The organism is Pseudomonas sp. 05L36, assembly GCF_056398125.1.
The window spans coordinates 1-56,810 of record NZ_JBFTOU010000031.1; the positions used below are offsets into that span (position 1 = coordinate 1).

The 56,810-nt window shown below is 60.3% G+C and carries 49 protein-coding genes, 1 rRNA gene and 3 pseudogenes (1 of these 53 running past the window's edge); 29 read left to right on the forward strand and 24 right to left on the reverse strand.

All coding sequences use genetic code 11. The annotated features are described in order from the left end of the window. Together rrf and mrdA are read left to right on the forward strand one after the other, a co-directional pair. A 5S ribosomal RNA gene (gene rrf / locus AC1DKH_RS25780) occupies positions 1-101 on the forward strand; the annotation flags it as partial. 185 nt (positions 102-286) lie between these two features. Next, on the forward strand, positions 287-2,179 hold the full coding sequence (gene mrdA, locus AC1DKH_RS25785; protein WP_477799695.1) for a penicillin-binding protein 2: 1,893 nt from the start codon (positions 287-289) through the stop codon (positions 2,177-2,179). A 36-nt stretch (positions 2,180-2,215) separates the two neighbouring features. Here the strand turns inward: mrdA and AC1DKH_RS25790 are convergent, their stop codons facing one another. From AC1DKH_RS25790 to AC1DKH_RS25825, 8 genes are read right to left on the reverse strand one after another with little or no spacing between them, the layout of a single operon-like run. Beyond that, on the reverse strand, positions 2,216-3,346 hold the full coding sequence (locus AC1DKH_RS25790) for a glycosyltransferase family 4 protein (RefSeq protein WP_477799696.1): 1,131 nt from the start codon (positions 3,344-3,346) through the stop codon (positions 2,216-2,218). Continuing rightward, a complete protein-coding gene (locus tag AC1DKH_RS25795) occupies positions 3,347-4,477 on the reverse strand; it encodes a glycosyltransferase family 4 protein (RefSeq protein ID WP_477799697.1) in 1,131 nt (376 codons plus the stop codon). Next, the gene (locus tag AC1DKH_RS25800) at positions 4,461-5,828 is read right to left on the reverse strand and encodes a glycosyltransferase family 4 protein (protein ID WP_477799698.1); all 1,368 of its coding nucleotides are present in this window, start codon (positions 5,826-5,828) and stop codon (positions 4,461-4,463) included. The genes AC1DKH_RS25795 and AC1DKH_RS25800 overlap by 17 nt, the downstream gene beginning before the upstream one ends. Continuing rightward, positions 5,825-7,078 carry an ABC transporter ATP-binding protein gene (locus AC1DKH_RS25805; RefSeq protein WP_477799699.1) on the reverse strand — a complete coding sequence of 418 codons (1,254 nt, stop codon included), beginning with the start codon at positions 7,076-7,078 and terminating at the stop codon, positions 5,825-5,827. Before AC1DKH_RS25805 ends, AC1DKH_RS25800 begins: the two co-directional genes overlap by 4 nt. After that, positions 7,078-7,875 carry an ABC transporter permease gene (locus AC1DKH_RS25810; protein WP_477799700.1) on the reverse strand — a complete coding sequence of 266 codons (798 nt, stop codon included), beginning with the start codon at positions 7,873-7,875 and terminating at the stop codon, positions 7,078-7,080. Before AC1DKH_RS25810 ends, AC1DKH_RS25805 begins: the two co-directional genes overlap by 1 nt. Further along, entirely contained in the window at positions 7,876-9,318 is a 1,443-nt protein-coding gene (locus AC1DKH_RS25815; protein WP_477799701.1) for a mannose-1-phosphate guanylyltransferase/mannose-6-phosphate isomerase, read from the reverse strand. Between the two features lie 3 nt (positions 9,319-9,321). Beyond that, positions 9,322-10,293, reverse strand: coding sequence for a GDP-mannose 4,6-dehydratase (gmd, locus tag AC1DKH_RS25820; protein WP_477799702.1), 972 nt, complete (start codon positions 10,291-10,293; stop codon positions 9,322-9,324). Then, a complete protein-coding gene (locus AC1DKH_RS25825; protein WP_477799703.1) occupies positions 10,290-11,204 on the reverse strand; it encodes a GDP-mannose 4,6-dehydratase in 915 nt (304 codons plus the stop codon). The genes gmd and AC1DKH_RS25825 overlap by 4 nt, the downstream gene beginning before the upstream one ends. 423 nt (positions 11,205-11,627) lie before the next feature. On the opposite strand from AC1DKH_RS25825, the gene AC1DKH_RS25830 reads away from it, so the two are divergent. From AC1DKH_RS25830 to AC1DKH_RS25850, 5 genes are read left to right on the forward strand one after another with little or no spacing between them, the layout of a single operon-like run. Beyond that, complete coding sequence (locus AC1DKH_RS25830; protein ID WP_477799704.1) at positions 11,628-13,205, forward strand: glycosyltransferase; 1,578 nt, start codon at positions 11,628-11,630, stop codon at positions 13,203-13,205. Continuing rightward, positions 13,199-14,494 (forward strand): glycosyltransferase, encoded by a 1,296-nt coding sequence (locus AC1DKH_RS25835; protein WP_477799705.1) that lies wholly within the window; start codon positions 13,199-13,201, stop codon positions 14,492-14,494. The genes AC1DKH_RS25830 and AC1DKH_RS25835 overlap by 7 nt, the downstream gene beginning before the upstream one ends. Then, positions 14,491-15,375 (forward strand): class I SAM-dependent methyltransferase, encoded by an 885-nt coding sequence (locus AC1DKH_RS25840; RefSeq protein WP_477799706.1) that lies wholly within the window; start codon positions 14,491-14,493, stop codon positions 15,373-15,375. The genes AC1DKH_RS25835 and AC1DKH_RS25840 overlap by 4 nt, the downstream gene beginning before the upstream one ends. Then, complete coding sequence (locus tag AC1DKH_RS25845; protein WP_477799707.1) at positions 15,372-16,529, forward strand: acyltransferase family protein; 1,158 nt, start codon at positions 15,372-15,374, stop codon at positions 16,527-16,529. Before AC1DKH_RS25840 ends, AC1DKH_RS25845 begins: the two co-directional genes overlap by 4 nt. Then, positions 16,523-17,356, forward strand: coding sequence for a class I SAM-dependent methyltransferase (locus AC1DKH_RS25850; RefSeq protein WP_477799708.1), 834 nt, complete (start codon positions 16,523-16,525; stop codon positions 17,354-17,356). Before AC1DKH_RS25845 ends, AC1DKH_RS25850 begins: the two co-directional genes overlap by 7 nt. Positions 17,357-17,379: 23 nt before the next feature. Here AC1DKH_RS25850 and AC1DKH_RS25855 read toward each other — a convergent pair whose 3' ends face one another. The 5 genes from AC1DKH_RS25855 to AC1DKH_RS25875 form a co-directional block, all read right to left on the reverse strand. Further along, positions 17,380-18,927, reverse strand: coding sequence for an amino acid ABC transporter permease/ATP-binding protein (locus tag AC1DKH_RS25855; protein WP_477799709.1), 1,548 nt, complete (start codon positions 18,925-18,927; stop codon positions 17,380-17,382). 64 nt (positions 18,928-18,991) lie between these two features. Beyond that, entirely contained in the window at positions 18,992-19,786 is a 795-nt protein-coding gene (locus AC1DKH_RS25860) for an ABC transporter substrate-binding protein (RefSeq protein ID WP_477799710.1), read from the reverse strand. Positions 19,787-19,832: 46 nt separating this feature from the next. Continuing rightward, complete coding sequence (locus AC1DKH_RS25865; RefSeq protein WP_477799711.1) at positions 19,833-20,903, reverse strand: isopenicillin N synthase family dioxygenase; 1,071 nt, start codon at positions 20,901-20,903, stop codon at positions 19,833-19,835. 14 nt (positions 20,904-20,917) lie between these two features. After that, positions 20,918-21,769 carry a sugar phosphate isomerase/epimerase family protein gene (locus AC1DKH_RS25870; RefSeq protein ID WP_477799712.1) on the reverse strand — a complete coding sequence of 284 codons (852 nt, stop codon included), beginning with the start codon at positions 21,767-21,769 and terminating at the stop codon, positions 20,918-20,920. Between the two features lie 370 nt (positions 21,770-22,139). Further along, positions 22,140-22,409, reverse strand: coding sequence for a hypothetical protein (locus AC1DKH_RS25875; protein ID WP_477799713.1), 270 nt, complete (start codon positions 22,407-22,409; stop codon positions 22,140-22,142). Positions 22,410-22,589: 180 nt separating this feature from the next. Between AC1DKH_RS25875 and AC1DKH_RS25880 the strand changes: the two genes are divergently transcribed. The 7 genes and pseudogenes from AC1DKH_RS25880 to qhpG all read left to right on the forward strand — a co-directional run bounded on the left by AC1DKH_RS25880 (position 22,590) and on the right by qhpG (position 31,221). Beyond that, positions 22,590-23,363 (forward strand): ParA family protein, encoded by a 774-nt coding sequence (locus AC1DKH_RS25880; RefSeq protein ID WP_477760262.1) that lies wholly within the window; start codon positions 22,590-22,592, stop codon positions 23,361-23,363. 380 nt (positions 23,364-23,743) lie between these two features. Next, positions 23,744-24,226 (forward strand): annotated as a pseudogene (locus tag AC1DKH_RS25885) (M20/M25/M40 family metallo-hydrolase); the annotation flags it as partial. A 151-nt stretch (positions 24,227-24,377) separates the two neighbouring features. Then, positions 24,378-25,409 carry a histone deacetylase family protein gene (locus AC1DKH_RS25890; RefSeq protein ID WP_477799714.1) on the forward strand — a complete coding sequence of 344 codons (1,032 nt, stop codon included), beginning with the start codon at positions 24,378-24,380 and terminating at the stop codon, positions 25,407-25,409. 227 nt (positions 25,410-25,636) lie between these two features. Then, positions 25,637-27,541, forward strand: coding sequence for a sigma-54-dependent Fis family transcriptional regulator (locus tag AC1DKH_RS25895; protein WP_477799715.1), 1,905 nt, complete (start codon positions 25,637-25,639; stop codon positions 27,539-27,541). Continuing rightward, the gene (locus AC1DKH_RS25900) at positions 27,541-29,259 is read left to right on the forward strand and encodes an ABC transporter ATP-binding protein (RefSeq protein WP_477799716.1); all 1,719 of its coding nucleotides are present in this window, start codon (positions 27,541-27,543) and stop codon (positions 29,257-29,259) included. The genes AC1DKH_RS25895 and AC1DKH_RS25900 overlap by 1 nt, the downstream gene beginning before the upstream one ends. Beyond that, positions 29,249-29,926, forward strand: coding sequence for a subtilisin-like serine protease QhpE (qhpE, locus tag AC1DKH_RS25905; protein WP_477765147.1), 678 nt, complete (start codon positions 29,249-29,251; stop codon positions 29,924-29,926). The genes AC1DKH_RS25900 and qhpE overlap by 11 nt, the downstream gene beginning before the upstream one ends. Then, positions 29,923-31,221, forward strand: a complete 1,299-nt coding sequence (gene qhpG / locus AC1DKH_RS25910; protein WP_477799717.1) for a flavin-dependent monooxygenase QhpG — start codon at positions 29,923-29,925, stop codon at positions 31,219-31,221. Before qhpE ends, qhpG begins: the two co-directional genes overlap by 4 nt. Before the next feature lie 118 nt (positions 31,222-31,339). Here the strand turns inward: qhpG and AC1DKH_RS25915 are convergent, their stop codons facing one another. Beyond that, positions 31,340-32,830 carry an aldehyde dehydrogenase family protein gene (locus AC1DKH_RS25915; protein ID WP_477753901.1) on the reverse strand — a complete coding sequence of 497 codons (1,491 nt, stop codon included), beginning with the start codon at positions 32,828-32,830 and terminating at the stop codon, positions 31,340-31,342. Between the two features lie 547 nt (positions 32,831-33,377). On the opposite strand from AC1DKH_RS25915, the gene peaA reads away from it, so the two are divergent. The 4 genes from peaA to peaD all read left to right on the forward strand — a co-directional run bounded on the left by peaA (position 33,378) and on the right by peaD (position 37,946). After that, entirely contained in the window at positions 33,378-34,958 is a 1,581-nt protein-coding gene (gene peaA, locus AC1DKH_RS25920) for a quinohemoprotein amine dehydrogenase subunit alpha (protein WP_477799718.1), read from the forward strand. Positions 34,959-35,050: 92 nt separating this feature from the next. Then, positions 35,051-36,481 carry a quinohemoprotein amine dehydrogenase maturation protein gene (gene peaB, locus AC1DKH_RS25925; RefSeq protein WP_108231965.1) on the forward strand — a complete coding sequence of 477 codons (1,431 nt, stop codon included), beginning with the start codon at positions 35,051-35,053 and terminating at the stop codon, positions 36,479-36,481. Position 36,482: 1 nt separating this feature from the next. Beyond that, positions 36,483-36,806 (forward strand): quinohemoprotein amine dehydrogenase subunit gamma, encoded by a 324-nt coding sequence (qhpC, locus tag AC1DKH_RS25930; RefSeq protein ID WP_007971075.1) that lies wholly within the window; start codon positions 36,483-36,485, stop codon positions 36,804-36,806. A 21-nt stretch (positions 36,807-36,827) separates the two neighbouring features. Continuing rightward, a complete protein-coding gene (peaD, locus tag AC1DKH_RS25935; RefSeq protein ID WP_477760265.1) occupies positions 36,828-37,946 on the forward strand; it encodes a quinohemoprotein amine dehydrogenase subunit beta in 1,119 nt (372 codons plus the stop codon). Between the two features lie 140 nt (positions 37,947-38,086). Here peaD and AC1DKH_RS25940 read toward each other — a convergent pair whose 3' ends face one another. Together AC1DKH_RS25940 and AC1DKH_RS25945 are read right to left on the reverse strand one after the other, a co-directional pair. Then, positions 38,087-38,491, reverse strand: a complete 405-nt coding sequence (locus AC1DKH_RS25940) for a lysozyme inhibitor LprI family protein (RefSeq protein WP_477799719.1) — start codon at positions 38,489-38,491, stop codon at positions 38,087-38,089. Positions 38,492-38,553: 62 nt separating this feature from the next. Next, the gene (locus AC1DKH_RS25945; RefSeq protein WP_477753896.1) at positions 38,554-38,952 is read right to left on the reverse strand and encodes a GFA family protein; all 399 of its coding nucleotides are present in this window, start codon (positions 38,950-38,952) and stop codon (positions 38,554-38,556) included. Positions 38,953-39,149: 197 nt separating this feature from the next. On the opposite strand from AC1DKH_RS25945, the gene AC1DKH_RS25950 reads away from it, so the two are divergent. After that, on the forward strand, positions 39,150-39,638 hold the full coding sequence (locus AC1DKH_RS25950) for an SRPBCC family protein (protein ID WP_477799720.1): 489 nt from the start codon (positions 39,150-39,152) through the stop codon (positions 39,636-39,638). A gap of 284 nt (positions 39,639-39,922) precedes the next feature. Here AC1DKH_RS25950 and inhA read toward each other — a convergent pair whose 3' ends face one another. Then, a complete protein-coding gene (gene inhA / locus AC1DKH_RS25955) occupies positions 39,923-40,609 on the reverse strand; it encodes an isonitrile hydratase (RefSeq protein WP_477799721.1) in 687 nt (228 codons plus the stop codon). Between the two features lie 88 nt (positions 40,610-40,697). On the opposite strand from inhA, the gene AC1DKH_RS25960 reads away from it, so the two are divergent. Then, complete coding sequence (locus AC1DKH_RS25960; RefSeq protein ID WP_477799722.1) at positions 40,698-41,681, forward strand: GlxA family transcriptional regulator; 984 nt, start codon at positions 40,698-40,700, stop codon at positions 41,679-41,681. Here the strand turns inward: AC1DKH_RS25960 and AC1DKH_RS25965 are convergent. The 4 genes from AC1DKH_RS25965 to AC1DKH_RS25980 form a co-directional block, all read right to left on the reverse strand. Beyond that, positions 41,650-42,552: an alpha/beta fold hydrolase gene (locus AC1DKH_RS25965; RefSeq protein WP_477799723.1), complete on the reverse strand. Its 903-nt coding sequence runs from the start codon at positions 42,550-42,552 to the stop codon at positions 41,650-41,652. The genes AC1DKH_RS25960 and AC1DKH_RS25965 overlap by 32 nt on opposite strands. A 24-nt stretch (positions 42,553-42,576) precedes the next feature. Further along, on the reverse strand, positions 42,577-43,209 hold the full coding sequence (locus AC1DKH_RS25970; RefSeq protein WP_477753891.1) for a BRCT domain-containing protein: 633 nt from the start codon (positions 43,207-43,209) through the stop codon (positions 42,577-42,579). Positions 43,210-43,220: 11 nt separating this feature from the next. Then, entirely contained in the window at positions 43,221-43,610 is a 390-nt protein-coding gene (locus AC1DKH_RS25975) for a hypothetical protein (RefSeq protein WP_477799724.1), read from the reverse strand. 177 nt (positions 43,611-43,787) lie between these two features. Beyond that, positions 43,788-45,611, reverse strand: coding sequence for a glycoside hydrolase family 15 protein (locus AC1DKH_RS25980; RefSeq protein WP_477799725.1), 1,824 nt, complete (start codon positions 45,609-45,611; stop codon positions 43,788-43,790). A 159-nt stretch (positions 45,612-45,770) separates the two neighbouring features. Here AC1DKH_RS25980 and AC1DKH_RS25985 point away from each other — a divergent pair, with 159 nt between their 5' ends. Beyond that, positions 45,771-46,943, forward strand: coding sequence for an MFS transporter (locus tag AC1DKH_RS25985; protein ID WP_477799726.1), 1,173 nt, complete (start codon positions 45,771-45,773; stop codon positions 46,941-46,943). Positions 46,944-47,019: 76 nt separating this feature from the next. Here AC1DKH_RS25985 and AC1DKH_RS25990 read toward each other — a convergent pair whose 3' ends face one another. Then, positions 47,020-47,379, reverse strand: a complete 360-nt coding sequence (locus AC1DKH_RS25990; RefSeq protein WP_477799727.1) for a DUF6124 family protein — start codon at positions 47,377-47,379, stop codon at positions 47,020-47,022. Between the two features lie 537 nt (positions 47,380-47,916). Here AC1DKH_RS25990 and relB point away from each other — a divergent pair. The 5 genes from relB to AC1DKH_RS26015 all read left to right on the forward strand — a co-directional run bounded on the left by relB (position 47,917) and on the right by AC1DKH_RS26015 (position 50,431). Then, the gene (relB, locus tag AC1DKH_RS25995; RefSeq protein ID WP_477799728.1) at positions 47,917-48,108 is read left to right on the forward strand and encodes a type II toxin-antitoxin system RelB family antitoxin; all 192 of its coding nucleotides are present in this window, start codon (positions 47,917-47,919) and stop codon (positions 48,106-48,108) included. Positions 48,109-48,212: 104 nt separating this feature from the next. Beyond that, on the forward strand, positions 48,213-48,620 hold the full coding sequence (locus AC1DKH_RS26000; protein WP_477799729.1) for a VOC family protein: 408 nt from the start codon (positions 48,213-48,215) through the stop codon (positions 48,618-48,620). A 143-nt stretch (positions 48,621-48,763) separates the two neighbouring features. Continuing rightward, positions 48,764-49,303 (forward strand): glyoxalase superfamily protein, encoded by a 540-nt coding sequence (locus tag AC1DKH_RS26005; protein WP_477799730.1) that lies wholly within the window; start codon positions 48,764-48,766, stop codon positions 49,301-49,303. A 114-nt stretch (positions 49,304-49,417) separates the two neighbouring features. Beyond that, positions 49,418-49,879, forward strand: coding sequence for a GyrI-like domain-containing protein (locus AC1DKH_RS26010; RefSeq protein ID WP_477799731.1), 462 nt, complete (start codon positions 49,418-49,420; stop codon positions 49,877-49,879). Positions 49,880-49,924: 45 nt separating this feature from the next. Beyond that, positions 49,925-50,431 (forward strand): PaaI family thioesterase, encoded by a 507-nt coding sequence (locus AC1DKH_RS26015; RefSeq protein WP_477799732.1) that lies wholly within the window; start codon positions 49,925-49,927, stop codon positions 50,429-50,431. Positions 50,432-50,620: 189 nt separating this feature from the next. Here AC1DKH_RS26015 and AC1DKH_RS26020 read toward each other — a convergent pair whose 3' ends face one another. Both AC1DKH_RS26020 and AC1DKH_RS26025 read right to left on the reverse strand, forming a co-directional pair. Next, complete coding sequence (locus tag AC1DKH_RS26020) at positions 50,621-53,038, reverse strand: TonB-dependent siderophore receptor (protein WP_477799733.1); 2,418 nt, start codon at positions 53,036-53,038, stop codon at positions 50,621-50,623. Between the two features lie 126 nt (positions 53,039-53,164). Next, positions 53,165-53,398, reverse strand: a pseudogene (locus AC1DKH_RS26025) (cyclic peptide transporter); the annotation flags it as partial. Positions 53,399-53,618: 220 nt separating this feature from the next. Between AC1DKH_RS26025 and AC1DKH_RS26030 the strand changes: the two are divergent. From AC1DKH_RS26030 to mgtA, 3 genes and pseudogenes are all read left to right on the forward strand, one after another. Continuing rightward, the gene (locus AC1DKH_RS26030; RefSeq protein ID WP_477760268.1) at positions 53,619-54,101 is read left to right on the forward strand and encodes a sigma-70 family RNA polymerase sigma factor; all 483 of its coding nucleotides are present in this window, start codon (positions 53,619-53,621) and stop codon (positions 54,099-54,101) included. Then, positions 54,098-54,265 (forward strand): annotated as a pseudogene (locus AC1DKH_RS26035) (SidA/IucD/PvdA family monooxygenase); the annotation flags it as partial. The gene AC1DKH_RS26030 and the pseudogene AC1DKH_RS26035, both read left to right, overlap by 4 nt. A gap of 587 nt (positions 54,266-54,852) precedes the next feature. Beyond that, positions 54,853-56,810, forward strand: the 5' portion of a protein-coding gene (gene mgtA / locus AC1DKH_RS26040) for a magnesium-translocating P-type ATPase (protein WP_477799734.1). The gene runs 757 nt beyond the window's last position; 1,958 of the gene's 2,715 nt are visible here — the first part of the coding sequence; its start codon is at positions 54,853-54,855; the stop codon falls past the right edge of the window.

The window sequence follows — 56,810 nt, forward strand, 5'->3', positions numbered from 1 at the left end:
GCATTGGAACCACCTGATCCCATCCCGAACTCAGCAGTGAAACGATGCATCGCCGATGGTAGTGTGGGGTTTCCCCATGTGAGAGTAGGTCATCGTCAAGATTAAATTCCGAAACCCCAATTGCGAAAGCAGTTGGGGTTTTGTTTTTGCGCTCGAAAAGCAGGGCGAGCTTTTTAAAAAAAATCACACAAACCTGACTCCACGGTTTTGCTATGGTGCAGCTCATTTTTAATGGACTGAGTTTGCGCCCACGGATCGGCATTCCTTTCAATGAGTTGCTGCACAAGTGCCTGAACCGATACCGATCAAGGACCACGAAAAAGAGACACGCCTGGTCAACAAGAGACTCATGGCCTGCGCCTTGTTCGTTGCCGCTGTCACCTGTGCGCTGGTAGTACGCCTGTACGTCCTGCAAGTCGTCGAATTCGACTATCACTCGACCATCTCCGAAAACAATCGCGTTCATGTCCTGCCGATTACGCCTACCCGCGGATTGATCTATGACCGCAACGGTGTACTCCTCGCTGACAACCGTCCCAGCTTCAACCTGACCATCACCCGCGAACGTGCTTCCAATGTCAGCGAAGAGCTGGACGAAGTCGTAAATCTCCTGCACCTGCCCGCTGAAGACCGCTCGCAGTTCGACAAGGTGATGAAGCAGGCTCGTCACCCCTTCGTACCCGTGACGCTGTTCTATGAACTGACCGAAGAGCAGATTGCCATTCTCGCCGTCAACGAGTTCCGCCTGCCGGGCCTTGATGTAGAGCCGCAGTTCGTTCGGCACTATCCATTGGGCGAGCACTTCGCTCATTCGGTCGGCTACGTCGGACGTATCAACGAGAAAGAGTCAAAGGCTCTGGATACGGTCGAGTACCGAGGCACCCAATCCATCGGCAAGACCGGAATCGAAAAATTCTACGAGGCGCAACTGCACGGCCATGTCGGCTATGAGGAAGTCGAAACCAATGCCCAGGGCCGCGTGCTGCGAGTGCTCAGGCACACTGACCCGGTGCCAGGCGAAAACATTGTCCTGAGCCTCGACGTCAAGCTGCAGGAAGCCGCCGAGCAAGCCCTGGGCGATCGCCGTGGCTCGGTGGTCGCGCTGGATCCGTCGACCGGCGAAGTATTGGCCATGGTCAGCAACCCGAGTTTCGATCCGAATCTGTTCGTCACCGGTATCAGTTCCAAGGAATACTCTTCGCTACGGGATTCCATTGATCGGCCGCTGTTCAATCGTGTCCTGCGTGGTCTCTATGCCCCGGGTTCGACCATCAAGCCGGAAGTGGCAATCGCTGGCCTCGATGCCGGTGTCGTCACGCCACAGACCCGTGTGTTCGACCCCGGTTATTACCAGCTACCGGATTTCGATCACAAGTACCGCAACTGGAACCACAGCGGCGATGGTTGGGTGGATATGGATGCGGCGATCATGCGTTCCAACGACACCTATTTCTATGATCTCGCACACAAGCTCGGTATCGATCGCCTGCACGACTACATGGCCATGTTCGGGCTGGGGGAGAAAGTCTCCCTGGACATGAATGAAGAAGCCCCTGGGCTGATGCCATCCCAAGCCTGGAAACGCGCCACCCGCCGTCAGGCCTGGTTTCCGGGCGAGACGGTAATTCTCGGCATCGGCCAGGGCTACATGCAGGTCACGCCGCTGCAGTTGGCTCAGGCGACGGCGCTGATTGCCAACAAAGGCGTGTGGAATCGCCCGCACCTGGCCAAAACCGTGGACGGCGTCGCGCCGGTGGATGAACATCCGATGCCGAATATTCTGCTCAAGGATCCGCGCGACTGGGAGCAGGTCAACCATGGTATGCAGATGGTGATGCACGATGCCCGCGGGATTGCCCGGGCCGCAGCGGCAGGGGCGCAGTATCGTATCGCCGGCAAGAGTGGTACCGCGCAGGTGGTGGCGATCAAGCAGGGCGAACGTTACAACCGGGAGAAAACCCGCGAGCGTAACCGCGACAATGCCTTGTTCGTCGGTTTCGCCCCGGCCGAGCACCCGAAGATCGTGATTTCGGTGATGATCGAAAACGGCGAGGCGGGTGGCCGCGTCGCCGGACCGGTCGTCCGGGAGATCATGGACGCCTGGCTACTCGATCAGGACGGGCACCTGAAGCCACAGTACGCCGCGCCGAGCAAGGTGCCGGGCGATCCTCTCGTCTGAGCCCACATGGCTTCATAGCACAGGCATCACGGATGCTCATGCGTAGGCGAGGGCTTTTTCTTCCAGCAGTTCCTCATACAAGGCCGCCCATTTGCGACCCATTTCGTCCGCGGTAAACAGATTTTGATAGCGGGCCTGCGCCTTCTCGCCCATTTGCGCCGCCAGCAGCGGGTTTTCCCAAAGCGTGCGCATCGCCTCACGAAACGCCAATGGATTGCTCGGCGGCACCACCAGCCCGGTCTCGTTATGGATGTTGATGTAACTGGTGCCAGTGCCAATCTCACTGGAGATCATCGGTTTGCCATACATCGCGCCTTCAAGCAGCGAAATGCCGAAGGCTTCGGAGCGCAGGTGTGACGGGAACACGATGGCGTAGCTCAGTTGCAGCAGCGCTACTTTGTCCTCGTCCCCCAGACGCCCGAGGAAGTGGACATTGCGTAAACCCAAGGCGGTCGCCTGGGCATGCAGCTCTGCTTCCAGTGGGCCGGCACCGACAATCACTGTCGGGTAATCCAGGTCCTTCAGGGCGTCGAGCAGAATGTGCAAACCTTTGTAGTAGCGCATCACACCGACAAACAGAAAGAACTTGTCGCCGAGCTTTTGCCGCCAGTGGGCCACTCGATCACTGTCAGGCTGTGGGTAACCTGCCTTGTTCAGTCCATAGGGAATCACTCGGGTCTTGTGCTGAAACTGTTGCAGCACATCACTGGTGTGCAGGTAATTGGGCGATGCAGCGACGATCCGGTCGGCGCTGTGCAGAAAGCGATTCATCAGCGGCCGGTAAAGTTTGAGCAGGTTTTTCTGGCGGATGATGTCCGAGTGGTACGTCACCACGCTGGGTTTGTTCAGGCCGCTGGCGAAATGCACCAGGTCCATGAACGGCCAGGGAAAGTGGTAATTGACCACGTCGGCCTCGGCTGCCAGCTCGCGAAACTGTTTGAAGACACTCCAGGAAAACCCTGTGGAGGCGAACTGAATGTCGAGTCTGGCTCGATGGACTTCATGTTGAGCGATCTGCATCACCGGCGGTGTCGGATCGGCACTGAGGGTCAGCACCTTGCCTTCAACGCCGTGCAGGGCACCGCTTTCGCACAACTGGAAAATCACTTGTTCGATCCCGCCGACCGAGTCAGGCAGGTACGTCTTGAAAAAATGAAGAACTCGCATTCAACCTCCCATTGCCTGGCGGTAAGCGCTGGCCGTGACTTGCGCGCAGCCTTCCCAGGTAAAAAGCCTTGCCTGTAGCAATCCGGCTTCTCGGCATGCCTGCCAATGCGCTAGATCCTCGATCAGACGACTCATTGCATCGCGCAAGCCGTCGGTTTCATCCGGTTCAACATAGTTACCCGCAGAGCCTGCCACTTCGGGCATGGCCGAACGGCTGGTCAGAATGACCGGTGTGCCGCAGGCCATGGCCTCCAGCACCGGCAGGCCAAAACCTTCGTAAAGCGACGGAAAAATCAATGCCCGGGCGCCGGCCAGTAGCTGTGCAACGTGCTCGTCAGGCAAATAGCCGAGCAAACAGACATGACCGCTGGCCAGGGCCTGGTGCAATTCTTCGCTGAACTGCTCGCGCTGCCAGCCGGCCATGCCGACTATCAGCAACGGAAAACGCTGACGGACTGATTCCGTCAGTCGGGCATGGGCGCGCAGGGCGAGGGACAGATTCTTGCGCGGTTCCAGGGTGCCGACACAGAGGAAGTATTCCCGCGCTTCGACGCCATGGGTCTTGAGTACGGCGTCGATAGCCTCGGGGGACCGCGGGTGAAAACGCGCGGCTACACCGAGTGGGGCGACGACAAATCGCTCGGTCGGTAACCCGAAATGTGCCTGGGCTTCGTCAGCAATGAACTGCGAGTCGGTCAGAATCAGGCTTGCCTGTCGCACGCCGTCGGCCACGCGCCGTTCGATTTCTCGCAAGCGCGCCGGTGGCTGCGTTTCCGGATAGTGCAGGTGAGTCAGGTCATGCAGGGTGATGACGGTCGGGCCGTCGAACGACAGCGGCCACAAACTCGGTTCGTGGTAGAGGTCGATGGCTTGCGCGCGGCCCTGATCGAAGCGTTTCTGCTCCAGCCACCGTCGGGCCTGATAAGCCCCCGGAATCTGCCGCAGCAATGGCGTCAGTCGGGAATAACCGGGCATGGCCGCTTCCGGCAGCACATCACTCCAGCCCCAGCCATGAAACAGCGCCAGTTCAATATCCGGTTCACCCGCCAGGGCGTTCGCCAGTTCGGCGACGTAGTGGCCGATGCCGGTGCGCGGCGCCTGGAGAATCCGCGCGTTAAGGGCAATGCGCATGTTGCCTCTCTTGTACGAGCGGCACGTCCGGGAGATTGCGCAGGGTGCGTGAAGCCAGTTGCGCACTGGCTTCACGCCAGCCGATCCAGCGCCAGTCCGCGACGTCGCGAGTGGCCGGGAATTGACCGCTGCCCTCGAAATCAATGACCAGGTCAGCCAGGCTTTGTGGCTTGGCCAGATCGAAGTACGCCATGAACTCGCCGCCGATTTCGCGAAAGACCGCAATGTCGCTGCCCATGGCCGGCAGTCCACGCTGCATGGCTTCTACCAGCGGCAGGCCAAAGCCTTCCACAAAAGACGGAAACACCAGTGAGCTGGCGTGGGTGTAGGCATGCTCGAGGCTGGTGTCGCTCAGATCATTGAACATGAACAGTCGTTGGTTCAGCTGCGGGTGATTACGGACCCGGGCCAGCAGTGCATCGCATTTCCAGCCGACTCGCCCGGCAATGCACAGCCGGGCAGTGGAGCCTGCCGCCCAGACCCGTTCGAAGGCGTCCAGCAGGTAGGCGTGGTTCTTGCGCGGCTCGATGGTACTGACCATCAGAAACACCGGTTCCGGCGTTTTGAAAATGCGCATCAGGCGCGGCTCGACGGCGGTCGTGGCTTCGCTCAGGTCCAGTTCGGAGCCGAGGTGGAAATAGTCGAACCACAATTCACTGGCCTTGGCAGGACCCAGGCGGCGCTGCAATTCATCACGCACCTGATCGCGCACCGTGGCGGAAATGGCTACATAGCCATCGGCGGTTTTGGTGATCCAGTCAAACCACTCGTTGAAAACCTGCACCAGCCGCGTGTCGTAAAACTGCGGATGCGTCACGGGAATCAGGTCGTAAATCACCGAAACGATACCCACGCCTTCACGTTTGAGCTGTTCGGCAAACGGGAAAAAGTCGGTGTGCCAGGACGAGTCCAGCAACACCAGTTGGTCCCCCGGTTGATGCTGCAACGGTGCGCAACGTTTGGGCCGTTGATACTGATCGAGCAGGTCGATCAGGCGCAGCGGCACGCTGAAGCAGGTCAGCGCTGTCAGTCGATAAGCCACGTACACCACGCGTCGGGCGAATCGCGATGGCAAACGTTGGTCGAGCCGCTGGTGCCATTGCCAGAAACGATGTGCCAGCCGGCCAAGTCGCCCGCCGAACATCATCAATTGATCGAAAAACGGAATGTTCAGCGCACCGAGTTTCAGTACCCGATAGAGTTTGCCCTTGAGCATCACAACCGGGATGCATTCAACACCGTCGACCGATTCCGGTAGCTGGTTGACGACGTTGCGCACCACCCGCTGAATGCCCGAATTGACCTTGGGGTGCTGGAAGACGTGCGTGCATTCCACCAAAAGACGCGTCATGGCGTGCTCCCCGAGGTGACCGGCGCGTTCGAGCGCGTGACGGTGGTCTTCGCGGCCAGCCACGAGCAACCGACAAAATCTTCCTGGCGGTTGTTGATCACATGGAACACCAACCCGTAATCGCGCCACTCGAAGTTGCGGTCCAGGTGCGAATCCAGGCGTGACAGGCTCAACGCCACGGAATAGTTACCCTTGCCCAGCCCCATGACGAATGCAAAGCGATAGCTCACGCGCTCGCCAGCCTGCAGATCGGTCAATGCCTGATCCTGGCGATGGGTGTTGATGCCGTACATGGCCTGGCCCAGGCGATCCTTGATCATGAAGCCCAGTACCAGCCGTTCGATGTCCTGGCGAACCTCGACATTGACCTCCAGCACGACCGGCTGGCCGACTTCGGCGGCGTCGATGGAGCGTTCATGTTGGTCGAGCAAGCGCACGCTCAGAATCCTGGCTTCACCCGTTCCCGAAATGGTACTGACCTGGCCGCCAGCGAGGGCTTCCTGGCGCACGGTCTGTCCTTCACGCTTGGCGAGCAGGGCGTTGTAGTAATCCATGACGGTTTCGGGTGTGTCGTGCATGGCCATGCGGCCGTTTTCCAGGAGGATCGCCGAGTCGCAGATCGACTGAATCGCCCCACGGTCATGGGAGACGATCAATAGCGTGGTACCGGCTTTGCGAAAGCTGCGGATGCGGTCGAAACTTTTGTGCTGAAAATAGGCGTCGCCCACCGACAGCGCTTCGTCGACGATCAAAATGTCCGGGCGCCGTGCGGTGGCCACGCTGAACGCCAGGCGCATTTGCATACCGCTGGAATAGGTGCGCACCGGGTGGTCGATGGCGTCGCCTATTTCCGCGAAACGTTCGATGTCTGGCATCAACGCTTCTATTTCTTCGACTTGCATGCCCAGCAGCTGCCCGGCCATGACCGCATTCTGCCGGCCGGTAAAGTCCGCATGAAAACCCATGCCCAATTCCAGCAGGGCGGCGACGCGGCCTTCTAGCTCAATCGTGCCGCAGGTGGGTTGGGTGGTGCCGGTGATCATCTTCAACAAAGTGCTTTTGCCGGCGCCGTTGACCCCGACGATGCCCACCGATTCTCCGGGGGCAATCTGAAAGGTCACGTCCTGTAGCACCCAGTGCTGGCGATGGCGGATCGGCGAAAACGGGATCAGCCACTCGGCCAGTCGACTCCAGCGGGTAGGGTATTGTTTATAGGCCTTGCCCAGGCCGGTGACGCGTATGTGCCCCATCAGAGTTCATCCACCATTTCACCGACCCTCTGCCGAAACAGCCGCAACCCGATGGCGAAGAGCAATACGCTGGCGACCATGATCGGCAGCAGCGAACTCCAGACGGGCCATTGGCCGTACAGGAAGATGTTCTGGTAGCTGGTGATCAGGTTGGTCAGGGGGTTGAGTTGCAGCAAGCGCTGCACCCAATCGGGCAGGATGCTCATTGGGTAAACGATTGGCGTCAGCCAGAACCAGAATTGCAGACAGATGGCGAAAAATTGCCCGACATCGCGAAAAAACACATTCAGTACGCCAAGAATGATCCCCAAGCCGGCACAGAACATCACCTGTAACGCCAGCAGAGGAATGAGCGCCAACAGCGCCAGGCCCGGTAGTCGACCGGTGATCAACAGAAAGCCGAGGAACAAGCCGATGATGATTGCGAAGTTGATACCGGCATTCAACAGCACGATCACCGGCAGGCAGATCCGTGGAAAGCTGATTTTTTTCAGAAGGTTGGCGTTATCCAGAAACATGTTCTGGCTGCGCACCGTGATCTCTGCGAACAAGCCCCAGGTCAGCAACCCGGCGCAGAGGTAGATGCTGTAGGCCATGCCGTCATCTACCCCAGGCAAACGCGCGCGCATGATCTGGGAAAAAATCACGGTGTAGACAATGATCATCGACAGCGGATTGAGCACGGTCCACAGGGCACCGAACAACGAATTGCGATAACGCGCCTGAAACTCTCGCTGGACGCTACCGAGGATGAACCCTCGATAGCTGCTCAGCGTGCGGTAAAGGGAAAGCAGCATTCAAACCGTCCTGCCGTATTGATCTTCGAAGCGGACGATGTCGTCCTCTCCCAGGTATTCGCCGCTTTGCACTTCGATGATCACCAGGTCAATCACGCCGGGATTCTCCAGGCGATGCTTGTGCCCGGCTGCAATGAAGGTCGATTCGTTCTTGGCCACCAGGTGCGTGCCGGTGCCGTTGTTGGTGACCTTGGCCATGCCTTCGACCACCACCCAGTGTTCATTGCGATGGTGGTGCATCTGCAACGACAATTTGGCGCCGGGCTTGACCACGATGCGTTTGATCTTGAAGCGCGGGCCTTCCTCGAGCACGGTGTAGGTGCCCCATGGCCGGCTGACCGTACGGTGCAGGCGATAGGCTTCGTGCTCTTTATCCTTGAGCTGCCTGGCCACCCGGCGCACATCCTGGGCGCGGTCGGCGTGGGCCACCAGCACCGCGTCGGCGGTGTCGACGATGATCAGGTTATCCACGCCCACGGTCGCGACCAGACGGTTATCGCTCTGGACAAAGTTGTTGTGGCTGTCGATGAAGATCGACTCGCCGACGGTGCGATTGTTTTGTGCATCCGCCGGTACCAGCGCGGCCACCGCACCCCAGGAGCCAATGTCGCTCCAGTCGAAACGGGCCGGCACGACGACCACCTTGTCGGAGCGTTCCATCAACGCGTAGTCGATGGAAATATCCATGATTTCGCCAAACAGGGCCGGCGACAGTTCCTGTTGCACGCTCCCGGCGTTTTCCACCGCGGCGCTGGCGGCCATGCAGGTTTGCGTCTGCTCCAGCAACGTGGGCGCATGGATTTGCAGTTCGGCCAGCAGGGTGGCGACCGAGAAGCAGAACATCCCGGAGTTCCACAGGAAGTTGCCGCTTTCCAGGTAATGCGTCGCGGTTTGCAGGTCGGGCTTTTCGACGAAGCGCCGCACGCTGGCAGCGCCTTTGTCGTCCAGCGATGTGCCGGCTTCAATGTAGCCAAAACCGGTTTCCGGAGCGGTCGGCACGACACCGAAGGTCACCAGGTGACCGCGCCTGGCCAATGTCACGGCATGCTCGACCGCGTCCTTCAGCGCGTCGACATTGACGATCAGATGGTCGGCGGGCATCACCAGCATGATCGCGTCGTCGCCATGCAGGGCCTGCAGGGAGAGGGCGGCGGCGGCAATGGCCGGCGCCGTATTGCGACCCGTCGGCTCCAGCAGGAAGTGCCCGCGATGACGGCCCAGGTGCGCGTCCCGAAAGTGATCCTTGCTCTGGAAGTAGTACTCGCGGTTGGTCACCGTGACGATATCGCCCCAGCCGTCGAGCAGGTCCGCGGCACGCCGGTAGGTCTTGCCCAGCAGCGACTGGCCGTCAGGCAAGACCATGAACGGTTTGGGATGGCCTTCACGCGACACCGGCCACAACCGGGTCCCGGCACCGCCGGAGAGAATCACGGGAATCAGCATGGCCTACTCCTTGGCGACGCGTTTCATGTCCGCATCCATCATCATGCGGATCAAGGCATCCAGATCGGTTTTTGGTTTCCAGCCCAGCACACGCTGGGCCTTGGCCGGGTTGCCGAGCAGCACTTCGACTTCGGCCGGGCGGAAGAACGCCGGGTCGATCTTCACGTAATCGCGGTAGTTCAGGCCCACGTGATCGAAGGCGATCCGGCACATCTCGCGCACGGTGGTGGTCACGCCGGTGGCCACCACGAAGTCGTCGGGTTTGTCCTGTTGCAGCATCAGCCACATGGCTTCGACGTAGTCCCCGGCAAAGCCCCAGTCGCGCTTGGCGTCGATGTTGCCCAGGCGCAGTTCATGCTGCTTGCCTTGCTTGATCCGGGCGGCGGCGTCGGTGACTTTGCGTGTGACGAACTCGATGCCGCGCAGCGGTGATTCATGGTTGAACAGGATGCCGCTACTGGCGTGCAGGTTGAAGCTCTCGCGGTAGTTCACGGTGATCCAGTGGCCGTATAACTTGGCTACGCCATAAGGGCTGCGCGGATAGAACGGTGTGTTCTCGTCCTGCTGTTCGGCCTGGATCAGGCCGAACATTTCGCTGGTGGACGCCTGGTAGAAACGCGTGTGCGCACTGAACTGACGGATCGCTTCGAGCAGGTGGGTAACGCCCAGACCGTCGACGATGCCGGTGGTCACCGGTTGATCCCAGGAGGCCGCGACAAAGCTTTGCGCGGCGAGGTTGTAGACCTCGTCCGGCGCCGACTTGATCACCGCGCGCTGCACTGAACAGGCATCGGCCATGTCGCCGTCCAGGTAGACGATGTCCGCTTCGACTCCCATCTCGCGCAGGCGCCAGCGCGAGTCGCTGCTGCGACGCGCCACCAGGCCGTGGACCTTGTAGCCCTTGTCGAGCAGCAGTTTGGCCAGATACGCGCCATCCTGGCCGGTGATACCTGTGATCAATGCACTTTTAGTCATTCTTGTCGTACTCGCTTCTCCCAGTCGGACAGGATCGCCCGCAGGGATTGTTGTGTTGTGATTTCAGACTTCCATCCGGTGGTCTGGACCAGCCTGGCAGGGCTGCCACACACCCGACGCTGATCCGCGCGGCGAAGTCGCGCAGGGTCCTGGACCAATTGCAGGTCGACCTGGGCAAGATCTGCCAGCTGCTCGATCAAACTGCGAATGCTCCGCTCGTGCCCCGAGCAAATGTTGTACACCTGCCCCGGTGTGCCTTTCTCCAGCAAAGCCAGATAGGCCGAGACCACGTCCGCGACATCAAGGAAATCGCGCGTGACATCGATGTCCCCGACCTCCAGCTCTGGCCCTTGCAGGCCTTGCTTGATCCGGCAGATCTGACGGGCGGCGCTGGCGATGACGAAGCTGTCTTTCTGCCCTGTGCCGATGTGGTTGAACGGGCGGGCGACCAGTACCGGCCAGCCTTCGCTCAGGCCCCATTGCAAACTCAGGAATTCTGCCGACAGTTTGCTCACGGCATAGGGATTGCGCGGGCAGGGTGGCTGCATTTCAGTGATGGGCAGATGCTCTTCGGTGACCTGGCCATAGACATCACCGGAGCTGACGTACAGAAATGTGCCGGTGAAGCCGCGCGCCTTGAGGGCTTGCAGCAGGTTCAGGGTGCCCAGCAGGTTGATGTTCAGGGTGCGCGCCGGATCACGAAAGGCGTCCGGGACGAAAGTCTGGCCGGCCAGGTGAATCACCGCATCGGGCATTTGCGGCCACAGGCCTTCGAGGCTGTCCGGCTCGCAGAGATCGTAGCGACAAGGAGCAGGTAGAAGCTCCCATTCCGAGGCATCAGCCTGCAAACGCGACTGGATGTGTTGTCCGACGAATCCGGTCAGACCCGTGACAAACAGACGTTTTTTCAAACAGCGACCCCTTGGTCATGCATTTCATCCAGTTTCCACAGTCTTCATGGAAAGGTTTACGAGCCGATATGATCGCTCGAAAGACAGGTGAAATGTTTGTTGTAGTTGTTTGGTAGCCAATCTGTGCCATTTGCTCGGTAATTTCAACAAGTCCAAAAGTGACTGATCGGTTCTCCTCAGCGTAGCCTGATTTATTCTCGCCGGGCGGTTCACGAATCCTCAATGGATGTGTTTAGAATGCCCCTCGTCACGATTAACCGGCGTTCGTGTGGGTTGTTCCGGGACTCTGCGAATCTGTCCTTTAAAACAAGAACGTAGACGGGCAAAAAGACGATGGACGAGGACTGGCGAGTGCCGGCTCGATTCATGGTTTTTCCGTCATAGAGTGAGGCCGCCGGGATGGCGGTTTCATCGTGGGATGCCATGAATTTCATTCTTTACTCGGACATCAACGACAGCTCCATCAGCCAGAACCTTGGTCGTCCCGAATACAGTTACTACTTCGTGCTCAAGGCGTATCGCCCTGTGCTCGAAAGCCTTGGGCGAGTGCATGTGGTGTCCTCCACCGCCGAGGTCGATCCGCTCTACAAACAGTTATTGGCCGCCGGCGAAGACAGTCTGTTCCTGTCGTTTACGCCGCCGCAGAAAACCCCGAACGACCTTGAGTGCCCGACGATCTGCGTGGTGGCCTGGGAGTTTGATTCGATTCCCGATGAACAATGGGATAACGACCCGCGCCAGGACTGGACGCAAATGCTGGCGCGGCAGGGCCGGGTGATCACACTCTCCAGCCATACCGCCCGGGCGATTCGCCGGACCATGGGTGAAGACTTTCCGGTGCTGGTGTTGCCGACGCCGTTGTGGGAAAACTTCGCCGACATTCGTAGTCGCCACACCAGCGTCCCGATCAGCGCCGGCTCGACCCTGGACATCAAGGGTTGCATCTTCGATACGCGCACACTCGGGCTGAGTGCCGATGCACTGATTCCCGTCGTGCCGACCGCCGAGGAACTGGCGGCGCTCGAGGCCGAGCTGGAGGCATTGAAGCCACCGCCGCTGACGCTCAAGCGCCGCTTGGTGATTGCTCGCCATTACCTGCATATGTGGCGCCTGGACAAAGGTAAATCGCTGCCGATCCCGGTGCATCGCACGCATTTTCTAAGCCAGTGGTACTGGGAAGGGATTCGCGACTTGTTGTCGGATGCCGCCCATGAGCGTCTCGCTGGCTGGCTGCCGGCCATCGCCGGCCCGCAGACGATTGCAGTACCCGAGCCAGAACCGCGACAGTGGCCGGACACCACCGCCCAGGTCGAAGCACAGGTTGACGGTGTGGTGTACGTCACCGTGTTCAACCCGCGTGACGGTCGCAAGAACTGGCATCAACTGATCACTGCATTCTGCTGGGCGTTCCGCGAAACGCCTGACGCGACACTGGTGCTGAAGATTACCCAAAGCGATCTGTCGTCCTACCACGACGAACTGATGACGTTGCTCGCGCAGCTTTCGCCGTTCGCCTGTCGGGTGGTGGTCATGCACGGCTACCTGGACGACCCGCAATACGCCCGGCTGTACGAAGCCGCCAGTTACTACGTCAATGCCTCGCGCTGCGAAGGGCTGTGCCTGCCGCTGATGGAGTTCATGGCCAGCGGTAAACCGGTGATTGCCCCGGATCACACGGCCATGGAGGACTACATCGATGAGCGTGTGGCGTTTGTGGTCAAGTCCAGCGAAGAGCTGACCATCTGGCCGCAGGACACTCGCATCATCTACCGCACCCTGCGTTACCGGCCGGATTGGGGTTCGCTGAAAACCGCTTACGAAAACAGCTACCGTCTGGCCAAGGAACAACCCCTGGAGTATCAGCGCATGTCCCTCGCCGCCGTCGAGCGCATGCACGATTACTGCGCTTTCGCCCCGGTACAGAAACGCATGGCGGATTTTTTCGGGCTGGCACCACAGGCTTTGCCGACAGCAACCGTGACGGATACCGCCTCATGCTGATCATCATTCATTCGGAAACCAACCAGCACACTATTGCCCAGAACCTTGGCCGCTCGGAGTACAGCTATTACTTCGTGCTCAAGGAGTACCGACCCGTGCTGGAGCGGCTGGGGCGAGTGGTAGAAGTCAGCGACCCGCAGACCGAAGTCGATGCTTTGTACATGGACTGTCTGTCCCGTGGTGAAGAATGCGTGTTCCTGTCGTTCTCACCGCCTCATCGCACGCCGGTCAATTTCGCCTGCCCGACGCTGCCGGTGTTCGCGTGGGAATTCAGCACCATCCCCAACGAACCCTTTGCCGGTGACCCGCTCAATGACTGGCGCACGGTGTTGCGGGCAGCGGGTGCAGCGATTACACATTCCAGCTACACCGTGAATGCGGTGCGCGAGGCGATGGGCACCGACTATCCGGTCATCGCGGTACCGGCCCCGGTATGGGATCGGTTTTCCGAGCGCGGCGCCCACTTGCAACGTCAGCCCTTGGCCAGTCAGGTGCGGTTGACGCTCAAGGGGTTGCTGGCAGACAGCCGTGAACTCGACTTGCGAGCCTTCGGCCCCGTGGCCACTCGTCAAGGTGTGGGTATTGATTTCGAGGCCCCGCCGAGTGAACACGAGTTGGTCCTCGACGGCGTGATCTACACTTCTGTGTTCAACCCCAGTGACGGGCGCAAGAATTGGGAAGACATGCTCAGTGCCTTTTGCGTGACGTTTCGCGAGGAGGACGACGCAACGCTGGTGCTCAAATTGACGCATCACGATGCCGAAGAAGCGCTGACCGACATCCTTCACCACTTGTACAAAAACCAGTCTTACCGCTGCCGGGTCGTGCTGATTTACGGCTATCTGGCTGACGCGGACTATGAGCAGCTGGTGCAGGCCACGAGTTACGTGGTCAACACGTCCTACGGCGAAGGCCAATGTCTGCCGCTGATGGAGTTCATGTCCTGTGGCAAACCGGCCGTGGCGCCACGGACCACGGCGATGATCGATTATCTGGATGCCGATAATGCATTCCTGATTGACTCCACCGATGAGCTGACGGCCTGGCCACATGACCCGCGCAGGGCGTTTCGTACCTTGCGCTACGTCACCGATTGGGCGTCGTTGTGCAGGGCTTATCAATCAAGCTATGACGTGGCCAAGGGTGATCCGGGGCGTTATGCACAGATGTCCGCGCACGCAGTGGCCAGCCTCAAGAAATTCTGCAGTCAGGCCGCCGCCGAGCAACGGCTTGGCGTATTTTTTGAGCGCCTGTTCGAGAACCGTGTCGTGGAAACCCCTGAGGCATGATTCGCGCATTGGTCAGACGTTTCTTTGCAGAGACGAAACCCGAGCCCCGGCCCGCGCCGTTGCCGGTCGAGCAATCCCGTGTGTCGCCAAGAGATGTGGGCTTGCACGATGCAATGCATGACGGCTGGTTTTCGGGCGACAGCGGCGAATTGCTCAAAGGGTTTGCCATTACCGCCGACGACACCTTGCTGGATGTCGGCTGTGGTGAAGGGGTCGCGACCTTGTTTGCGGTGCGCCAGGGCGCGTCGGTGATCTTCACCGACAGTGAGTACGACAAGGTCCGCGACCTGGCGCGGCAAGTGCAAGCGCAGTCGGACAAGGCGAATCTAGGTCTGGTCAGCAACAGCCTGCCACTGCCTCTGGCCGATGGTTGCGCGAGCAAAGTCGTGTGCATGGAAGTGCTGGAGCACATCGATCAGCCAGAACCCTTCATGGCCGAACTGGTGCGCATGGGCCGCCCCGGTGCGCTGTACCTGCTGAGCGTGCCGTCCCCGGTGGGCGAGCATCTGCAGAAAGGCATCGCCCCGGCCAGCTATTTTCAATCGCCCAATCACGTGCAGATTTTCAGCCCCGAGCGATTCGCCGCGCTGGTGGAAGACGCGGGCCTGGTCATCGAACATCGCCAGGAATCCGGTTTTTTCTGGGTCATGGGCATGATTTTTTTCTGGGCCAGCGAGCGGGCTGCCGGGCGTGAGTTGGGGGGGGCGGTTCGCGACCGGATTCAGGCGCCGTATCCGCCGCTGATGGAGAGCTGGGCGAAAACCTGGCAGGACTTGCTGGCCCAGCCCGACGGGTTGGCGATCAAGCGGATGCTGGACCGGTTCATGCCCAAGAGCCAGGTGATCATTGCTCGCAAACCGTATGTCCAGGAGGGCGCATGAGCAACGAAAAACGGATCATGGACATCGAGTTGCTGCGCGGCATTGCGGTGCTTGGCGTGCTGTTTCATCACCTGCAGGACAGCCTGTTCGCGGCGGCTGTTCCGTTGTTGCAGAGCATCACGCTGTACAGCCAGCCGTGGTGGGGCGTGGATCTGTTTTTCGCGATCTCGGGCTTTGTCATTGCCCGCAGCCTGATCCCGGGCTTGCGCCGCTGCACCACGCGTCGGGAGTATTGGCAACAGACGCGCAATTTCTGGTTGCGTCGGGCCTTTCGTTTGCTGCCGTCGGCCTGGTTATGGCTGGCGCTGATGTTGCTGGCGTGTCTTTTTCTCAACCGTTCCGGCGCGTTCGGCACGCTGTACGCGAACCTTCAGGCGACCCTGGCCGGCGTCGCCCAGTACGCCAATTTTCGCTTTGCCGACAGTTTTTATCACTACGAGTACGGCACCAGTTTCGTGTACTGGAGCCTGTCGCTGGAAGAGCAGTTCTACCTGCTGTTTCCGCTGCTGATCGTGCTGTTGCGCAAACACCTGGTGTGGGCCTTGCTGGCGTTGGTGGCGCTGCAATTGTTTACCTTGCGCACGCCGATCCTGATGGTGGTGCGCACCGACGCGCTGGCCCTTGGCGTGCTGTTGGCGATGTGGAGCGTGCAGCCTTCGTACCGGCGCTGGGAGCCAAAATTCCTGCGTCGTCCATGGGTGGGTGTTGCCGCACTGATCGCGGTGTCGCTGCTGCTCAGCTTCATGGCAACGGATCGTTTCACCTTCACTTCTTACCGGATCGGCGTGATTGCGCTGTTGTGTGCGCTGCTGGTGTGGATCGCTTCTTACAACCGCGATTACCTGTTGCCGCGCGGCGTGTTCAAAAACCTGATGACGTGGGTCGGCAGTCGTTCCTACGGGATTTACTTGATCCATATCCCGGCCTACTTGCTGGTTCGTGAGTTCACTTTCCGTTTACAGGCTGCCGGGCTGCCCAGTCCCGCTGGCCATCCGATTCTGATGTTGCTGATGGCTGGCGGCCTGATCGTGCTGCTGAGCGAACTCAACTATCGCTACATCGAAATGCCCATGCGCAACCGCGGCGCCTCGCTGGTCAAACGCCTGGGCACCTCCCGAACAGCCGTCCCATCCTCTGGAGCTACCTCATGCTGAGCCTTTTAAAGAAACTCACGGCGGGCATGCCCGCGCCTGTGCAGCCAGAGACAGCGCCCGCGGCGCCAGTGGCGGAGAAAGTCGACCCCTACATGCTCGGCCTGCACGACGCGATGCTCAGTGGCTGGTTCAATCAGCAAACCGGCGAACTGTTCACCGGCTTCCCGGTAACCCCCGAGGACACGCTGCTGGACGTAGGCTGCGGCGACGGCGGCAACGTGCATTTCTGCGGGATGCGCGGGGCGAAGATCATCATCGCCGACATCGACGCGGCCAAGGTCGAAGCGACCCGCCAGCGCCTGGGCGATACACCGGCCCGCGACGTCGAATGCCACGTCACCGACTGCAACCCGCTGCCGATTGCCGATGCGACCGCCACGCGGGTGGTGTCGACCGAAGTCATCGAGCACGTGGACGATCCGGCCCAGTTCCTCGCTGAGCTGGTGCGTGTCGGTAAACCGGGCGCGCTGTACCTGCTGAGCGTCCCGCATCCCAGCTCCGAAGACCTGCAGAAAGATATCGCGGCGGCCGAGTATTTCCAGAAACCCAACCACATCCGCATCATCAGCGAAGAACAGTTCAAGGCCATGGTCAGCGATGCCGGCCTGGAAGTGATCAGCCATAGCCAGTACGGATTCTACTGGTCGATGTGGATGCTGTTGTTCTGGGAAGCCAAGGTCGATTTCAGCAATCCGGACCATCCGTTGCTCAACCACTGGGCGGATACCTGGCAGGCGATTCTGGCCTCGCCACGGGGTGCACAGATCAAGCAGGCGCTGGATGCCGTGGTGGCGAAAAGTCAGGTGATCATTGCGCGTAAACCCTGATCGGCATTAAGGCTGCACCCTGCTCATGCATGATCCAGCGTTGCAGACAGGCTTGGCGATGGGGTACTGATTCCCATGAAGCGCCGCACTCGTTCTCCTTTGGCATCGCATCGTATGGTTTCAGGTGCGGCATCCAGTTGGATATTACCGTTCTCCATGAACACGACCCGGTCGGATATCGACATGGCAAAGTCCATTTCGTGGGTCACGATCAGCATGGTCATGCCTTCTTTCGCCAGGTCGCGGATCACGTTCAGCACGTCGTTGACCAGTTCCGGGTCGAGGGCCGAGGTCGGCTCGTCGAACAGCATGATCTGCGGCTCCATCGCCAGGGCTCGGGCGATCGCCACGCGTTGTTGTTGCCCACCGGAGAGCTGGTGCGGGTACTTGTGGGCATGGGCCAGCAGGCCGACCTTGTCCAGTAGCGCATAGGCACGATGTTCACTCAGCTCGCCCGGCTGGCCGTGGTAACGCGGTGCCAGGGTGACGTTGTCGAGAATGGTGCGGTGCGGGAACAGGTTGAAGTTCTGGAACACCATGCCAATGTGCCGCACGCCTTTGCGCAGGCGGGAGCCGTTGGGTTTGTCCGAAGCCTCGATGAATTTTTCGCCGAACAACAGAATGTCGCCGGTATCGATGCTTTCCAGGCCGTTGACCGTGCGAATCAGCGAAGTCTTGCCGGAGCCGGATGGCCCGATGATCGAGACCACCTGGCCGCATTCGACATTAAGGTCGATACCCAGCAGCACCTTGTGCGTGCCATAGCTCTTCTGGATGTTCTTCAGTTGCAGGATCGGCGTTGTGTTGCTGCCTGCTGCCTTGCGCGCAGTGTCGGGCAACGCTTCGGCACTGGCCTTGAACCTGGCGATGGTGGCCGCGTCGAGCGTGTGCGGCTTGCGGAAGTTCAGGTCCAGATAGCGCTCCAGGCGTTGCAGGAAATAACCGAACACGGTGACGATCAACACGTAATAGACGCCTACCGCCGCCAGGGTTTCCATGACCAGGAAGTTGGTGGCATAGAGGCGTTGGCCGACCGTGAGGATTTCGGTCAGGGAGATGACCGAGACCAGCGATGTCAGCTTGACCACGGTGATGTATTCATTGATCAAGGTCGGCAGCGAAATACGGAAAGCCTGGGGGATCACGATCAGGCGTTGCATGCCCAACAGGCCGACACCCAGCGCGCGCCCGGCTTCCTTCTGGCCCTTGGCCACGGAGATCAGGCCGCCACGATGGATTTCCGCCATGTACGCAGCTTCCGTGACCACCAGGGCCAGCAGGCCGGAATAGAAGGGGTTGGACAGAATCGGTCCGCTACCGGGAAACAATTGCGGCAGGTTGTAGACGAAGACCACCAGCACCAGCAACGGGATGCTGCGGAAGAACCAGATGTAGACCGCTGCGGGAATGCGCAGCAAGGGCGTTTGGGACAGCTTGGCCGTGGCCAGGACAAAACCCAGCAGCATGCCGATGAACCAGGCCAGGGCACTGAGCTGGACTACTGTGACGCAGGCCTTCCAGAAGTCCGGCAGGGAGAACAGGGATAAGAAATACGACCAATCGAATTGCATGGGGCACCTCGATCTGCCGCCCCGGTGCAGGGGAGGCAGATGACCAGACTACAAGGACAGGTTCTTAGTTGGCAGTCGGTTCTTCCAAGCCATATTTCTTGAGGATTGCCGCGTATTCTCCGCTCTTTTTGCTCTCCTCGAAGGCCTTTTGCACGGCCTGGAAGGTTTCGTCGTTACCTTTCTTGACGAAGATGCCCAGGGTTTGCTGATAAATCGGATGCTCGGTGGTGATCACTACCCGGCCGTTGGTCTTTTCCGCGATCATTTTTGCCGCGCCAGCGATTTCGACCTGGGCCTGGATGTTTTTGGACAGCAGGGCCTGGGTCACTTCGGGTGCCGAAGGGTACTCGCTGACGGTGATCGCGCCTTTGTTGTTCGGCACGCAGTATTCGTCGGACAGCTTCCTGAATTCCTTGACCCAGGTCGTGCCCTGTTCCAGGCCCAGTTTCAAGCCGCACAGATCCTCAGGTTTTTTCGCATTGATCTCGCTGCCCTTGGGCACCATGACCGCGGCGCCGGTGTTGGCATAGGCGATGGTCTGGGCCTGGGTCTGGCGCTCCGGTGTGATGTACATGCCGGAAATGACCGCGTCGTACTTGCCGGAGTTCAGGCCCAGGATCAGGCTCGGGAACTTGGTGTCGACGAACTCCACCTTGGCGTTCATGTGTTTGGCCAGTGCCGTTGCCAGCTCGGGGTCGGAACCCACCACATTCTTGTCCTTGTCATAGGACTCGAAGGGCGGGTAGGTGATTTCCATGCCGACCTTGAACGTGTCTGCCGCGGCCATGCTTACCGAGGCAGCGAACATGCCGGCTGCCAATACAGCCAGGCTCAAAAGGTTTTTCTTGTTGTTTTTCATGATGTGCTGACTCCGGCGTAGGTAGGGGTTTAGTTGAAAACTTCAATCAGGACGGTTGAACCTGATTTTTCAAATGTCCGAAACTGGCGGGCTTGCGTGCCTTGCCTGGCAGTTGAACTTCCCCATTGGCCACCCTTTGGCGCAGATACTGATAGGTCTGCAGCGCCTGGCCATACATGTGTTCGCCGATGGTGATTTCTTCGTAGTCGTTGCCTGCCTGGGCGAACCCGGGCAGCGGTCTGATCTGGGTGTGATAGTCGCAGGCATAAAACAGCGGAAAGGAATAGCGCTCCTCCTTCACGCTGCGCACCCGGTGCGCGGTGGCAACGAAAGCGCCTGCCGTCATCACTTCCAGCATGTCGCCGATGTTGACGACAAAGGCATCGGCCATCGGTGGTGCATCGATCCATTGGCCAAGATCGTTCATCACCTCAAGGCCCGGTTTGTCGGCCAAAAGGATGGTGAAGCACTCGTAATCAGTATGAGCGCCAAGACCCGGTGCGTCATGGGCAGCACCGTCAAAGGGGTAGTGGATCAGGCGCAGCTTGGACGGCGGACGGGTGACCAGGCTGTCGAAATAGTTTTCTTCCAGGCCCAGGGTCAGGGCGAAGCCACCGAACAGGCGCCGGCCCAAGGCGAAGATCGCTTCATAGTAGGCCTGCACCGACGCCTTGAAACCTGACAGCTGCGGCCAGTCGTTGGGCCCCAGCAATGGGGTGTTGGCCAGCACCAACGGGTCATCGGCCGGGACTTCGAAGCCGACGTCGAAGGCTTCCTTGTGGTCCGGCTTGCCTTTGGAATAGACCTCTTCGCCTTCGGGTACAAAGCCCTTGTGGGTTTGTGAGGTGCCGATGTAGTGGCGCATCTTGGCGTCCAGGGGCTGGTCGAAAAAGTCCTTGGCGGCCTTGCGCAGGTTGGCGATCAGTTGCGGGTCGATACCGTGATGGGTGATGTAGAGGAACCCGACCTCGCTGGCGGCGCGCCCCAATTGTTCGGCCACGGCCAGGCGGTGTTCAGGTTCAAAGCTGAACAGACCAGCGATGTTGACCACCGGGATGCTATTGAAGTTGGCTTTGTGGGTGTCATTGCTGGCGCTGTTGTTTTTGTTGTCAGGCATGATGCATCGGCTCCCTAAGGATGGCTTGAATGGCTGAAACGCTCGAAGTGTTCGCGCTCGGTCTGGCCCATCCATACGTTCAATGACCAAAGGTCGGCGACCGGGACATTGGTGAAGGGCAAATGATGCAGGTAGCCGTCGGCGCCGAATTCCGGGGTCAGGGTGCTGACCCGGTAACCGCGGGCTTGCTGAGAGCGCCAGATGCTTTCCCAGTGCTGCTGATGGAACGCCAGTTCCCTTGCATATTCGGGAGCCGCCGGGTGCGGAACCTGAGGCCCCTGGTCATAACCGACCCGGGCCTGGATATGGTGAACCCGCTCGATGAAAGCGCTGAGGTCATCGGCCGGGTCATTCAACAGGCGTTCGCAGGTCACCACCCAATGGCTGATGTCACTGGTGAACAACAGATCGGGCAGTTGGCGGATCAACTCCAGGGTCACCCAGGGATTGAACAGCGAACGCGAGCGGTGGGTTTCGAAACTGCAGACCTGGCCATGCTTGCGCGCCAGATCCAGCGCCTGGCCGAAAAACTCCACTTGTTGTGGCAAGGACCAGCGATCATTGCCCGCCAGCACGTTGACGAAGCGTGGGGCGAGTTCGGCGGCCCAGGCGAGTTTCTGGTCGAGGTCATTGAGGTGGACGGCAGGCGTTGCCGACTGGTCCGGCAGCACGTCGTACGCAGTGAAGACCGTGCTGATATAGCCCAGGCGATTGGCCTGGAGAAAAGCGCCGAACTCGGCCCGTTCACGGGCGTCCAGTGGCAGGCGTGCTTCCATGCCGTCAAAGCCCGCGTGCAGCAACTCCTCGAGCGCCTGAGCCTTGCTGGCGGTATAGCCCCACAGCGTTCGGAAAATTTCCAGCTTCATCGGTGATCCTCAAAAATCCCAGGGCCTGCTGCAAAAGCATTTCGACGGCGCCAGGCTGCCAAGCGCCTGGTTTGCTGTGGAGTCGATGTTAGGCACAGGCCGCGCGGTGAAAGAATCTGAAAGTTCAAATGAATACTTCAGACTTTCACTAACAAATAGCTAGCTATTTATCTCGCTTGCCAGGAGCAATTTTATGGGCGAGAACGTGTCTACGTTGGCTATTAGCGAGAGATGCCATTGTTACGGCATCATTTTGAAGACTCCCAAGCGACACCGGGTTGCCGAGGGTTCGCTTTTGGTCGATTCTGCTGAATAGTCGGTCCTTCCAGACTGCCCGGATTCAACCGGGCGCTGCCGACGAAGTTCCAAGCTACTTGCCATTCCTGGCATGCGCTACCTTCGCTCGAATACCATCAAAATACTGGGACTTCAGCTCTGTCGTTAACGGCCCAAGGATGGGGTTTGCCTTGAACCGGGCCAACAAATGCTCAATCACCCGATCTACCTTGGCATAGGCGGCAGTGACGCTTGAAGGTACCAGCGGATCAAACTGTATCCCTTCCATCTCGATATCGAGTCGTTTCAAAACGGGTTCGGCGTCCAGGATCTGGTGGCGTATTTCATCCAGCGAACATTGCATTGTCGACCTCCTTGTAATGCCATAAGTACAGACACGCCTATCGTTAACTGCATGTCGGATGACGCAGTCAGGATATGGCAGCTGCTGTCTTAAAAATGAAACAAAATTGTCGCGTAGAAATATTACTGAAATGTTTCAATCCTATGATCGAGGGAGATCTTTTTCAGGGTTACCTTCCTCATGCGTCGAGCGGTGTTCAATCAAAAAGGAGGCGTTGGCAAATCAAGCATCGCCTGCAATCTCGCGGCTGTCAGTGCTGCCGAAGGCTACAGGACGCTGCTGGTGGATCTCGATCCTCAGGCTAACTCGACCCAATACCTGACAGGGCTGAAAGGCGATGATATCCCCATGGGGATTGCCGATTTCTTCAAGCAAACCTTATCCAGCGGCCCGGCCAGCAAAAAGAATCGGGTGGCCATCACTGATACTCGCTATGACAATCTGCACCTGGTCACGGCCAGCCACGAGCTTGCTGACCTGCAGTCAAAGCTTGAGTCCAAATTCAAGATCAACAAGCTGCGCCGCTTGTTGGTGGAGCTTTCCGAAGATTACGAACGCATTTATATCGACACGCCGCCTTCCCTGAATTTCTATACGTTCAGCGCACTGATTGCCGCCGACCGCGTGCTGATTCCATTCGATTGCGACAGCTTTTCTCGTCAGGCGCTCTATAGCGTCATCGCGCAAGTGGCCGAGTTGCAGGCTGACCATAATGAGTCGTTGATCGTGGAAGGTGTGGTGGTCAACCAATTTGTGGCGCGTGTCAGCTTGCACCAGATGCTGATCGACGAGTTGGTGGCCGAAGGCTTACCCGTGTTACCGGATTATTTGAGCAGCACGGTCAAAATGCGTGAGTCCCATGAAGCGTCGGTGCCCATGATCCACTTGGCTCCACGCCATAAGCTGTCATTGGAGTTCGTCAGCCTGTTTTCCGCTTTGGAAAGAGCCGGTTGATCGTAAGAGCAAGGTTGAAAATTCAGCGTCTGACGATGGGATGGCACGCCTTGGTTCGCCATCTGATTCCGTGCGCTGAACATAAAATTGAAATTGAAATGCCAGTACGATAACTCGCGCGCAATCGCTAGCTCCTGCTTCGAATCAACACCTGTTTTCCTGGCCGCCTTTGGGATGGCCATTTTTTTTGCCCGAGATTTTTGGACGCGGCATTTTCAGTTTTTGCATTTCGTCCTCGGCTTGTCGAAGTTCACAGGTGGAAGCCTCCGCCCACAGGTGCTCCAGCGGTTTAAGGCCAGGCTCAAGTTTTACCTTGAGGCATGCACACATTTTTAATTTCTACTGAAGGCCCACGCATAAGCGTTCTACAAACAGTAAAAGCGACGGACTTCGCCCCCGAAGGCCTGACCACGGTCGGTGAGTTGGGCATCAACAAGTCGTCGCGCAACACCATCCCGGGTCTAGTGAACTTCACCGTCGACCTGCGTCATCACCGCGATGAAACCATCGAGGCGATGGAGCAACAGGTCCTTGGGCGGCTGCAGGCGATCGCCGACGCTCGCGGTTTGAAACTGGCGATCACCCCGCACTGGATCAGCCCGGCGACGCCGTTCGACGCGGACTGCGTGGCGGCGGTGCAACAGGCCATGGACGCGCTGGGCTACGCTCAGCAGTCGATTGTCAGTGGCGCCGGACATGACGCGATCCACCTGGCGCGGTTCTGCCCGACGGCCATGGTGTTCATCCCGTGCGTGGGCGGTTTTAGCCACAACGAAGCCGAAGACGTACTGCCCGAGGATGTGCGCCAGGGCACTGATGTGTTGCTCAACGCCGTGTTGGCCCGCGCCGGAAGCACTGAATAAACACGATCCCTGTGGGAGCGAGCTTGCTCGCGATAACGGTGGATCAGTCGCCATCAATGTTGAATGTGCTGGCCTCATCGCGAGCAAGCTCGCTCCCACAGTGGGATGCGGTTGGTTTCAAGACCTACGTTCGCTGACAGGAATTTATCCCATGCGCAGTTTTTTCCACCCCGAACAATTGCTCCACCATCCACGCAGTTACTACTCCCGTGGCCAGATGCGTACGCCGCAGGAAGTGCCGGAGCGTGCGCAGCGCCTGGTGCAGGCGTCTCATGCGTTGGGTTTTACCGTTGAGCAACCGGCCGATGCCGGGCTCGCTCTGCTGCTGACGGTGCACGGCGCACCGTACCTGGCGTTCTTGCAGGAAGCCCATCAGCGCTGGAAAGAGATTCCCGAAGATTGGGGTGACGAAGTGATGTCGAACATCTTTGTCCGCGAACCCAATGCCCTGCGCGGAATTCTCGCGCAAGCCGCGCGCTATCTGGCCGATGGCAGTTGCCCGGTGGGCGAGCAAACCTGGCGTTCGGCTTACTGGTCGGCGCAAAGCGCCATCGCCGGTGCCCGGGCGTTGCTCGAGGGTGAACCGGCAGCGTATGCCCTGTGCCGTCCACCGGGTCACCACGCCCGGGCCGAAGCGGCGGGTGGTTTCTGTTATATGAACAATACGGCGGTGGCCGCCCAGGTATTGCGCGCCGGTTTTTCGCGGGTAGCGGTGCTGGATACCGACATGCACCACGGGCAAGGGATTCAGGAGATCTTCTACGAGCGTGATGACGTGCTCTACGTTTCGGTGCACGGCGATCCGACCAACGTCTATCCGGGTGTCGCAGGTTTCGCCGATGAGCGCGGTGTCGGGGCGGGCGAGGGTTTCAACCTCAACCTGCCGATGGCCCATGGCGCCAGCGAGGCCGACTTTCTGGAGCAATTGGATGTAGCACTGAAGGCGGTGACGGACTTTGGCGCCGAGGTGCTGGTGCTGTCCCTGGGCTTCGACATTTTCGAACTGGACCCGCAAAGCAAAGTGGCGGTGACCCGCGAAGGGTTTGCCGTGCTCGGTGAGCGGATTCGCAGCCTTGGGTTGCCGTGCCTGATTGTGCAGGAGGGCGGGTATCACCTGGAGAGTCTGGAGGATAATGCCAAGGCGTTTTTTGTCGGGCCTGAGGTTTGGCAGCTCAGAGTTTGACGGCGTCTGGAAGATTGCTATCGCGAGCAAGCTCGCTCCCACACTGGTGAGTGTTGAACACAAATATGCGGCTCACCTCGGTCACTGTGGGAGCGAGCTTGCTCGCGATGAACGATAACGCGGTCTGTAAGCGCCCTACGGCACTTGCCACAGCCCTTACGTTAACGTAAAGATTGCTCCAGGGCGCCGACGTATGAAGGCGCAGGGCGGATGACCCGGAGCGCTTGATGACGCTAATAAAAACAAACTCCCCCAAACTGCATCGCGAAGCCCGGCTGGCCCGGGAAAAGCTGCACCTGGAAGGCGAAGTGCCGGATGGCGTCCTGCGTGCGGAAATCGATGCCTCGTGGCGACGCAGTCTGAGCCATGGTGTGCATTTCAATGCCAAGCACGAGCTGGCGCTGGAATCGAGTGCCAGCCTCGACGTGTTGCTGGCAAGCAACCGCTTGCTGATCGACGCCGCGTTGCCAGCGATCGATTACCTGGCCGAGCGTCAGGGCAAGGAAGGGCTGATCATCCTCGCCAACTCCGACGCCACCATCCTCGCCGTCGAAGGCCGCGCCGACCGACTCAAGGGCAGCGGCCTGCAGGACATCACCCTGGGCGCCTGCTGGAGCGAAGCGGTTCGCGGCACCAACGCCCTCGGCACGGCACTGGTGGAAGCCCGCCCGACCCTGATCGATTGCGGCGAACATTATCTGGATCGCCTCAGTGATTTTTCCTGTACTTCGGTGCCGATACATTGCCCCCAAGGCGACATTCTTGGCGTCCTCGACCTGACCCGCGAAGGCCCGCTCGGCCGTGCCCACGACAGCACTGCGCTGCTGGCCATGGCGGTCAGCCAGATTGAAAGCCGGGTGTTCAACGCCAGTTATCCTGACGAAATCGTCCTGGCCTTCCACAGCCGCAGGCAATACCTGGAATCGCCGTGGCAAGGCCTGCTGGCCGTGAGTCTTGGCGGGCAGATCCTGGCGGTCAGCGCCCAGGCCTGCCAGTTGCTCAACGCCGAGCGCTCGGCCCTGGTCGGGCGACGCTGCGAGGAGTTTCTCGGAGTCGACGGCCTGCAGTTGTTGGCGCGTCTGCACCAGGGCGGGGCCGGCAGCCTGCAAACCGCCAAGGGTGAATTCTTCTACAAAACCCTGCGTGCGCCGCAACGCTCGATCAACGTCAGCAGCCCGCCGCGCACTGTCGCGAAACCGGCCAAGGCGCAACCGGATCTGGAAGCGCTCGCCGGCAGCAATACGCGCTACGCCCGTGCCTTGCGCATGGCCCGCCAGGGGCTGGCCAATGAACTGCCGGTTTTGTTGTTGGGCGAAACCGGCACCGGTAAAGAGGTTATCGCCCGCGCCCTGCACATGGCCGGAGCGCGCTGCGACAAACCCTTCGTGGCAGTGAACTGCGCAGCCATTCCCGAAGGCCTGATCGAGTCCGAACTGTTCGGCTATCGCGAAGGCGCGTTCACCGGTTCACGCCGGGGCGGCATGGTCGGGCGCTTGCAGCAGGCCCATGGCGGCACCTTGTTCCTCGATGAAATCGGCGACATGCCCCTGGCCTTGCAGGCCCGACTGTTGCGGGTATTGCAGGATCGCAAGGTCGCGCCCCTGGGCGCTGGGGAAGAGCAGGACATCGACGTTGCGCTGATCTGCGCCACCCATCGCGACCTCAAGCGTCTGGTGGAAGAAAAACACTTTCGCGAGGACTTGTTCTACCGGGTCAACGGCATCAGCGTGATGCTCCCGGCCCTGCGCGAACGCGAAGATTTCGCCGCGCTGGTCAGCCGCATGCTGACGACACTGGGCGCCCCCATCGTGGTTCTGCACGATGATCTCAATCGCTTGCTCGGCGGTTATCACTGGCCGGGCAACATCCGCCAACTGGAGATGGTTCTGCGCACCGCACTGGCCATGCGCGAACCGGGTGAAACCGTGCTGACCCTCGACCACTTGCCCGACAGCATGCTCGACGAGTTGACCGCCAGCGAACGGCCCCAGGCCGGCAGCATCCGGGAAAACGAACTGGAGCTGATCCGTCAGTCCATGGACACGCATCAGGGCAACGTCTCGGCCGCCGCCGACGCCCTGGGTATCAGCCGCGCGACCCTGTATCGCAAGCTCAAACAGTTGCGTTCGTGATGCAGCGCCTGATCGTTCGGCTGATCGACAGCCAGAACCCCGAGGCGCTGCAAGCGTCGCTGCGCTGGCTGTATAGCTTTGTGCGACCCCATCGCCTGGCGATTGCCGGGCTGTTGGGCCTGTCGGTCTGCGCCTCGGCGCTGGTGCTGGTGCAGCCGTGGCTGACCAAACTGCTGATCGACGATGGCCTGTTGGCGCGCAACTTCCCGATGCTGGTGTTGATTGCCGGGCTGATGATCGTCGCCGGGTTGTTGGGCACAGCGCTCTCGGGCATCAACCGCTACCTGCACACGCGATTGTCCGGGCGCATGCTGTTTGCCTTGCGCGATGACCTGTACCGGCATTTGCAAACCCTGTCGCCGGGCTTTTACGGCCAGCGGCGCATCGGCGACCTGATGTCGCGCCTCGATGGCGACGTCGCGGAAATCCAGCGGTTTGCCGTGGACTCGCTGTTTTCGGCGGTGTCCAGCGTGATCGGCCTGGTGGTGGCCGTGGCGATGCTGCTGACCTTGTCCTGGAAGTTATCGCTGCTGGCCCTGGTGCTGATTCCCCTCGATGTCCTCTGGCTGCGCTGGATGCGGCGCAAGGTCGAGCGCGATGTGCGGCAGTTGCGCGAGCGTTCGGCGGACATGTCGTCGTTCATGGTCGAGACGCTGCCGGTGATGAAATTCATCCAGTCCGCCGGCCAGCAACAGCGCGAAGCACGGCGCCTCGAGACGCTGGGGCAGGGCTACATGAGCCAGTTGCTGCGCCTGCAAGTCACCGAGTTTTTCACCCAGGCCGTGCCCGGTACCCTGACCTCGCTGTCCCGGGCCTGCGCATTCTTGATCGGCGGTTACTGGGTGGTGCAGGGCACCTGGCAACTCGGCGCCCTGATTGCGTTTTCCACTTACCTGGGCATGGCCGTGGGGCCGGTGCAGAGTCTGCTCGGGCTTTACGTCGCGATTCAGCGGATGACGGTCAGCCTCGGCCGGGTCATGGAATTGCGCGGCGAACAACCGACCGTGTTGACGCCCGCCACGCCACGCCCGATGCCCAATGGCGGCGATCTCTGGTTCGACAACGTGCACTTCGCCCATCCCGGCCGCCAATCGACCTTGCGCGGCATCGAGGCGCGGATTCCCTACGGTATGAAAGTGGCCCTCAGCGGCGGCTCCGGCGTAGGTAAATCCACCCTGATTGACCTGCTGCAACGTCATCACGATCCGCAATCGGGCCGGGTACTGCTGGGCGACGTCGATCTGCGCGAACTGGACCTGTTCCAGTTGCGTCGGCGCATCGCCATCGTCAGCCAGGACATCGTGCTGTTTCGCGGCAGCCTCGCCGACAACCTGGCCTATGCGGTGCCGGACGCCAGCCGCGAAGCGATTGCCGAAGTGGCGCGACTGGCGCAACTCGACAGCCTGATCGAGTCCTTGCCCGAAGGCCTCGACAGTCCGTTGGGCGAGCGCGGTCAGCAGTTGTCCGGTGGGCAGAAACAACGCATCGCGATTGCCCGGGCGCTGTTGCAGGACCCTTTGATCCTGGTGCTCGATGAAGCCACTTCCGCGGTGGATGAAGCCACCGAGCGCGAAGTCATCGACGCCATCGACCGCTTGTTCGCCGGGCGTACGCGCATCCTGATCAGCCATCGCCCCTCAACCCTGGCCGATGCCGATCTGCGTTTCGAATTGCTCGACGGCGTGCTGACCTCGAAGACGGTGCTGCATGAAACCTGAATTGCGTATTGGTGTGGTGGACAGCGGCCACTCGGCGGCACAGCGGGTGCGAGTGATCGCCGGTCGACGCTTTGCATTGCTCGAAGACGGTCTGGCCGAGGGCGAGTTGCGCGACGACCCGCTGGGGCATGGCAGCGCGGTGATCGAGGCGATCGGCCGGCGTGCCCCCTCGGCGCTGTTTTGCGTGGCGCAGGTGTTCGACCAGCGCGGTGTCACCAGCGCCTTGCAGATCGCCACGGCGATTGACTGGCTGCTGGCGCAGGACGTGCGACTGATCAATCTGAGCCTTGGCCTGCGCCAGGATCGCAGCCTGTTGCGCGTGGCCTGCGCGGCGGCAGTGGCGCGGGGCGTGCTGCTGTGTGCGTCGAGCCCGGCCCAGGGGGAAGGGGTGTTCCCGGCGAACTATCCGCAGGTGGTGCGGGTGACCGGCGATGCGCGCTGCGCCGAGCAGGAATGGTCGTGGCTCAACACTGCCCAGGCGGATTTCGCCGCGTGTGTGCAGGGCACCTATCCGGGGCAATCCGGGGCGAGCCTCGGTTGTGCCGCCTTGAGCGGGCACATCGCCGGGTTCCTCGCCGAACAGCCTGACGCCAGCAATGCGCAAGTCATCGAGTGGTTGCGCGAGCATGCCCGTTACCGTGGCCCTGAACGGCGCTTCGGGCCATGACCGACATCGTCATTCTGGGTGCCGGACCGGCCGGCGTCGCCGTCGCACTGGGGCTACGACGGCTGGGCCATGGCGTCACGCTGATCAGCGAATGGCGCCGGTTTGCCGCGCTCGAAGGCGTGTCCGTGCGGGTTCTGGATGCCTTGCGCAGCGCGGGCCTGCATCAGGCGTTGGCGGAAGCGGCGCCGCCTTCTCAACGCCAGGTCTCGTGGAATGGCCAGCACCATGCGCAGAACATCGAGTACTTGCTCGACCGTCCGGTGTTTGACCGAGGCCTGCGTGAGGATTTGCGCCTGGCGGGGGTCGAGCTGATCGAAGGCCGGGTGCTGATGGTTCAGTCATCGGCCAATGGCCACCGAATCGAAATCGATGGCCGCGAACCGCTGCTTGCAGCGTTTCTCGTCGAGGCCCGCGGACGTCAGGCTCCGGCTGCCGGCAAAGGCTTGCGCGGTCCCGAGACCGTCAGTTTGCTCAATCGCTGGCAGGGTTCGCCGGGCAGCACCGCCAGCGCCGTGGAAAGCCTCGAGGACGGCTGGGCGTGGATGGCGCGGCGCGCCGACGGCCAGTGTTACTGGCAATGGACGGTGGACGTGGCCAGCGCCGGGTTGCCAGGCAAGGCTCAGTTGCTCGGTTACTGCCGGCAGCGGCGCCATGCTTCGAAGCTGGCCGCCGCATTTTTTGCCGGTGAAGCGGAGTGTGATCTACAACTGCACGCCCGCAGCAGCACGGCGATTCTGAGCCCGCAGGTGGGTGGTGAAAACTGGATTCGGGTCGGCGATGCGGCAATGGCCGTCGACCCGCTGTCGGGCAACGGGATCTTTCAGTCCTTGTCTTCGGCGTTGCAGGCGCCGGCAGTGATCAACACGCTGCTGTGCAAGCCCGAGCGAGCGGCTCTGGCCCAGCGTTTTCACCAACAGCGGGTGGAGCAGTTGTTTTTGCGGTTTGCGCGGATCGGCCGGGATTTCTATGCCGATGAGCAGCGCTGGCCGGACCAGCCGTTCTGGCAGGCACGACGGAACTGGCCGGACGCCGACGTGGCCCATGCCGAAGCGGATTTCAATGCGCTGAGGGTTGAGCGGGCGCCGGTGTTGCGTGATGGGTGGGTCGATGAGGCCGAGGTGGTGATCACGGTCGATCAGCCGTTGGGGATCTGGCATGTGCAGGGGGTTGAGGTGGCGCCGTTGGTGCGGCGGTTAAAACACGGCGAGCCAGCGGATCTGGTGTTGGCCGGATTGACGTTGGAGCAGGGAAGGTTGGTTCGTGGCTGGTTGTTGGCTCAGGGGTTCAAACCCTGAGGTTTGAGCTGTCTGGACCGGCCTCATCGCGAGCAAGCTCGCTCCCACAGTGGTTTTGCGTCGTACACAAATCCCCTGTGGGAGCTTGCTCGCGATGGCGGTCTGAAGAACGCCGCTATTACAACTTGATCAACACCGACTTCAACTCGGTGTAATGCTCGATCGCCGCATACCCCATCTCACGCCCGACCCCGGACATCTTGTAGCCGCCGAACGGCAGTGCCGGGTCCAGGGCGCTGTGGCAGTTGACCCATACTGACCCTGACTTGATCCGTGGAATCATCCGGTGCACCGCCGCCAGATCATTCGACCAGATACTCGCGCCCAATCCATACGGACTGTCATTGGCCATGCGCAAGGCATCGGCCTCGTCGTCGAACGGAATGGCCACCAGCACCGGGCCGAAAATCTCTTCCTGCACCAGTGAGTGCTTCTGATCGACATCGACAATCACCGTCGGCTTGACGAAGAACCCCGGGCCGAACTGCTCACCGCCGCAGGCGATGGTCGCGCCGCTTTCCCGGCCCTTTTCGATGTAGCCGTAGACGCGCTCCTGCTGGCGCGCCGAGATCAACGGCCCCATGTCGACGCTCGGGTCGAGGCCGTTGCCGAGTTTCATGGCGTTGGCGATGCCAGCGATGTCCGCCACCACATTGTCGAAGTGCTTGCGCTGCACATACAGCCTGGAGCCTGCGCAGCAGACCTGTCCCTGATTGAAGAAAATCGCGCTGGCGGCCCCGGCCGCGGCGGTTTTCAGGTCGGCGTCGGCCATGACGATGGTCGGTGATTTGCCGCCCAGCTCCAGGGTGACCCGGGTCATGGAATCCATGGCGATCTTGCCGATTTGCTTGCCCACCGCAGTGGAGCCGGTGAAGGTCAGCTTGTCCACCAATGGGTTATGAGTCAGGGCGGAGCCGGCGGTGATGCCGGTACCGGTGACCACATTGAACACGCCTTCGGGGTAACCAGCCTCCAGCACCAGCTCGGCGAGTTTCAGTGCGGTCAGCGGGGTTTCGTCGGCGGGTTTGAGCACCACGGTGCAGCCGGTGGCCAGGGCCGGACCGAGTTTCCAGCAGGCCAACAGCAGCGGGAAGTTCCAGGCGACGATGGCGCCGACCACGCCCACCGCTTCACGTCGAATGAAACTGTGGAACTGGTCGTTGGGCATCAGCGGTGCCGACACGTCAACCGTGGAACCTTCGATCTTGGTCGCCCAACCGGCCATGTAGCGCAGGAAGTCGATGGCCAGTTGCACGTCCATCACCTGGGCCACCGCCGCGCTTTTACCGTTGTTCAGGCATTCCAGTTGCGCCAGCAGCTCGGCGTCGCGCTGCATCAGGTCGGCGAGTTTCCATAACAGGTTCTGCCGCTCCCGGGGGCGGGTGCGGGTCCAGGCCGAATCGTCGAACGCCTGGCGGGCGGCAAGTACCGCGCGGTCGACATCCGCAGGCGTTGCCCGTGGCACCACGCACAGCACTTCGCCGGTGGCCGGGTTGTGCAGGGGCATGGTCTGGCCGTCGGCGGCCTCGACCCAGTCACCGCCGATCAGCATGCGCGGGGCGCGCTGGATGAACGCCGAAGTGGCGGGAAGCACATTTGGAAGCGACATGATGAAACCTCGTCTTGTTCGTGTGGCGAGGTCATTCGCAATGGCTGTGCCAGTTGTGTTTTTTTGGCCAGAAGGCCCCATCTGGTGGGGCGTGACAGATTCTCTGTGGATCACCATGAGATCGATAAACGTCGCAAATTGCGACGACGTGAGACGTCCCGAACAAAATGTACATCAGGAACGTAATGCTTTTTGTAGGAGCGAGCCTGCTCGCGATGGACTAAAGAGCGCTGCGTTTAACTGGTAAGCACGCGTAATCGTTAACGACCATCGCGAGCAGGCTCGCTCCTACAGAAAGCTATGCTTGTCTCAGAGTGCAACAGTTGTCGCGAAATTGAACGTGTTGCCGCGATGGCATGACTGGCAAAACTCCCGCCGATTCTGGCAAACCATTGATTCATTGAGGTATTCGTAAGCTGGCACGCTCCGTGTATTGCTCATCGCAGACGTTTCTCTTGCCTCCGTCAGCAGATCAAAGCCGACGGCAGAAACCAAAAAAAACGATAAGCCACAACAATAAGAACGCACCGTGCGAGGTTTGACGTTGATGAAGAGAAAACTCCGATCAGGCATGAGCGCCAGCCTGCTGGCCGTAGCCGCTTGTGTAGCGCTGCATTCGCCTCATAGCCTGGCAGCCCGCGACGCCCAGACCATCCTCAAGGAAACCTGTCAGGGCTGTCACACCCCCGAAGCCGAAAACGCCCTCAGCCGCATCAGCCACCAGCGCAAAACGCCGGAAGGCTGGCTGATGAGCATTGCCCGGATGCAGACCATGCACGGCTTGCAGATCAGCGATGACGACCGCCGGACGCTGGTCAAGTACCTGGCCGACACCCAGGGCCTGGCGCCGAGCGAAACCGACGGCGTGCGCTATGCGCTGGAGCGGCGGCTCAATACCGTCGAGCACTTCGACGACCAGACCAGCCAGATGTGCGGCCGCTGCCACTCCGGTGCGCGGGTGGCCCTGCAACGGCGTCCGGCGCAGGAGTGGGAGCGCCTGGTGAACTTCCACCTCGGTCAGTGGCCGTCCCTGGAGTATCAGGCGCTGGCCCGGGACCGCGACTGGTTCGACATCGCCCGCAAGGACATGGTGCCGCTGCTGGCCAAGCGTTATCCGCTGGACAACCCGGCCTGGAAAAAATGGCAGAGCGTGGCGCCCAAAGCCGATGCGCTGGTGGGTGACTGGAGCTTCAGCGGTCACTTGCCGGGCAAGGGTGAACTGGCCGGTGTGATGACCGTGAGCGCCGATGGCAGCGACACCTTCAAGGTCAGCGTCAAAGGCCAATACGCCGACGGCAGCCCGTTCAATGGCGACGGCAGTGCAATTCTCTACACCGGCTACGAATGGCGCGGCAACGTGACCATCGATGGCGTGACCATGCGCCAGGTGTTCGCCGCCCAAGGCAATGCGATGCAGGGCCGGATGTTCGAGGCCGAGCACGACGAGCGCGGCCTGGACTTCGTCGCCGCCAAACAGGGTTCCCAGCGGTTGCTGGCGGTGCAGCCGGGCTATCTGAAGGCCGGCAGCGAAACCGAAGTGACCCTGATCGGCAGCGGCCTGACCGGCAAGCCGAACTTTGGCAAAGGCGTGGAAGTGCTCGAAGTCGTCTCGCAGAGCCCGCAGCAGATCAAGGTCAAGCTCAAGGCCGCCGCCAATGCCCAACCGGGGGCGCGCGCGGTCAGCGTCGGCACGCTGAAAGGCCCGAGCCTGTCGGTGTACAGCAAGATTGCCGAAGTCAAAGTGGTGCCGGAATTTTCGGTAGCGCGGATCGGCGAGGGCGGCGGTTCGACGCCGAAGGTCCAGGGCCGTTTCGACGCAGAAGCCTGGGGCAAGGGCGCTGACGGCAAGCCGTATCGCATCGGCGTGTTCCCGGCGCAGTGGAAGGTCGAAGCCTTCGACGACCGCGCCAGGGAAGACGAAGACGTCAAGTTCGCCGGCACCATGCAGGCCGACGCCGGCGTGTTCACCCCGGGCGATGCCGGGCCGAACCCGGCACGCAAGATGTCCACCAACAATGCCGGCAACCTCAAGGTGATTGCCGCCGTCGACGACGCAGGGAAGTCCCTGACCGGCGAAGGCCACATGATCGTGACCGTGCAACGCTGGAACAATCCACCCATTCCGTGATGTTGCAACGTGAGCTTGGCTGAAAACGCTTTCAGACACTTTTCGGAATGACCGCAAGCCCCGCCAACCGGGGCTTGCACAGGAGGTTGGCAATGGGCGCTATCTTGAATCTGGTCGAACGCAACCTGCACGAAGTGCAGGTCGATGCCGACCGCATGCTGTTTCACATCCCCAGTAGTTCGCTGTTCGCCAGCGATGAACTGACGGGCACCATCATCGATACCTTGCGCGGGCCCGGTTGTTCTTCGGACGACCTGATCCAGCGCCTGGCCGCGCGGTTCAATGGCGAGGAAATCACCGAGACCCTGCGCGAACTGATGGCCCTGGAACTGGTCAGCGACGGTTCGCCGCTGACCCCGGACATCGCCACCAAGCGCGTCGAGCGCACGGCAATCAATACCGTGGTGCTCAACGTCAACACCGGCTGCAACCTGAGCTGCACCTATTGCTACAAGGAAGACCTCGACAAGCCGTCGGCGGGCAAGAAGATGGACGTCGAGACGGCGATTGCCTCGGTGGAAATGCTGCTGCGCGAATCCCCGGACGAAGAGCGTTTCACAGTGGTGTTCTTCGGCGGCGAACCGCTGAGCAACCGCAAGCTGATCGAGTACATGGTCGACTATTGCGAGAAGCGTTTTCGCGAGGCGGGCAAGTTCGTCGAATTCGTCATGACCACCAACGCCACGCTGCTCACCGAAGAAACCGTGGACTACCTCAACGCCCACCGTTTCGGGCTGTCCGTTAGCATCGACGGGCCGAAGACCGTGCACGACCGCAACCGCATCACCGTGGGCGGGCAGGGTACCTATGACGTGGTGCGGCGCAAGGCCGAGATGCTGCTGTCGCGCTACAACAGCCGCCCGGTCGGTGCTCGCGTAACGCTCACCACCGGCGTGACCGACGTCGAAACCATCTGGGATCACCTGTTCAACGAACTGGGTTTTGCCGAAGTCGGCTTTGCCCCGGTGACCTCCGGCGACATCAGCAGCTTCAACCTCACCAGCGATGAGCTGGTGCAGGTGTTCGCCAACATGAAAAAACTCGGCAAGCGTTACCTGGAAGCGGCGCTGGAGCACCGCAACATCGGTTTCTCCAACCTGCACCAGCTCATCACCGACATCCACGAAGGCCACAAGAAAGCCCTGCCATGCGGCGCGGGCCTGAAGATGCTGGCGGTGGATCACAAGGGCGAGCTGAACCTATGCCACCGCTTTACCGGTTCGAGCCTGCCGACCTTCGGCAACGTCCACAGCGGCGTGAAACAGGTGGAGTTGAACGACTTCCTGTCCCAGCGCCTGGATCGCACCAACACCGGCTGCGAGGACTGCCAGATCCGCAACCTGTGTTCCGGCGGCTGCTACCACGAGAGCTACGCCCGCTACGGCGACCCGACGCACCCGACCTATCACTACTGCGAACTGATGCGTGACTGGGTCGACTTCGGCATCGAGGTCTACACCCGGATCATGGCCAATAACCCTGCGTTCATCAGCAGCTACATCACTCCGCGCAAGGCTCACTGATATGAAACATCTCAAGGCAATCAATAACAAAGCGTTGAAGCTGGATCAGGCCGCGGATGAAAACCGCATTGAAGAAGTGGTGGCCATGAGTTCTGTGGCGGGCTGTGCCTCGACCACCGACCCGGGCTGGGAAATCGATGCGTTTGGCGGTGTGTCTTCGCTGTGCCAGCCGATGGAGGCCGACCTCTACGGTTGCTCCGACCCTTGCTGGTGGCCGGCCCAGGTGCCCGACATGATGAGCACCTACCCGGACTGGAACAAGGATGCCCAGGCGTCCAACGAAAACTGGCGCAACCTCGGCACTGTCTTCCCCAAAGACAAGTGATCACAGAAGAAGGATTCCAGCATGCGTAATATCAAAGCCTGCGGCCTGGCCGCGTTTGCGGTCCTGAGCAGCTGTTCGGTCAGTGTCCTGGCCGATGAAAACACCGCGTTGCAAGACGGTCACGAATACATGTTGACCACCAACTACCCGAACAACCTGCACGTGATCGACCTGGCCACTGACACCCTGTTCAAGACCTGCAAGATGCCCGACGCCTTCGGCCCCGGCACCGTGCAGCTGTCGCCGGACCGCAAGACCGCCTACGTGCTTAACAACCACTATGCGGATGTCTACGGCGTTGAACTGGACAGTTGCAAACAGGTGTTCCACGCCAGCATCACCCAGAAGCCGGGGGAGAAAGCGCGCTCGATGTTTGCTTTCACCCTCAGCCATGATGGCAAGGAGCTGTACACGGTCGCCAACCCGACGTTGATGATGAACGACCGTTACGAAGTACAGCAGCCACGACTCGACGTGTATGCCACCAACGCTGGCATGGACGCCAAACCGGTGCGCAGTTTCCCGGCGCCGCGCCAGCTGACCATCATGCAGAGCGGTGACGACGGCACGCTGTACGTGGCCGGGGCGGACGTCTACAAGGTCAATGTGCAAACCGGCAAGTTCGATGTGCTGATCCCCAGCCGCCACTGGAAACGCCCGAACTACAGCGCACCGGACGTGCTCTACGTGTGGAACCAGCAGACCTACCGGCATGACTTCTCGCTGCTCTACACCGCGGCGAAGTTCAAGGACAAGAAACAGGACCCGGCCACCGCCGAATACCTGTACGGCCTGTTCAGTGTCGACCTGAAGACCGGCAAGACCGAAACCACCGACTTCGGTCCTCTGACGGAAATCTACTTCAGCGGCATGCGCTCGCCCAAGGACCCGAACCTGATGTTTGGCGTACTCAACCGCCTGGCCAAGTACGACATCAAGCAGAAGAAAATGCTCCAGTCCGCCACGCTCGATCACTCCTACTACTGCATTTCCTTCAACAAGGACGGCAGCAAGATCTACCTGGCGGGGACCTTCAACGATGTGGCGATCTTTGATGCCGACAGCCTGAAACAGACGGGCAGCGTCAAGTTGCCGGGCGGGGATATGGCGATTACCACGGCGCAGATTTTTGTGCGGTAATTGCGGCGCCTGACCTGACGCTATCGCGAGCAAGCTCGCTCCCACAGTGGATTTTCAGTGTGACCACTATTGTGTGAACACCCCCGAACCCTGTGGGAGCGAGCTTGCTCGCGATGAGGCCCTCAAAAACACTGCAACACTCAAACCCCCGGCACCGGACAACTCAAATCCCCCTCCTGACACTTCAAGTACTGCTTGAATGTCTGAACCCGTGCCTTGGTCAGTTCTGTGGTGCAGTTGCTGTAGATCAGCGGATACACACTCCCGCCTTCCACCCCGGACGCAGAGAACCTGCACTCGGCATCGCGAAACGCAACCCACGCACGTTGCGCACCCACCAACTGATTCTTGCTGTCCGGGTTGCTCTTGAGTCGCGAAGTGATTTGCTGGTAAAGCGCATTCAACTCCTTGTCCGCCGCCGCATGCTGCTGCGATGCGCACTGGTTCATCGTGGCCTGGTCGGTGGCGTTGTCGCAGTTCACGGCAGCATGGGCCAGGGAGGTGAACAACAAAGGCGTCAGCGCCATTAGTAAGCGTGGGTTCATGCTCGAGTGCTCGCTGTGACCGAATGAGAGATGCAGTGTAGCGCCGAGGGGCATTCAGCCCGCTACGCTTGCCATTGCGCGTGTTTTTCCACCGAATCGTATTCCAGCCATGGCACGTCATGGGCCGTCCAGATATGCGCCTGGGGCGTCATCTGCGGATCGGTATCCAGTGTCGCCACCCGAACGATCACGTGCGGCTGGGTCGGCCGTTCGGCTATCAGGTGTGAACCGCAGGCCGAACAGAAATACCGAAACTTGCCCGGCGACGATTCATGGCGGCTCAGGCGATCCTGGCCTTTGGTCCAGCGAAAATGCTCGCGCATGACCCCGGCGGTCGATGCAAAAGCGGCTGCGTGTGCCTTGCGGCAGGTTTGGCAATGGCAATGGCTGATGGGCATGTCGAGGCTGTCGAGTTGGTATTCGATGGCCTTGCACAGGCAACTACCGCGCAGTTTATTCATGGCTGACTCCTTTCAGGGGAAGATTTCGATGGGGAACGTTAGCAGTTTCGATTCTCTGACTATTCTCCTGCCCCAGAACTTATTGTCGTAAATGCAACCGAATATCTCAGGTATGGTTGATTGCACATCCCGATTGGTACAACTTCAAGGTTGGTCGTGTGGTTTTTGACCTACTGTTCAAGTACAGGAGGTGACTTATGAACCCAGCATCTGATCGCATCGAAAGGAAAATCCTGCTCAAGGCCAAGCGTTCACAGGTCTGGCGCGTGCTGGCCAATGCCGAAATGTTCGGACAGTGGTTTGGCGTGGCGCTGGAGGGCAAGCGTTTTGTGGCAGGCGAGTGGACCCAGGGGCAGGTTACCTACCCCGGTTATGAGCATTTGCGCTGGAACGTACTGGTGGAGCGAGTCGAGCCGGAACGGCTGTTTTCGTTTCGCTGGCACCCTTATGCCGTGAAACCGGAAGTCGATTACTCCCAGGAGCCCACCACACTGGTGAAATTCGAGCTCGAAGACATGGACAACGGCACATTGCTCAAAGTCTCCGAGTCCGGTTTCGATCACATTCCCCAGGCCCGTCGCGAAAGGGCTTTCCGCATGGACAGTCGTGGCTGGGAAGAGCAAATGAACAATATCGAGCAGTTTTTGAGCGACAGTGCCAAAGCCCACGAGCAACAGAGTGGCTGAAGTCGGCTCGAAACCTGAGGCGTTTAAGGGTTTCGGAAGGTGGTTTATAGCGAATGTCTTACGCGCGATGGTAGCAATGTCGCCTGTTACAAATTGGATCCGATGCGTATTCTGGCCTCACCCACTGAAGCACAGGATGTGCTCAGGATCATGGATGATCGACCATATGCAAGGAACGCTACGACAAGGAGTCGTCATGGTCTTGGAAAAACCCGCTTCGGCGGGTTTTTTTGCGCGCATGAAAAGTCGTGGCGGCAGGAACCGGGTTCCCGCCGCCATTTTTTTCACTGTCGGTCGAGTTTCGCCGCCGCGCGCTCGGTGATCTGCGCCCGCAGCTTCAATGAGCCGGCAGCCCTCTGGCGAGCCTCCTCCAGCACACTGGCCGGGGCCGTTTCGGGGCAGCCCGCGGTAAACGGCGGGGCCGGGGCGTATTCCAGTTGCAGCTGCACCAGCTCGGCGGTGGCCTGGTCGAACAGCTCGGCGGCCAGGGTCAGGGCGAAGTCGATACCGGCGGTGATGCCGCCACCGGTCAACAGATTGCCGTCGCGAACCACCCGGTCTTTCACCGGTATTGCGCCCAGCGGCTTGAGCAGTTCGTGATACGCCCAGTGAGTGGTTGCGCGTTTGCCTTTGAGCAGTCCCGCCGCGCCCAGCACCAGCGCGCCGGTGCACACCGAGGTGATGTAGCGGGCGTTGGCGGCCTGTGCCTTGAGAAAGTCCAGGGTCTGGTCATCTTCCATCAACGGCCCGACGCCACTACCACCGGGCACGCAGATCACGTCCAGTGCCGGGCAATCATTGAAGGTGGTGGTCGGTTTCAACAGCAGGCCGGTGCTGGCGGTGACCGGCATCAGGTCTTTCCAGACCAGATGCACTTTCACATCCGGCAGCGAGGCCAGCACGTCATAAGGGCCGGTCAGGTCCAGCTGCTGAACCTGTGGAAACAACAGAAAACCGATCTGCAACGTCATGGTGTTTTTCTCGTGAAGTGGGTGGACGGTTTGACTGTAGGCTCGTAGGCTTTGGCGTATACGCCAATATCCCCACGAATTACGCCAAATGTCGAAAACCATCCATGTACTCGCTTTCGCCAACGTGCAATTGCTCGACGTCACCGGGCCGCTGCAGGTATTCGCTTCGGCCAACGACATTGCCCGTCAGCAAGGCCTGCCGCGACCCTACGCGCCGACGGTGATTGCCAGCGGCGGCGGGGCGGTGATGTCGTCGGCGGGGTTGGCGCTGTTGGCCGAACCTTTGCCGGATGGGGGCAGCGATACTCTGATCATCGCCGGTGGCTGGGGTGTTTACGCAGCGGCGCAAGATGCGCCGCTGGTCGCCTGGGTGCGCGAACATGCCCATGGCTGCCGGCGGGTTTCCTCGGTGTGCACCGGTGCATTTCTGCTGGCGGCCAGCGGCTGGCTCGATGGCCGGCGCGTGGTCACCCACTGGACCCGTTGCGAGCAACTGGCGCAGCAACACCCGCGCTTGCAGGTCGAGCCCAATCCGATCTTCATCAACGACGGTCCGGTCTGGACCTCGGCCGGGGTGACCGCCGGCATCGACCTGGCGCTGGCCATGGTCGAACAGGACCTGGGGCGCAACATGGCCCTGGAGGTCGCCCGGCAACTGGTGGTGTTTCTCAAGCGTCCGGGTGGTCAGTCGCAATTCAGCGTAACCCTGTCCCTGCAACAGGAGGGCAACCGTTTCGACGAACTTCACGCCTGGATCAGCGAAAACCTGACCCAGGACCTGGGCATCCCGACCCTGGCCTTGCAGGCCGGCATGAGCGAGCGCAGCTTCGTGCGCCACTACCGCGCCGACACCGGCCAGACCCCGGCCCGGGCCATCGAACTGATCCGCGTCGAAACCGCACGGCGTTTGCTCAGCGATACTGGCGTGCCGATCAAACGGGTGGCGGTGCAATGCGGCTTCGGCAGCGAAGAAACCCTGCGCCGCAGTTTCCTGCGGGCCATGGGCGTGACGCCGCAGGCTTATCGGGAGCGGTTTTCGGTCAGTGCTGGAGCAGATCCAATAGCGCCTTGAGTGTTGCTTCTGACGCTTCTTCGGGAATGTTGTGGCCAACGCCTGCCAGCACTCGACGCTCATAGGAGCCGGTGAAATGCCTGATATCTTCGTCGATTTCTTCCGCGGGACCGACGCCATCATCGGCACCGCACAAGGAAATCGTCGGTACGCTGATACTCGGCTGTTTGCTCAGGGCCTGCTCCATCCATTCCAGCGTCGGATCGCCAAGGGCATACATGAAACGGTGGCGGTAGGAGTGAATCACAACGTCGACGAAATCCGGGTTATCGAAGGCCGGGGCGCTCAACGGATAGCGTGCAGCGTTGTCGGCCCAGCTGGGTGACCACAGTTTCCAGAGCAATTCGCAAAAAGCGTGGCGATTTTCGGTCAGGCCCGCGACGCCACGAGGTGTGTGGAAATAGTACTGATACCAATAGCGATGCTCGGCCTCAGGAGCCAGAGGCAGTGTCGAATGGGGGATGTCCTGAAGGTTATAGCCATCGCCCGTAACCAGGCAGCGCACCCGTTCCGGCCACAGTGCCGCCACAATGCACGCCGCCCGACCGCCCCAATCGTAGCCACAGAGGGACGCCTGTTTAATGGAAAGGGCATCCATCAGGTCAAGCAAATCCTGGGCAAGGGCGGCTTGCTGGCCAGAGCGCAGCGTATCGGCTCTGATGAAGCGCGTCGGGCCGTATCCCCGCAGATACGGGACGATCACGCGGTAACGCTTGGCGGCGAGAGCAGGGGCGATTTCGTCGTAGGCGCGCGGTGAATAGGGAAAGCCATGAAGCAGGATGACCGGGTCGCCGGTGGCGGGGCCGTGTTCTTCGTAGGCAATGTCGAGTTGTGACGTGCGGACGGTCTTTAGTGGCTGCTCAATCATCATCCCCCCTTGGTGCCGATAGTTGTGTTACCCGAACAGCACCCTTTGCCAGTGTTCTTCACTGATGATCGCGATAGGAACACCGCTCTCTCTCAGTTCAACGGCTTTTTTGATCTTGGTGCCATAAGTGCTATGAAGCCATTGATCGTTTCCGATGCTGCCAACCACCAGATAGTTGATTTTTTTGCTGACCGAGCCACCAATCAGGCCGCCGCGTTCGACTATCAGCGACTCGCATTCTTTGCGCGGACCGTAAGCCATAACTCCGGTGAACAGGAAAACCCGATCAATCCAGTTCAGTGCGGGTGCAGGGTTATCGAGTGGAAGACAGCAAGGAGTTGTGAAGATCTGGTCAGAGCCAATCGGCAGACCTGCAAACTGGTGCAGCATGTCCAGTAGCTCAGCCGATTCTTCGGAGTCCAGCACGCCATCACTCAGCATGTTGGAGAGGCGTTTATAGAGGATGTTCACGACTGGATCACCCAGATGACACAAATGAACTTCGATCCAGCTCTTGAGAAACTCGGCTTCCTGCTGGTTGATCTTGCCATCGGCAGCGAGTCCAGCCGCAATGCCTACCAGCGCGTCGGCTGAACGTTTATCAATGCGTGCTTCGTGGAAGAATCCACTGTTTTGAAATTCCTGATGCAAATCGACCATCGTCCATGCTCCTAGGATTCAACTTCCGCTATTTGATTGAAATACTTCGCCCGATCCGGCGTAAACGTCACCACCATGCCGGTCCGAGTACATGTCAGTGCTGTTTCCTGTGCCAGATCCACGTCCAGGTCTTCCCCACGCAACCCTTGCCACTGTGCGAGGTATTTGAGGGAGCCATATTTTTCGAGTTTCTTCAGGCTGCGGCTCACGCCACCTTTCCAGCCCAGTACCGGCAACTCGCCGGCGAGGCACTGTCGGGCGAGGTCAGGGAAGCGGGCGGCGCGCTGGCGGCCGACTTCCCAGCATTTGATCAAGCCCTTGTCACCGGCCTCCCAGAGTTCTTCGCGGTTCAAACCGGTTCGGAGCGGGGAATCGATACTGCGCTGGATGCGTTGGGTCATTCTGGTTCCTTGAATTCGGGGAGGCTGGACAGCTCCGCTGTACCCGTTGAGCAAGGATGTTAGGTGGGGATGTAGTGGCTGGCAAAGGGTAATTTCGGGGGTGTTTGCTGACGGCAGGTGTTTAAAAAGTGTAGGGCTAAGTTTGCGAAACCTGTGGATGGTGTTGGAAGCTTGTACTCACGGCTGCCAGACGTTTTTCTCCCCACTCAACCTCCGGTCCAGAAAACACGCCGCACTGATCAACGCCAGGTGCGTCAGCGCTTGCGGTGTGTTGCCCATGTGCCGCCCATGGCTGTCGAGCTCTTCGGCATACAACCCCAGCGGGTTGGCGTACCTGAGCAACTGTTCGAACTCCAGGTGAGCCTTGTCCAGCTGGCCGGCGCGGGCCAGGCATTCGACGTACCAGAACGAGCACGCGGCGAAGGCGCCTTCGCTGCCGGGCAGGCCGTCGATCTGGCTGTCGTCGTTGCGGTAGCGGTAGACCATGCCGTCGCGCACCAGGCTCTTTTCGATGGCTTGCAGGGTCGCCAGCCAGCGCGGGTCGCGGGCGCTGACGAAACGCACCAGCGGCATCAGCAGCATCGAACCGTCCAGGCCGGTGCCGCCGATGTGCTGGACGAAATGCCCGCGCTCTTCATTCCAGAAGTTCTCCCAGATGTCGGCGTAGATCGCCTGACGGGTCTGGTCCCAACGTGCGAACGGTGCCGGCAGCGAACGTTTTGAGGCGAGGCGGATGGCGCGGTCCAGGGCGACCCAGCACATCAGCCGTGAATGCAGGAAATGGTATTGCCCGCCGCGCATTTCCCAGATGCCGACATCCTTTTGCTCCCAGGTTGCGCAGACCTGATCCACCACTTCCACCGTGTGTTTCCAGCCTTCATGGGAAATGGCTTCGCCGTATTTGTTGACCAGGTAGATCGCGTCCATCAGCTCGCCAAAAATGTCGAGCTGGACCTGTTCGTAGGCCTGATTGCCGATGCGCACCGGTTGTGCGCCAGCATGGCCGGACAGGTGCGGCAGCTCGACCTCCGGTAATTCCTGGCGACCGTCGATGGCGTACAGGATGTTGAGTTTCATCGGTTTGCCATGGCAGTCGCTGACCCGCCCGCGCAACCAGCGCATGTAGGCGTTGGCCTCTTCGACGAAGCCCAGGCGCATGAATGCATAAACGGTGAATGAGGCGTCGCGGATCCAGGTGAAGCGATAGTCCCAGTTGCGTTTGCCACCGGGGCTTTCCGGCAGGCCGAACGTCGCGGCGGCGAGAATCGCGCCGTGTTTGCGCGAGGTCAGCAGCTTCATTGCCAGGGCCGAGCGGTTGACCATTTCGCGCCAGCGGCCGCGGTAGTTGGACTGGCCGATCCAGTCGCGCCAGAACTTCAGGGTGCGCTCCAGGCACAGTTCGGCAGCGCCTTCCTTGAAGCGAGCATCGTTGACGGCGCCGAGCAGGAACTGGCCTGTCTGGTCTTGCTCGAGGGTGAATTCGGCGACCGCCACATTGGCGTCGATGCGTAAGGCCTGATCCGAAGATAGCCGCAGCGACGGTTGACTGGCGGCCTCGAAGATCACGTCCCGCTTGTCCACGCGTGCGTGGGTCGTGGCACGGGCGTAGTCATGGCGCACAGCGCAACGCATGTGGAAAGTGGCGCTGCCGCTGACCACGCGGATCCGCCGCATCAGCAGCGGCAGGTCATCTTCGGTGTCGCCGACAGGCAGCAGGTCGGTAACTTCGACCACGGCGCGATCACTGAGCCAGCGGCTCAGCAGCACATTGGTGTCGGGCAGGTAAATCTGTTCGCGGCGAGCATCGGGCAAGTCCGGCGACAACTGGAAAATCCCCGCCTCGGGGGTGTCCAGCAGTGAGCAGAAGATCGACGGACTGTCGAATTCCGGCCAGCAGAAAAAATCCACACTGCCTTTGTCGTTGACCAGCGCCGCACTGCGCATGTCGCCGATGATGCCGTGGGCGTCGATGGGGCTTTGGCGTTCAGGGGGATCAGCCATTGTCGTGAAACTCCGGGAATCTGGGTCCTAAGTAGCTGACTGGTTTGGGTGGCCGAGAGTTCATTTGGCGAGGGGGCCTTCACATTCAACCAACAAATTGCTGCTTCCCCCTCGATTCGCCGTTATGGCAACGTGCATGCCCTGACTGAGGCCGGACCCATGGCAAACCCCTATCGCGAGTTGTTCAAAGCCCCCGGCAGTGGCGCATTCGTGCTGGCCGGAATGATCGCGCGCATGCCGATTTCCATGACCGGCATCGGCCTGATCACCATGCTCTCGCAGTTGCAGGGTGGCTACGGAATGGCCGGTGCGGTGGCGGCGACGTTCGCCCTGGCCACGGCCTTTTGTGCGCCGCAGGTCTCGCGCCTGGTGGATCGATATGGCCAGGGGCGGATTCTGCCGGTGGCGGCGTTGCTGGGCGGTGGGGCACTGTTGTTGCTGTTGTTGTGCACGCGGTTGCAGGCGCCGCACTGGACGCTGTTTGTCTTCGCCGCGCTGGCCGGTTGCATGCCGAGCATGTCGGCAATGGTGCGGGCGCGCTGGACCGAGGTGTATCGCGGCCGTCCCGAGTTGCAGACCGCCTACGCCCTGGAGTCAGTGCTGGACGAAGTCTGCTTCATCGTCGGGCCACCGCTGTCGGTGGGGTTGTGCGTGGTGGCATTCCCTGAGGCCGGGCCGCTGGCGGCCTTGCTGGCGCTGGCCATCGGCGTCACCGCGTTCGTGTTGCAGCGCAGCACGGAACCGCCGGTGCATCCCCATGAAGAACATCACCAGGGCTCGATCATCCGTTCCCGCGACATTCAGTTGCTGATGCTGTTGATGGTGGCCATGGGCACCATCGTCGGCGTGGTGGACGTGGTCAGCGTCGCCTTCGCCCAGCAGCAGGGCCAACCGGCGGCGGCAAGCATCGTGCTGTCGGTGTACGCCATCGGCTCGTGCCTGGCCGGGTTGGCGTTCGGCGCACTGCGCTCGAAAGTGCCGCTGGCGCGCCTGTTCCTGTACGGCGGCGTGGCAACGGCGGTGACCACCTTGCCGTTGCTGCTGGCGACGAACATTTTCGGCCTGTCGCTGGCGGTGTTTGTTGCCGGTCTGTTTTTTGCCCCGACATTGATTGTCGCCATGGCCCTGGTGGAGCAGATCGTGCCGCCGGCCAAGCTCACCGAAGGCCTGACCTGGCTGGTCACCGGGCTGAGCATCGGCGTAGCGATCGGCGCCGCCGGCTCCGGTTGGCTGGTGGACGCCTTCGGCGCACGCAGCGGGTTCTGGCTGGCGATTGCGGCGGGGGCGGTGGTGCTCGGTTCCGCGATCCCGAGCTATCGCCATCTGAAATGAAGATCCATTGCTGAAAACAGCCCCCCCTGTGGGAGCGAGCTCGCTCCCACAGGTTGTCTTGCACTGACTCAGATAACTAAGGCGGATCGAGCCGATCCAGCGCCCGACTCACCGCCAGTTCCCCGAGCATGATCACCTGCGCAATCCCCAACAGCGCATGGCGACTTGTCCCCTGCAGATGATCCACCAGATCGTTGGCCATGACATTGGCCGAAGCCAGCGATTCGCACGCATGCACCAGCAGGGTTTCGGTACTGAGTTCGGGATTGACGATGAACATGGAGCTGGGTTTGCGCGGGGTGGCCATGATGTGGGCGCCCGGGTTGAGGTCGTGGTCGAGGGCGCGCTCGGCGGCTTCGTGGAATTGTTTTGAGTCGGGGCTTTCGTACGGGGAGGCCGGATCGGTGTCCGGCGGATTGGGTGTTACTTTGAACATATGCTGATTACTCCTGAGTGGAGCCGCTCATTCTTCTCTACTAAAAGAAGGGTGGCGGCTGGACGCAGGTTAGTAGACCGGGGAGATCAGCATTTACCGGCGCGCCGAAGCGCCCTGCGTACAGCCGCCATCAAATTCAGGCAAGCCTGACTGATAGAGCTTTTACACCTTGCTGATAAAACCACAGGCTACTAAACCCGATCACTGGAAATCAGTGACCCGAACCAAGTTACCGACGGCCCCCAAGGCGCACAAGCCGGCGGATTCTGGCGTACCTGTAGGCAACGGCGCAAGGCGTTGTGGCTTTCACGAAGTAACCTGTAGGCCGCTTAAACAAGTGCCGCAGAGCGGTATTTAACCTGCTGTTATGCCTTACCAAAGTGCGACAGAAACATTGGAAAATGCCGGGAAGAATCCTACGTAACTTTGCGGTTGGCCGTCGGAAGTCCGTTGCTTACGATCTAACGCGCAATGAACAGCTGGTCCGGCAAATGACACCTCATCTTGCCCGCGACGACAGCGATCCCGGAGGTCAATGTGAGTGCCGAGCTTTCCACCACCGTCCCAGAGGTTGAGACTGACGAACATGCCGCCAGCTATGACTGCTGGTTCCGCATCAAAGTGCAAGCTTCGCTTGACGGCCCGTACCCGAACGTCCCGCATGATCAGGTAATGGCTGATATGCGAGCTCTTCTCGAATCAAAGTCGAATGGACACGATGGTGCTTGAGTGGTGATCGCTGCGCGGTCCACCGTCTCACTATTACTACTTCGACACTCGGTTCAAAACTGCTAAATTCACCGCCCGATTGGCACGACAAGGAATGTTCGTTGATGAAATTTGGCTACCTGATCATCTACGTCAAGGATGTAGAGGCCTCACTCAAATTCTTCTCATCGGCTTTCGGGCTCAGCGTTCGGTTTCTCCATGAGTCGGGCACTTATGGCGAACTCGAAACCGGCGAAACCGCGCTGGCATTCGCCGCCGATGAACTGGCCGCATCGAACTTCAGCACAGGCCACGTCCCGGCGCACTCTTCCCTCAAACCGTTAGGCATCGAAGTCGGGCTGATAACCGAGGATGTCCCCGTAGCCCATGCCAAAGCGATTCAAGCAGGCGCTAGCGAAATCGCTGCCCCGACTACCAAGCCCTGGGGGCAAACCGTGTCTTACGTTCGATGCCCTGACGGAACGCTGGTCGAGCTGTGCACACCCGTAAACGCTACCGAGAGTGAGTCTTGAAAGCCGGGCGTGTAGTGAACCACGCGGACAACTCAGGCAGCATATGGTCACGTCAATGGACAAATTGGTGATATCTGTCGCCTCTCTTGACGGTCGAGATTTGGCAATGCGAGCACCAAGGCATCTCGGCTAAAGGAGCAGCCATGTTTTCAATCGAGCAAGCCAAGCAAATGGCCAAACAGTTGCGCGCCTCGCTTGAAGAACGCAATCAAGTGGTGATGACCCATTCCACCGCGCTGGAACTGGTCGCGCAGCAACTGGGCTACAAGGACTGGAACACCGCTTCAGCGATGCTTGCCCCGGCAAACACCCCGTCCACGCCTGCTGCGACTTTCGACAAACCCATTCCAATCCTGCGGATGTTCGACGAAGCCAAGGCGCGCGAGTTCTATCTGGATTTTCTGGGGTTCAGCGTCGAATTCGAGCACCGCTTCGAGGCTGATCTGCCGCTGTACCTGGGCATCAGTCGCGACGGCCTGCAACTGCACCTTTCCGAACATCATGGCGACGCCAGCCCGGGCTCGACGGTATTCGTGCCCATGCAAAATATCGAATTGCTCAAAGATGAATTGCAGGGCAAGCGCTACGGCTACGGACGCCCTGATATTGTTCAGCAGGGCTGGGGCAAGGAGTTGCAAGTCCACGATCCGTTCGGCAATCGGATTCGCTTTTGCCAATACTGATCCGGCGGTGCGGGCCGGGGTGACCCGGTCCGCTTCAAGGCACAGCGATTCGACCTCGCTCGCACCGATTCAGGCTGTGCTTTAATCTGAAACCTTCAATCAGGAGATCTCGGAATGGAACCCAACATCGCCCACGTTTCTCGCTTCCTCGTATCAGGTCTGACCGTACGTACGAATAACCAGGATGAATTCCGGCAGGAGAGTGCGAAGATCCCCGGGCTGTGGGGGCAGTTCTTTGCCAGCAGCGTTGCCGAGCAGATCCCGGACCGTTTACCCAATGCACCTGTTGTTGGTGTGTACTCAACTTATGAATCTGACGCCAACGGTTTGTACAACGTGACGGCAGGTGTGCCCGTGACCGCGACGAGCGCGGACTTCGACAGCATCGAGATTCAGGAAGGCAAGTATCTGGTCTTCGAAGCCCGTGGCCCAATGCCCGCTGCGGTCATTCAGGCCTGGGGGGATATCTGGAACTACTTTGAACAGCATCAACAGGTGCAACGTCGTTACGCCACGGACTTTGAAGCGTATGGCGGCCCTGACGAAGTCCGGATTCATATTGGCGTTGTGGCATAAACGCTGAACGAAACAGGTGGGTTAAATCTTGAGGATCAACACGGTATGACCACGCAGGACACTTCGCTTCAAGACATCGCCGCGCCTGAAGGCGTCTGTTATGGCTGTGGCAGCCAGAACCCGCACGGGTTGCACATCAAGAGCTTCTGGCATGAAGACGGGGTGCATGTCATGGCGCAGCATTTGCCGGATGACAAGTATTGCGGCTGGCCGGATCTGGTTTACGGCGGTTTGATTGCGATGCTGGTGGATTGTCATTCCAACTGGGCGGCGATGGCTTATCACTACCGGGCAGAACAGCGCGAAGCGGGCAGTTTGCCCCACATCACCTGCGTCACCGGTAACCTGGGCATCAAGTTCATCAAGCCCACCCCGATGGGCGTACCCCTGACACTGCGTGCCAAAGTCGAGGGCGATGTCGGGCGCAAAAGTCGGGTCATTTGCGAGGTTTTCGCCGGGGATGTCCTGACCGCTGTCGGGGATTCCGTTTTTGTCCGCGTCGATACCGGGCAACTCAGGGCTGCTGCGCACGAGCGTCAGGTCGAATCCTGAACCCGGAGCAACGAACGCGCATCACCTTTCCAGATACAAAAGCTGCCCCCCTGTAGGAGCGAGCTTGCTCGCGATGGACTCAAGAGCGCTACGTTTAGCCAGTAAACGCGCGTTATCGTTAACGACCATCGCGAGCAAGCTCGCTCCTACAACGGCCCGTTTTTTTGTTGCGGATGAAGCTTTCAGCCATCAGTACTGCGCGCGCAGGCTCAGGGTCACGGTACGCGGGTCGCCGTAGAAGTTGGTGCCCCAGGAGGCATCGACGCGGTCGTAGTACTTGCGGTCGAACAGGTTGTTGGCGGTCAGTGTCGACGACAGGTGTTCGTTGAACTTGTAGCCGACCTGCGCCGTGGCGATGGCAAAGCCGGCTTGCTGGAACTTCACGTCACGCTGGTAGTAGGTGTCGCTGACCACACGCACGCCACCGCCGACGCTGAAGTCCTTGAGCGCACCGTCGGTGAATTCGTACTTGTTCCACAGGTTGAAGTTGTGCCTGGGCGTAATGGTGCTGAAGGTCTTGCCTTTGTTGGCCTGATCGCCGTCCAGGAACTTGGTGGAGGTGTAGGCGTAACCGGTGACGATGCTCCAGTTCTCGCTCAGGTTGCCGCTCAGCTCGGTTTCCCAGCCCTGGCTGCGGGCCTTGCCTTCGGTCATGTAGGCACCGGAGGTGTTGTCGTATTCGGCGCGGTTTTCATCGTAGATGCGAAAGGCGGCGATGCTGGCGTTCAGGCGACCGTCGTAGAATTCGCGCTTGAGGCCGATCTCGTACTGCTTGCCTTCGCGCGGGCCGACCGGCTTGCCATCCGTGCCGATTTCGCTCTGCGGTTTGAACACGCCGGTGTAGCTGAAGTAGGTTGACAGCTGCGGGGTGATCTTGCCGATGATGGCGCCGTACGGTACGACCTTGCGGTTGATGCTGGTGTGGGCTTCGCCGAAGTTGTCGAAGAAGGCGTTGGCGTTTTTCGCATCGCTTTCGTACCAGGTGACGCGGCTGCCGCCGATGACATCGAGCCAGTCGGTGACGTTGAACTTGGCACGGGTGTAGACACCGTACTGGTCGGACTTGGACCAGTTGCCGTTGACGTGCGCATAGTCGTTGTGGGGAATGTCGATGCTGCCCGGGTCGAACACGTTGATCGGGAAGTACTCGCCTCCGCCGTAGGTGAAGTCCTTGTCCAGGTGCTGGTACTCGGCGCCCAGAGTGAACTCGTGCCGGCGATTGGCGAACTCGAACGGCGTGGTGACGAAACTGTCGACGCCGATGGTCTTGATGTGGGTGTAGTAGTCATAGGCCACGACTGAGCTGTCACCGGTGGCCGGGTCGACCGCGCCGTCGGCCCAGGTGAAGTTACGCTCCGGGGTTTCGGCGTCGCGGTAGGTCAGGGTGGTCTTGAACTGACCGCCGTTGTCCAGTTCGTGGTCGAGTTCGGCGAAGGTTTCCCAGACTTTTTCGTCGAGGGTGTTCCACTTGGCGTCGACGAAGGTCGAGCGCGGTACGTTGAGCAATCTGCCGTCGGCGTAGGCCGGCAGGCCAAAGGCCGGGGTGGAGTGGTTCTGCTGGTAGGCACCACCGACCGACAGGGTGGTGACCGGGTCGAGGTCGAATTCCAGGCGACCGTAGACCATCGGGCGTTCGTTCTGCGCGTAGTTGACGAAGGACTTGTTGTTCTCGTAGGCGGTGATGAAGCGACCGCGCACGGTGCCCTGGTCGTTCAACGGGCCGGTGACGTCCACCGAAGAACGGTAGCGATCGTAGGAGCCTGCGGCCAGTTCGCCACCGAGGGCGAATTGGCTCAGGGCGCGCTTGCGCACAACGTTGATCGTACCGCCGGGTTCGCCAGCGCCCTGGTACAGGCCCGACGGGCCGCGCAGCACTTCGATGCGGTCGTACATCGCCAGGTCGAAACTGGTGGCCAGGTCGCCCTGACCGGTCGGTTGCGAGACGCCGTCGACCTGCACCTGATCGACGAGGAAGCCGCGCATGAAGATGTCATTGAGGCTGGAGCCGGAGTTGTAGGTCTTGATGGTCACGCCGGTGACCTGACGCAGGGCGTCCTGCAGGCTGTTCAGGTTCTGGTCGTCCATGCGCTGGCGCGTGACGACGGACACCGACTGCGGGATGTCCTTGACCTTGATGTTGCCTTTACCGATGGTCACTTCATCGCTGGTATAGGAGTGCGTGCCTTCAGTGGTCGGCCCCAGCGCCACGCCGGTGATGGACGTCGCACCCAGCTGCAACGCACTGGAGTCACCGGCCGCCGGCACCAGCGACACGGTGTTGCCATTCAACTGAAAATTGATGCCGCTCCCCAGCAGCAAGGTTTTCAGTGCCTGTTCCGCCTCCATGTTGCCGGACACCGCCGTGGACGTGATGCCGTTGACCATGTCCTGGCTGTAGAGAATCTGCAGATTGGTCTGCTGGCCCAGTTGGCGCAATGCACTGGCCAGCGACTGAGCCGGCACATCGACGTTCACCGGGGCTGCCTCGACCTGGGAAGTGCCCAGCAGCAACAGGGTCAGCAGCGCGCCCGGCACGACCGTTCGGAATTTCTTTTGCCGTTCGATGGCTAATGCCAGCGGTGCGCGGGACAGAGTAAGGCTTTGCATTGCTCGAATCGCTCCAGAATGGTGTGTGCAGTTTTTTAGATAATGATAATTATTATTAGACGGACCACTTTGGCTAAACCGGAGAACAAACTTCAAAAAACAATGGTCTGCGTGCGGCAACGACCGTCAGGCGGTCGCGCGCTCGGTGACGACCCGGCCCGATTCCATGCGCACCAGTTGATCGGCCATGTCGAAATAGCGGTCGTCGTGGGAGATGACGATGATGGTTTTGCCCAGGCGTTTGAGGTCCGGCAGCAGCTCGGTGTAGAAGATGTGGCGGAAGGTCGGGTCCTGGTCGGCGGCCCATTCGTCGAACACCAACACCGGGCGTTCTTCCAGCCAGGCATTGACCAGCGCCAGGCATTCAACACTGATCTCGACTGACCCACCGCCTTCGCGAGCAAGCTCGCTCCTACAGGGTTCGAGACAATTTACCGGGCAAGTCGAAGCAGTACTTTAAATCTATATGAGAATTACTATAAATTACGCGACTCAAATTGCCACTATCTTGCCGCTGCGTGATTCAGCGGTCGCCGGAACGGCTCAAGGACAGAAACCGCACCCCAGGCGGACGGGAGTCATGTTGGAAAACTACTATCGCGAGCTGGTGTGTTTCCTGAACGCCAGGCTGGGCAACCGCCAGGTGGCCGAAGATGTGGTGCATGACGCTTACCTGCGCGTGCTGGAACGCACCAGCGAAGCGCCGATCGAGCAGCCCCGGGCATTTCTTTATCGCACTGCATTGAATCTGGTCATCGATGACCATCGACGCAACGCCTTGCGTCGCGCTGAGCCGCTGGACGTACTCGACAGCGAAGAACGCTACTTCACGCCTTCGCCGCACAAGGTCCTCGATCACGGCCAGCGCCTGGACATGCTCCAGCGGGCCTTGGCGGAGCTGCCACGGTTGTGCCGCGAGAGTTTCCTGTTGCGCAAGATCGAGGGCCTGTCCCATCCGCAAATCGCCGAGCAACTGGGTATTTCCCGTGCGCTGGTCGAAAAGCACATCGTCAATGCCATGAAGCATTGCCGTGTGCGGATGCGCCAGTGGGACGCCCAGTGATCCTGCGCGGCTCGGCACTCAAGCCGGTCGACGACAGCCCCTTCGTCAACGCAGTGTTCTCGCCGGAGTTCACCGACCTGGTGTTCCAGCAACCCGACAGCGAGCGCGAACGACTGGTGAACGAGTACCACAACACCAATTACTCGGTGGTGGTGGATTTGTTGTTGGCGACGGCGAGCTGAGATTTGCTGCGTCTGTAAGGCCGCCTTCGCGAGCAAGCCCGCTCCCACAGTAGTCCAGTGAACACAGGTCCATTGTGGGAGCGAGCCTGCTCGCGATGGGGCGATTGAAATCACCCAAAACACTCAATCCTGAACCCTTCCTGAAGAACCCCGCGATTCCCCCGGCAAGCTTTTGTATCGGGTTTACTCGCCAAACATCGGGGCGTAAGCTTCGCGCGTTTTCATCCATTACGGAGACCCACAGTGGGTACTTGTTCGAGTGACAGTTGTCGGCCGGTCTCGGTAACCGGCATTTTCTCGGCAAGATAACGCGCAGTCTCCTGTGCCGTTGTCTCGCCGAAAAGCGAGCAGCGGCATCCTGATCATGGCCAGTCCGGGCCATGTCCCGACGTCCCTCTCATCGACGCTGAACAGTGCGTGGTTTCGACTTTTTGTCGTGGTCGCCGCTCTATCGACACGCCTGTCATTCGTGACCGGCGCGCCAGGCCTTGCTTTGCCGGTTGTTCCGGCGGCAGCGGCGTGGACCTGCCTGCTCGACGGTTTCCCGGCTGACCAAAGGGGCACCAGCCATGAAACTTACCCTCAAGGAATTCTTCGCAGGCTTCCTGCGTAACCGCCACATCGCCCGGCACTTCCGTCGCCTGGCGTTGCTGGAAACCTTCACCGACACCACGGTCAGCCGTGAAGTCCCGCCCACCCTGGCGCAAACCCTGGTGGCCGCCGCCGGCAGCGACACCGGTCAGTTGCTCAACACCCTGGGCAGTCACACCGATGGCTTGAGCGAACTCGAAGCCGATGCCCTGCGCGAGCAATTCGGCCTCAATGAAGTCGAGCACGAACAGCCGCTGCCGTGGTGGACGCACCTGTGGCACTGCTACAAGAATCCGTTCAACCTGCTGCTGACCTTGCTGGCGGTCATCTCCTGGCTGACCGAAGACATGAAAGCCGCCATCGTGATTTTCTCCATGGTGGTGCTCTCGACCTTGCTGCGCTTCTGGCAGGAAACCAAATCCAACCAGGCCGCCGATGCCCTCAAGGCCATGGTCAGCAACACCGCCACGGTGATGCGCCGTGACCTTGAGGACCGCGGCGCGCAGCGTATCGAATTGCCGATCAGGCAACTGGTGCCGGGCGATCTGATCGTGCTGTCGGCCGGTGACATGATTCCCGCCGATTGCCGGGTGCTCAGCGCCAAGGACCTGTTCGTCAGCCAGGCGGCGATGACCGGTGAATCGATGCCGGTGGAAAAATTTCCCCGCCAGCAGGACCGCGACACGCTCAATCCGCTGGACCTGGACAACATCCTGTTCATGGGCACCAACGTGGTGTCCGGCACGGCCATGGCGGTGATTCTCACTACCGGCAACAGCACCTATTTCGGCGCCCTGGCCCAGCGGGTCGGCGCCACTGATCGGGCGCCGACTTCGTTCCAGACCGGGGTCAACAAAGTCAGCTGGCTGCTGATCCGCTTCATGTTCGTGATGGCGCCGCTGGTGTTGTTCATCAACGGTTTCACCAAGGGCGACTGGACCGAAGCGCTGCTGTTCGCGCTGTCGATCGCCGTGGGCCTGACCCCGGAAATGCTGCCGATGATCGTCACCTCGACCCTGGCCAAGGGCGCGGTGTTCCTGTCGCGCAAGAAAGTCATCGTCAAACGCCTCGACGCCATCCAGAACTTCGGCGCCATGGACGTGCTGTGCACCGACAAGACCGGCACCCTGACCCAGGACAAGATCTTCCTGGCACGTAATGTCGACGTCTGGGGCAACGACTCGGATGACGTGCTGGAAATGGCCTACCTCAACAGCTACTACCAGACCGGCCTGAAAAACCTGCTGGATGTGGCGGTGCTCGAACACGTCGAGATCCATCGTGAGTTGAAAGTCGGCACAGCGTTTCGCAAGGTCGACGAAATCCCGTTCGACTTCACCCGCCGGCGCATGTCGGTGGTGGTCGCCGAGCGCGATCAACCGCACCTGCTGATCTGCAAGGGCGCGGTGGAAGAAGTGCTGGCGGTCTGCTCGCGGGTACGTCACGGCGAAGTCGATGAAGCCTTGACCGAAGAACTGCTGGCGCGAATCCGTCAGGTCACGGGCGCATTCAACGCAGAGGGCCTGCGGGTGGTGGCGGTAGCGGCACGGCCAATGGTCGAAGGGCGCGACACCTACAGCCTGGCCGATGAACAGGCACTGACGCTGATCGGCTACGTGGCGTTCCTCGATCCGCCGAAAGAAAGCACTGCGCCAGCCATCAAGGCGTTGGCGGCCCACGGTGTGGCGGTGAAAGTGCTGACCGGCGACAACGAACTGGTGACGGCGAAGATCTGCCGCGAAGTCGGCCTGGAACAGCAAGGCCTGCTGATGGGCAACGACATCGAACGCATGACGGATGCAGAGTTGGCGAAAGCCGTGGAGACCACCAACGTCTTCGCCAAACTGACGCCATCGCACAAGGAACGTATCGTCCGTCTCCTCAAGGGCAACGGCCATGTGGTCGGTTTCATGGGCGACGGCATCAACGACGCCCC

Excerpts from the sequence above, each read along its gene's own strand:
- qhpG (WP_477799717.1), top strand. The coding sequence starts at position 29,923 with ATGACCGACATCGTCATTCTGGGTGCCGGACCGGCCGGCGTCGCCGTC.
- AC1DKH_RS25835 (WP_477799705.1), top strand. The coding sequence starts at position 13,199 with ATGCTGATCATCATTCATTCGGAAACCAACCAGCACACTATTGCCCAG.
- AC1DKH_RS25855 (WP_477799709.1), bottom strand. The coding sequence starts at position 18,927 with ATGCAATTCGATTGGTCGTATTTCTTATCCCTGTTCTCCCTGCCGGAC.
- AC1DKH_RS25860 (WP_477799710.1), bottom strand. The coding sequence starts at position 19,786 with ATGAAAAACAACAAGAAAAACCTTTTGAGCCTGGCTGTATTGGCAGCC.
- AC1DKH_RS25800 (WP_477799698.1), bottom strand. The coding sequence starts at position 5,828 with ATGACGCGTCTTTTGGTGGAATGCACGCACGTCTTCCAGCACCCCAAG.
- qhpE (WP_477765147.1), top strand. The coding sequence starts at position 29,249 with ATGAAACCTGAATTGCGTATTGGTGTGGTGGACAGCGGCCACTCGGCG.
- peaA (WP_477799718.1), top strand. The coding sequence starts at position 33,378 with ATGAAGAGAAAACTCCGATCAGGCATGAGCGCCAGCCTGCTGGCCGTA.
- AC1DKH_RS25865 (WP_477799711.1), bottom strand. The coding sequence starts at position 20,903 with ATGCCTGACAACAAAAACAACAGCGCCAGCAATGACACCCACAAAGCC.
- AC1DKH_RS25915 (WP_477753901.1), bottom strand. The coding sequence starts at position 32,830 with ATGTCGCTTCCAAATGTGCTTCCCGCCACTTCGGCGTTCATCCAGCGC.
- AC1DKH_RS25880 (WP_477760262.1), top strand. The coding sequence starts at position 22,590 with ATGCGTCGAGCGGTGTTCAATCAAAAAGGAGGCGTTGGCAAATCAAGC.
- AC1DKH_RS25945 (WP_477753896.1), bottom strand. The coding sequence starts at position 38,952 with ATGAATAAACTGCGCGGTAGTTGCCTGTGCAAGGCCATCGAATACCAA.
- AC1DKH_RS26020 (WP_477799733.1), bottom strand. The coding sequence starts at position 53,038 with ATGCAAAGCCTTACTCTGTCCCGCGCACCGCTGGCATTAGCCATCGAA.
- AC1DKH_RS26010 (WP_477799731.1), top strand. The coding sequence starts at position 49,418 with ATGGAACCCAACATCGCCCACGTTTCTCGCTTCCTCGTATCAGGTCTG.
- AC1DKH_RS25845 (WP_477799707.1), top strand. The coding sequence starts at position 15,372 with ATGAGCAACGAAAAACGGATCATGGACATCGAGTTGCTGCGCGGCATT.
- AC1DKH_RS26005 (WP_477799730.1), top strand. The coding sequence starts at position 48,764 with ATGTTTTCAATCGAGCAAGCCAAGCAAATGGCCAAACAGTTGCGCGCC.
- AC1DKH_RS25875 (WP_477799713.1), bottom strand. The coding sequence starts at position 22,409 with ATGCAATGTTCGCTGGATGAAATACGCCACCAGATCCTGGACGCCGAA.
- AC1DKH_RS25890 (WP_477799714.1), top strand. The coding sequence starts at position 24,378 with ATGCGCAGTTTTTTCCACCCCGAACAATTGCTCCACCATCCACGCAGT.
- AC1DKH_RS25975 (WP_477799724.1), bottom strand. The coding sequence starts at position 43,610 with ATGACCCAACGCATCCAGCGCAGTATCGATTCCCCGCTCCGAACCGGT.
- gmd (WP_477799702.1), bottom strand. The coding sequence starts at position 10,293 with ATGACTAAAAGTGCATTGATCACAGGTATCACCGGCCAGGATGGCGCG.
- AC1DKH_RS25810 (WP_477799700.1), bottom strand. The coding sequence starts at position 7,875 with ATGCTGCTTTCCCTTTACCGCACGCTGAGCAGCTATCGAGGGTTCATC.
- AC1DKH_RS26030 (WP_477760268.1), top strand. The coding sequence starts at position 53,619 with ATGTTGGAAAACTACTATCGCGAGCTGGTGTGTTTCCTGAACGCCAGG.
- AC1DKH_RS26000 (WP_477799729.1), top strand. The coding sequence starts at position 48,213 with ATGAAATTTGGCTACCTGATCATCTACGTCAAGGATGTAGAGGCCTCA.
- AC1DKH_RS25965 (WP_477799723.1), bottom strand. The coding sequence starts at position 42,552 with ATGATGATTGAGCAGCCACTAAAGACCGTCCGCACGTCACAACTCGAC.
- AC1DKH_RS25815 (WP_477799701.1), bottom strand. The coding sequence starts at position 9,318 with ATGCTGATTCCCGTGATTCTCTCCGGCGGTGCCGGGACCCGGTTGTGG.
- qhpC (WP_007971075.1), top strand. The coding sequence starts at position 36,483 with ATGAAACATCTCAAGGCAATCAATAACAAAGCGTTGAAGCTGGATCAG.
- AC1DKH_RS25985 (WP_477799726.1), top strand. The coding sequence starts at position 45,771 with ATGGCAAACCCCTATCGCGAGTTGTTCAAAGCCCCCGGCAGTGGCGCA.
- AC1DKH_RS25980 (WP_477799725.1), bottom strand. The coding sequence starts at position 45,611 with ATGGCTGATCCCCCTGAACGCCAAAGCCCCATCGACGCCCACGGCATC.
- AC1DKH_RS25895 (WP_477799715.1), top strand. The coding sequence starts at position 25,637 with ATGACGCTAATAAAAACAAACTCCCCCAAACTGCATCGCGAAGCCCGG.
- AC1DKH_RS25900 (WP_477799716.1), top strand. The coding sequence starts at position 27,541 with ATGCAGCGCCTGATCGTTCGGCTGATCGACAGCCAGAACCCCGAGGCG.
- AC1DKH_RS25940 (WP_477799719.1), bottom strand. The coding sequence starts at position 38,491 with ATGAACCCACGCTTACTAATGGCGCTGACGCCTTTGTTGTTCACCTCC.
- AC1DKH_RS25840 (WP_477799706.1), top strand. The coding sequence starts at position 14,491 with ATGATTCGCGCATTGGTCAGACGTTTCTTTGCAGAGACGAAACCCGAG.
- AC1DKH_RS25805 (WP_477799699.1), bottom strand. The coding sequence starts at position 7,078 with ATGGGGCACATACGCGTCACCGGCCTGGGCAAGGCCTATAAACAATAC.
- AC1DKH_RS25795 (WP_477799697.1), bottom strand. The coding sequence starts at position 4,477 with ATGCGCATTGCCCTTAACGCGCGGATTCTCCAGGCGCCGCGCACCGGC.
- peaD (WP_477760265.1), top strand. The coding sequence starts at position 36,828 with ATGCGTAATATCAAAGCCTGCGGCCTGGCCGCGTTTGCGGTCCTGAGC.
- AC1DKH_RS25990 (WP_477799727.1), bottom strand. The coding sequence starts at position 47,379 with ATGTTCAAAGTAACACCCAATCCGCCGGACACCGATCCGGCCTCCCCG.
- AC1DKH_RS25870 (WP_477799712.1), bottom strand. The coding sequence starts at position 21,769 with ATGAAGCTGGAAATTTTCCGAACGCTGTGGGGCTATACCGCCAGCAAG.
- peaB (WP_108231965.1), top strand. The coding sequence starts at position 35,051 with ATGGGCGCTATCTTGAATCTGGTCGAACGCAACCTGCACGAAGTGCAG.
- AC1DKH_RS25790 (WP_477799696.1), bottom strand. The coding sequence starts at position 3,346 with ATGCGAGTTCTTCATTTTTTCAAGACGTACCTGCCTGACTCGGTCGGC.
- AC1DKH_RS25830 (WP_477799704.1), top strand. The coding sequence starts at position 11,628 with ATGAATTTCATTCTTTACTCGGACATCAACGACAGCTCCATCAGCCAG.
- AC1DKH_RS25950 (WP_477799720.1), top strand. The coding sequence starts at position 39,150 with ATGAACCCAGCATCTGATCGCATCGAAAGGAAAATCCTGCTCAAGGCC.
- AC1DKH_RS25850 (WP_477799708.1), top strand. The coding sequence starts at position 16,523 with ATGCTGAGCCTTTTAAAGAAACTCACGGCGGGCATGCCCGCGCCTGTG.
- AC1DKH_RS25960 (WP_477799722.1), top strand. The coding sequence starts at position 40,698 with ATGTCGAAAACCATCCATGTACTCGCTTTCGCCAACGTGCAATTGCTC.
- AC1DKH_RS26015 (WP_477799732.1), top strand. The coding sequence starts at position 49,925 with ATGACCACGCAGGACACTTCGCTTCAAGACATCGCCGCGCCTGAAGGC.
- AC1DKH_RS25970 (WP_477753891.1), bottom strand. The coding sequence starts at position 43,209 with ATGGTCGATTTGCATCAGGAATTTCAAAACAGTGGATTCTTCCACGAA.
- inhA (WP_477799721.1), bottom strand. The coding sequence starts at position 40,609 with ATGACGTTGCAGATCGGTTTTCTGTTGTTTCCACAGGTTCAGCAGCTG.